This is a genomic window from Shewanella livingstonensis (assembly GCF_003855395.1).
GTDB lineage: Bacteria > Pseudomonadota > Gammaproteobacteria > Enterobacterales > Shewanellaceae > Shewanella > Shewanella livingstonensis.
The window spans coordinates 461,371-519,041 of the sequence record NZ_CP034015.1 but is presented as its reverse complement, the minus strand read 5'-3'; the positions used below and the strand labels follow the sequence as shown (position 1 = coordinate 519,041).

Annotated in this window: 53 protein-coding genes and 1 riboswitch (2 of these 54 only partly in view); of the genes, 23 read left to right on the top strand and 30 right to left on the bottom strand. The window is 42.4% G+C overall.

Going from position 1 to position 57,671, the window contains the following annotated elements:
* A protein-coding gene (gene focA, locus EGC82_RS02425; RefSeq protein WP_124729344.1) for a formate transporter FocA crosses the window boundary here: on the top strand, positions 1 to 1,503 show its 3' portion. It extends 87 nt beyond the left edge of the window; 1,503 of the gene's 1,590 nt are visible here — the last part of the coding sequence; its start codon lies off the left edge, out of view; it ends in the stop codon at positions 1,501 to 1,503.
* 159 nt (positions 1,504 to 1,662) lie between these two features.
* Here the strand turns inward: focA and EGC82_RS02420 are convergent, their stop codons facing one another.
* A complete protein-coding gene (locus tag EGC82_RS02420; protein ID WP_124729343.1) occupies positions 1,663 to 2,475 on the bottom strand; it encodes a RecX family transcriptional regulator in 813 nt (270 codons plus the stop codon).
* 438 nt (positions 2,476 to 2,913) lie between these two features.
* A complete protein-coding gene (locus tag EGC82_RS02415) occupies positions 2,914 to 3,801 on the bottom strand; it encodes a LysR family transcriptional regulator (RefSeq protein WP_124729342.1) in 888 nt (295 codons plus the stop codon).
* 148 nt (positions 3,802 to 3,949) lie between these two features.
* On the opposite strand from EGC82_RS02415, the gene EGC82_RS02410 reads away from it, so the two are divergent.
* Together EGC82_RS02410 and EGC82_RS02405 are read left to right on the top strand one after the other, a co-directional pair.
* Positions 3,950 to 4,555 carry a short chain dehydrogenase gene (locus tag EGC82_RS02410; protein ID WP_059746887.1) on the top strand — a complete coding sequence of 202 codons (606 nt, stop codon included), beginning with the start codon at positions 3,950 to 3,952 and terminating at the stop codon, positions 4,553 to 4,555.
* A 201-nt stretch (positions 4,556 to 4,756) separates the two neighbouring features.
* Positions 4,757 to 5,005, top strand: a complete 249-nt coding sequence (locus EGC82_RS02405; protein WP_124729341.1) for a hypothetical protein — start codon at positions 4,757 to 4,759, stop codon at positions 5,003 to 5,005.
* Between the two features lie 398 nt (positions 5,006 to 5,403).
* On the opposite strand, the gene EGC82_RS02400 is transcribed toward EGC82_RS02405, so the two are convergent.
* From EGC82_RS02400 to EGC82_RS02385, 4 genes are all read right to left on the bottom strand, one after another.
* Positions 5,404 to 5,991: a DsbA family protein gene (locus EGC82_RS02400; protein ID WP_124729340.1), complete on the bottom strand. Its 588-nt coding sequence runs from the start codon at positions 5,989 to 5,991 to the stop codon at positions 5,404 to 5,406.
* Positions 5,992 to 7,370: 1,379 nt separating this feature from the next.
* On the bottom strand, positions 7,371 to 8,852 hold the full coding sequence (gene tnpC / locus EGC82_RS02395) for an IS66 family transposase (RefSeq protein WP_124729339.1): 1,482 nt from the start codon (positions 8,850 to 8,852) through the stop codon (positions 7,371 to 7,373).
* Positions 8,853 to 8,932: 80 nt separating this feature from the next.
* Positions 8,933 to 9,283, bottom strand: a complete 351-nt coding sequence (gene tnpB, locus EGC82_RS02390; RefSeq protein WP_124729338.1) for an IS66 family insertion sequence element accessory protein TnpB — start codon at positions 9,281 to 9,283, stop codon at positions 8,933 to 8,935.
* On the bottom strand, positions 9,280 to 9,624 hold the full coding sequence (locus tag EGC82_RS02385) for a hypothetical protein (protein ID WP_124729337.1): 345 nt from the start codon (positions 9,622 to 9,624) through the stop codon (positions 9,280 to 9,282). Before EGC82_RS02385 ends, tnpB begins: the two co-directional genes overlap by 4 nt.
* Positions 9,625 to 9,752: 128 nt before the next feature.
* Between EGC82_RS02385 and EGC82_RS02380 the strand changes: the two genes are divergently transcribed.
* On the top strand, positions 9,753 to 10,244 hold the full coding sequence (locus EGC82_RS02380) for a hypothetical protein (protein ID WP_124729336.1): 492 nt from the start codon (positions 9,753 to 9,755) through the stop codon (positions 10,242 to 10,244).
* Between the two features lie 272 nt (positions 10,245 to 10,516).
* On the opposite strand, the gene EGC82_RS02375 is transcribed toward EGC82_RS02380, so the two are convergent.
* Both EGC82_RS02375 and EGC82_RS02370 read right to left on the bottom strand, forming a co-directional pair.
* Positions 10,517 to 11,290 carry a nuclease-related domain-containing protein gene (locus EGC82_RS02375; protein ID WP_124729335.1) on the bottom strand — a complete coding sequence of 258 codons (774 nt, stop codon included), beginning with the start codon at positions 11,288 to 11,290 and terminating at the stop codon, positions 10,517 to 10,519.
* Between the two features lie 47 nt (positions 11,291 to 11,337).
* Complete coding sequence (locus tag EGC82_RS02370; RefSeq protein ID WP_164839187.1) at positions 11,338 to 12,114, bottom strand: class I SAM-dependent methyltransferase; 777 nt, start codon at positions 12,112 to 12,114, stop codon at positions 11,338 to 11,340.
* A 130-nt stretch (positions 12,115 to 12,244) separates the two neighbouring features.
* On the opposite strand from EGC82_RS02370, the gene EGC82_RS02365 reads away from it, so the two are divergent.
* A complete protein-coding gene (locus tag EGC82_RS02365; RefSeq protein WP_124729334.1) occupies positions 12,245 to 13,090 on the top strand; it encodes a 23S rRNA (adenine(2030)-N(6))-methyltransferase RlmJ in 846 nt (281 codons plus the stop codon).
* 357 nt (positions 13,091 to 13,447) lie between these two features.
* On the opposite strand, the gene EGC82_RS02360 is transcribed toward EGC82_RS02365, so the two are convergent.
* From EGC82_RS02360 to EGC82_RS02335, 6 genes are all read right to left on the bottom strand, one after another.
* The gene (locus EGC82_RS02360) at positions 13,448 to 14,809 is read right to left on the bottom strand and encodes a M28 family peptidase (protein WP_415837707.1); all 1,362 of its coding nucleotides are present in this window, start codon (positions 14,807 to 14,809) and stop codon (positions 13,448 to 13,450) included.
* 91 nt (positions 14,810 to 14,900) lie between these two features.
* Complete coding sequence (locus tag EGC82_RS21420; RefSeq protein WP_415837706.1) at positions 14,901 to 15,581, bottom strand: lytic transglycosylase domain-containing protein; 681 nt, start codon at positions 15,579 to 15,581, stop codon at positions 14,901 to 14,903.
* A 313-nt stretch (positions 15,582 to 15,894) separates the two neighbouring features.
* Positions 15,895 to 16,434, bottom strand: a complete 540-nt coding sequence (locus tag EGC82_RS02350) for a hypothetical protein (protein WP_124729331.1) — start codon at positions 16,432 to 16,434, stop codon at positions 15,895 to 15,897.
* A 417-nt stretch (positions 16,435 to 16,851) separates the two neighbouring features.
* Positions 16,852 to 20,007 carry an efflux RND transporter permease subunit gene (locus tag EGC82_RS02345; RefSeq protein WP_124729330.1) on the bottom strand — a complete coding sequence of 1,052 codons (3,156 nt, stop codon included), beginning with the start codon at positions 20,005 to 20,007 and terminating at the stop codon, positions 16,852 to 16,854.
* Positions 20,008 to 20,016: 9 nt separating this feature from the next.
* A complete protein-coding gene (locus EGC82_RS02340) occupies positions 20,017 to 21,165 on the bottom strand; it encodes an efflux RND transporter periplasmic adaptor subunit (RefSeq protein ID WP_124729329.1) in 1,149 nt (382 codons plus the stop codon).
* Positions 21,166 to 21,488: 323 nt separating this feature from the next.
* On the bottom strand, positions 21,489 to 22,598 hold the full coding sequence (locus EGC82_RS02335; RefSeq protein ID WP_124729328.1) for an MBL fold metallo-hydrolase: 1,110 nt from the start codon (positions 22,596 to 22,598) through the stop codon (positions 21,489 to 21,491).
* Positions 22,599 to 22,694: 96 nt separating this feature from the next.
* On the opposite strand from EGC82_RS02335, the gene EGC82_RS02330 reads away from it, so the two are divergent.
* Positions 22,695 to 23,312 (top strand): TetR/AcrR family transcriptional regulator, encoded by a 618-nt coding sequence (locus EGC82_RS02330; RefSeq protein WP_124729327.1) that lies wholly within the window; start codon positions 22,695 to 22,697, stop codon positions 23,310 to 23,312.
* Between the two features lie 3 nt (positions 23,313 to 23,315).
* On the opposite strand, the gene EGC82_RS02325 is transcribed toward EGC82_RS02330, so the two are convergent.
* The gene (locus EGC82_RS02325) at positions 23,316 to 24,002 is read right to left on the bottom strand and encodes a DNA-3-methyladenine glycosylase I (protein WP_124729326.1); all 687 of its coding nucleotides are present in this window, start codon (positions 24,000 to 24,002) and stop codon (positions 23,316 to 23,318) included.
* Positions 24,003 to 24,099: 97 nt separating this feature from the next.
* The gene (locus EGC82_RS02320) at positions 24,100 to 24,630 is read right to left on the bottom strand and encodes a thioesterase family protein (RefSeq protein ID WP_124729325.1); all 531 of its coding nucleotides are present in this window, start codon (positions 24,628 to 24,630) and stop codon (positions 24,100 to 24,102) included.
* Positions 24,631 to 24,905: 275 nt separating this feature from the next.
* Positions 24,906 to 25,074, top strand: a riboswitch (FMN riboswitch).
* 94 nt (positions 25,075 to 25,168) lie between these two features.
* Here EGC82_RS02320 and ribB point away from each other — a divergent pair.
* Positions 25,169 to 25,825, top strand: a complete 657-nt coding sequence (ribB, locus tag EGC82_RS02315; RefSeq protein ID WP_124729324.1) for a 3,4-dihydroxy-2-butanone-4-phosphate synthase — start codon at positions 25,169 to 25,171, stop codon at positions 25,823 to 25,825.
* A gap of 140 nt (positions 25,826 to 25,965) precedes the next feature.
* Here the strand turns inward: ribB and EGC82_RS02310 are convergent, their stop codons facing one another.
* Positions 25,966 to 27,027, bottom strand: a complete 1,062-nt coding sequence (locus EGC82_RS02310) for an NAD(P)H-dependent flavin oxidoreductase (RefSeq protein WP_124729323.1) — start codon at positions 27,025 to 27,027, stop codon at positions 25,966 to 25,968.
* 844 nt (positions 27,028 to 27,871) lie between these two features.
* On the opposite strand from EGC82_RS02310, the gene EGC82_RS02305 reads away from it, so the two are divergent.
* The 9 genes from EGC82_RS02305 (at position 27,872) to envZ (ending at position 36,522) form a co-directional block, all read left to right on the top strand.
* Complete coding sequence (locus EGC82_RS02305) at positions 27,872 to 28,204, top strand: hypothetical protein (protein WP_244212522.1); 333 nt, start codon at positions 27,872 to 27,874, stop codon at positions 28,202 to 28,204.
* 176 nt (positions 28,205 to 28,380) lie between these two features.
* On the top strand, positions 28,381 to 29,430 hold the full coding sequence (gene cyoA / locus EGC82_RS02300) for a ubiquinol oxidase subunit II (protein WP_124729321.1): 1,050 nt from the start codon (positions 28,381 to 28,383) through the stop codon (positions 29,428 to 29,430).
* A gap of 2 nt (positions 29,431 to 29,432) precedes the next feature.
* On the top strand, positions 29,433 to 31,415 hold the full coding sequence (cyoB, locus tag EGC82_RS02295) for a cytochrome o ubiquinol oxidase subunit I (RefSeq protein WP_124729320.1): 1,983 nt from the start codon (positions 29,433 to 29,435) through the stop codon (positions 31,413 to 31,415).
* Positions 31,415 to 32,050, top strand: coding sequence for a cytochrome o ubiquinol oxidase subunit III (gene cyoC, locus EGC82_RS02290; protein WP_124729319.1), 636 nt, complete (start codon positions 31,415 to 31,417; stop codon positions 32,048 to 32,050). The genes cyoB and cyoC overlap by 1 nt, the downstream gene beginning before the upstream one ends.
* Entirely contained in the window at positions 32,050 to 32,379 is a 330-nt protein-coding gene (cyoD, locus tag EGC82_RS02285) for a cytochrome o ubiquinol oxidase subunit IV (RefSeq protein ID WP_124729318.1), read from the top strand. Before cyoC ends, cyoD begins: the two co-directional genes overlap by 1 nt.
* A gap of 25 nt (positions 32,380 to 32,404) precedes the next feature.
* On the top strand, positions 32,405 to 33,337 hold the full coding sequence (gene cyoE / locus EGC82_RS02280; protein ID WP_124729317.1) for a heme o synthase: 933 nt from the start codon (positions 32,405 to 32,407) through the stop codon (positions 33,335 to 33,337).
* A gap of 179 nt (positions 33,338 to 33,516) precedes the next feature.
* Positions 33,517 to 34,341: a hypothetical protein gene (locus EGC82_RS02275; protein WP_124729316.1), complete on the top strand. Its 825-nt coding sequence runs from the start codon at positions 33,517 to 33,519 to the stop codon at positions 34,339 to 34,341.
* A gap of 117 nt (positions 34,342 to 34,458) precedes the next feature.
* Positions 34,459 to 35,184 (top strand): osmolarity response regulator transcription factor OmpR, encoded by a 726-nt coding sequence (ompR, locus tag EGC82_RS02270; RefSeq protein ID WP_124018223.1) that lies wholly within the window; start codon positions 34,459 to 34,461, stop codon positions 35,182 to 35,184.
* A 9-nt stretch (positions 35,185 to 35,193) separates the two neighbouring features.
* Complete coding sequence (envZ, locus tag EGC82_RS02265) at positions 35,194 to 36,522, top strand: two-component system sensor histidine kinase EnvZ (protein WP_124732537.1); 1,329 nt, start codon at positions 35,194 to 35,196, stop codon at positions 36,520 to 36,522.
* Positions 36,523 to 36,610: 88 nt separating this feature from the next.
* Here the strand turns inward: envZ and EGC82_RS02260 are convergent, their stop codons facing one another.
* From EGC82_RS02260 to EGC82_RS02250, 3 genes are all read right to left on the bottom strand, one after another.
* The gene (locus EGC82_RS02260) at positions 36,611 to 37,084 is read right to left on the bottom strand and encodes a peroxiredoxin (protein ID WP_124729315.1); all 474 of its coding nucleotides are present in this window, start codon (positions 37,082 to 37,084) and stop codon (positions 36,611 to 36,613) included.
* Positions 37,085 to 37,116: 32 nt separating this feature from the next.
* Entirely contained in the window at positions 37,117 to 37,629 is a 513-nt protein-coding gene (locus tag EGC82_RS02255) for a DUF2937 family protein (protein ID WP_124729314.1), read from the bottom strand.
* Positions 37,630 to 37,835: 206 nt separating this feature from the next.
* Positions 37,836 to 38,732, bottom strand: a complete 897-nt coding sequence (locus EGC82_RS02250) for a LysR family transcriptional regulator (RefSeq protein ID WP_124729313.1) — start codon at positions 38,730 to 38,732, stop codon at positions 37,836 to 37,838.
* Positions 38,733 to 38,879: 147 nt separating this feature from the next.
* On the opposite strand from EGC82_RS02250, the gene EGC82_RS02245 reads away from it, so the two are divergent.
* Both EGC82_RS02245 and EGC82_RS02240 read left to right on the top strand, forming a co-directional pair.
* Entirely contained in the window at positions 38,880 to 39,323 is a 444-nt protein-coding gene (locus EGC82_RS02245) for a DoxX family protein (protein WP_124729312.1), read from the top strand.
* Positions 39,324 to 39,346: 23 nt separating this feature from the next.
* The gene (locus tag EGC82_RS02240) at positions 39,347 to 40,042 is read left to right on the top strand and encodes a pirin family protein (protein ID WP_124729311.1); all 696 of its coding nucleotides are present in this window, start codon (positions 39,347 to 39,349) and stop codon (positions 40,040 to 40,042) included.
* A gap of 81 nt (positions 40,043 to 40,123) precedes the next feature.
* Here the strand turns inward: EGC82_RS02240 and EGC82_RS02235 are convergent, their stop codons facing one another.
* From EGC82_RS02235 to EGC82_RS02225, 3 genes are read right to left on the bottom strand one after another with little or no spacing between them, the layout of a single operon-like run.
* Positions 40,124 to 41,692, bottom strand: a complete 1,569-nt coding sequence (locus EGC82_RS02235; RefSeq protein WP_164839078.1) for a PepSY-associated TM helix domain-containing protein — start codon at positions 41,690 to 41,692, stop codon at positions 40,124 to 40,126.
* A gap of 15 nt (positions 41,693 to 41,707) precedes the next feature.
* Complete coding sequence (locus EGC82_RS02230; protein WP_124729309.1) at positions 41,708 to 41,965, bottom strand: hypothetical protein; 258 nt, start codon at positions 41,963 to 41,965, stop codon at positions 41,708 to 41,710.
* Between the two features lie 2 nt (positions 41,966 to 41,967).
* Positions 41,968 to 42,285: a hypothetical protein gene (locus EGC82_RS02225; RefSeq protein ID WP_124729308.1), complete on the bottom strand. Its 318-nt coding sequence runs from the start codon at positions 42,283 to 42,285 to the stop codon at positions 41,968 to 41,970.
* 694 nt (positions 42,286 to 42,979) lie between these two features.
* On the opposite strand from EGC82_RS02225, the gene EGC82_RS02220 reads away from it, so the two are divergent.
* The 4 genes from EGC82_RS02220 to EGC82_RS02205 all read left to right on the top strand — a co-directional run bounded on the left by EGC82_RS02220 (position 42,980) and on the right by EGC82_RS02205 (position 48,259).
* Complete coding sequence (locus tag EGC82_RS02220) at positions 42,980 to 44,281, top strand: cytochrome c (RefSeq protein WP_124729307.1); 1,302 nt, start codon at positions 42,980 to 42,982, stop codon at positions 44,279 to 44,281.
* Positions 44,282 to 44,299: 18 nt separating this feature from the next.
* Positions 44,300 to 44,779, top strand: a complete 480-nt coding sequence (locus EGC82_RS02215) for a (2Fe-2S)-binding protein (protein WP_124729306.1) — start codon at positions 44,300 to 44,302, stop codon at positions 44,777 to 44,779.
* A complete protein-coding gene (locus EGC82_RS02210) occupies positions 44,763 to 47,066 on the top strand; it encodes a xanthine dehydrogenase family protein molybdopterin-binding subunit (protein WP_124729305.1) in 2,304 nt (767 codons plus the stop codon). The genes EGC82_RS02215 and EGC82_RS02210 overlap by 17 nt, the downstream gene beginning before the upstream one ends.
* Before the next feature lie 254 nt (positions 47,067 to 47,320).
* A complete protein-coding gene (locus EGC82_RS02205) occupies positions 47,321 to 48,259 on the top strand; it encodes a sensor domain-containing diguanylate cyclase (protein ID WP_164839077.1) in 939 nt (312 codons plus the stop codon).
* A gap of 380 nt (positions 48,260 to 48,639) precedes the next feature.
* On the opposite strand, the gene EGC82_RS02200 is transcribed toward EGC82_RS02205, so the two are convergent.
* The 7 genes from EGC82_RS02200 to argC form a co-directional block, all read right to left on the bottom strand.
* On the bottom strand, positions 48,640 to 49,701 hold the full coding sequence (locus EGC82_RS02200; RefSeq protein ID WP_124729303.1) for a hypothetical protein: 1,062 nt from the start codon (positions 49,699 to 49,701) through the stop codon (positions 48,640 to 48,642).
* Between the two features lie 6 nt (positions 49,702 to 49,707).
* Positions 49,708 to 50,757 (bottom strand): hypothetical protein, encoded by a 1,050-nt coding sequence (locus EGC82_RS02195; protein ID WP_124729302.1) that lies wholly within the window; start codon positions 50,755 to 50,757, stop codon positions 49,708 to 49,710.
* 579 nt (positions 50,758 to 51,336) lie between these two features.
* Positions 51,337 to 52,701: an argininosuccinate lyase gene (argH, locus tag EGC82_RS02190; RefSeq protein ID WP_124729301.1), complete on the bottom strand. Its 1,365-nt coding sequence runs from the start codon at positions 52,699 to 52,701 to the stop codon at positions 51,337 to 51,339.
* Between the two features lie 172 nt (positions 52,702 to 52,873).
* A complete protein-coding gene (locus EGC82_RS02185; RefSeq protein ID WP_124729300.1) occupies positions 52,874 to 54,097 on the bottom strand; it encodes an argininosuccinate synthase in 1,224 nt (407 codons plus the stop codon).
* A 93-nt stretch (positions 54,098 to 54,190) separates the two neighbouring features.
* On the bottom strand, positions 54,191 to 55,096 hold the full coding sequence (locus tag EGC82_RS02180) for an ornithine carbamoyltransferase (RefSeq protein ID WP_124729299.1): 906 nt from the start codon (positions 55,094 to 55,096) through the stop codon (positions 54,191 to 54,193).
* Between the two features lie 14 nt (positions 55,097 to 55,110).
* Positions 55,111 to 55,890 carry an acetylglutamate kinase gene (argB, locus tag EGC82_RS02175; protein ID WP_124729298.1) on the bottom strand — a complete coding sequence of 260 codons (780 nt, stop codon included), beginning with the start codon at positions 55,888 to 55,890 and terminating at the stop codon, positions 55,111 to 55,113.
* 30 nt (positions 55,891 to 55,920) lie between these two features.
* Positions 55,921 to 56,901, bottom strand: a complete 981-nt coding sequence (gene argC, locus EGC82_RS02170) for an N-acetyl-gamma-glutamyl-phosphate reductase (protein ID WP_124729297.1) — start codon at positions 56,899 to 56,901, stop codon at positions 55,921 to 55,923.
* A 261-nt stretch (positions 56,902 to 57,162) separates the two neighbouring features.
* Between argC and argE the strand changes: the two genes are divergently transcribed.
* Positions 57,163 to 57,671, top strand: partial view of an acetylornithine deacetylase gene (gene argE / locus EGC82_RS02165; protein WP_124729296.1) — the 5' portion only. Its footprint extends 643 nt past the window's final position; the window shows 509 of its 1,152 coding nt (coding positions 1-509); the start codon lies at positions 57,163 to 57,165; the stop codon falls past the right edge of the window.

The window sequence follows — 57,671 nt, the reverse complement described above, 5'->3', positions numbered from 1 at the left end:
GTGATGAGCCCTTTCGAAAAAGCCGCTGAATATGGATACGCTAAAGTCACTAAGCACTTTGGCCAATCATTTGGTCTATCGGTATTTGCAGGGGCATTCATTGCGCTGGCATTTGTGTTTTATCTTACCGTGACGACAGGTTCGGCCCCCGGTTCATGGGGGTTAGTCAGATTTAGTGGTGGTATCGCCTTTAGTTTAGGACTCATTCTCGTTGTTGTACTGGGTGGTGAACTCTTTACCAGTACCGTATTAAGCGCTATTGCTTGGGCACAAAAGCGGGTGACAACCAAACAATTACTTGGCTGCTGGATGCGTGTTTATTTAGGCAACTTATGTGGTGCCATGTTGATACTGATATTGGTAATGATGTCAAAAATGTATGCCATGGATGGTAATGAATGGGGACTTAATGCGCTGCATGTTTCACAACACAAGATCCACCATGATTGGAGTCAAGCTTTTGCTCTCGGAACATTATGTAACTTACTGGTGTGCTTAGGTGTCTGGATGACCTTTAGTTGTAAAGATGCTTTAGCTAAATCGTTACTGCTTATATTGCCAGTCGCGATGTTCGTCTCCAGTGGCTTTGAACATAGTATTGCCAACTTATTTATGGTGCCACTGGGTATTGCTATTCAGAACTTTGCAGGAAGCGAATATTTCATTGCTCTAGGAGTGATGCCACAAGCTTTTGCAGACCTTACTATTAGTAATTTTGTGTTGCATAACCTTATTCCAGTAACGCTGGGCAACATTTTAGGCGGCGCAGTATTTGTTGGCTTAGGTTATTTCTGGATAGATAACTCAAATACAAAAACAGCTGCTGAGATGCCCTCGCTATACATTAACCCCATTACGCAAAATCAGCCACAGAGCTTGTCAATTTCAGAATCAATTGACCAATCAAACATGACTTCACAAATTCAATATCAACCAAGTCAAAAGGACTTAGCCATGAAAAATAAAATCCAAAAACTTATCGTTAGTGAACTAATGGACACCAAACCTACCACCCTTTCAGTTGATACCAATATTTATCAGGCTCTTACACTATTAGCGGCAAAAAACCTGCGCAGTGCTCCGGTAGTAGACCAAGATAATCAACTATTAGGCTTTGTGTCGGAGCAAGATCTAATGCGCTCGCTTTGGTCTGAGGAGTTTGCTGCAAAATTGCCAATTTCAGTAAAAGATATCATGCAAACTAAGATGCTCACCGTCGCACCAACAGAAAAAATTGTGCAACTGCTTGAGTTTATGGTGGTTGATAAAAAGAAGCTCTTCCCGGTAACAGATACGGGTATGTATATTAGTGGTGGCTACCAGAGCTATGAAGAGCGCCTGCGTGATGCTTCCGCAGCGGTACCAAGTGCCTATCCAGTTGTTGAAAATGGGCGTTTATGTGGGGTTATCCGCCGTGAAGCACTGATGCAGATGTTCTCTAAGCTATATAGTCCAAAACACGATGGCATTACACATCCCGCAGAACAACAATCAGTGGCATAGTGTTAAAGCAATATTTAAGACTCGACCAAGATAAGCGAATCTCGAGATAATTAATGGACCTTAAATACTCGTTACTCCGCTTGCATTGAGGTTAATTATATCAATATAAGGGCTAGTAATATTGCTAGCCCTTATATGCAGCAACAATTATTATTTCATCTATTGCTCACTATCTAGGCTCATCGCTTCTTTTATTTCATCACTACCGAACCCTTTACGCGATAAATACGCATACGCTTTTGACTTTTCTTTATAGTCCGATAGGTTATAGCGCTTTTTAGCCAACTCATTTTGACAGCTTTGATAAAAATCGACATCATCTGTTAATGTTAATTGATACAAGGTATTTTCAAAGTCACTCACATCAATTAGTCGCTGTTTTAATTCCTGCAAGATAAGCGTTTTACCTTTACCTTTTTTAAATAGTTTTATAATTTCAGTCGTTAAGTCTACTTTATCTGCTTTTACGGCTAATTTACTGCGCAATGTTTCACGTTGTGGATGCTGTGATAATGCATGATCTATTTCCGCTCGAGAAAAGCCTCTTGTGGTCATTTGGGTATACACTTTTTCCCTATTGGTACCATAAAAATTGACAAACCGACTTAACAGCCTAGATGTTGCCATCTCATAGGCATCAACTTTTTTCTCGTCCATCACTTGCTCTATGGCGGTATCAATCTCGGTAACGGCTACGCCGCGCAGGGTTAACTTACGCCTTATAGCGCCGGCACCAAATTCGCTACTAAAGTACAACTCGCAAAAGCGTACCGCAAAGTCATAGTCACTTTTTAAATAACCCCCCTCTATTAGCCTAGCAAGAACGGTATCAATCCATTGTTGGTTTTCAGTTTTACGCTCAAGCTTGGTGCGAATTTCATTAATAGTAAAATCTTGCTGACCAAGATGCCAATAGGCGCTATTAAAAACGTTATCGATGGTTTTAGCTTGACGAAGTGGCGGGCGTTGCATAAAAAATAATCTTAAATTAAAAAGTAACCAAAAACAGTGTAGCAGTTCCGCGTATTATTGAGTACGCGAGAGACATATCCTTACGTTTGAATACCATTTTAACCTAAGCAATAGGCCGAAAAAATACATCGGATAAATATGAAACGGTATCGCTGGACTCAATAGATGCCCAAGCCTATACAAAGCGCCATGACTTAGCTAAATGATTCAGCCGTATTGATGATTAAGCCGTACTTTGACAGAAATGTATCCATAGTAGGACAAATTGAACATTCATAAATAAGTATTTACGGTTAGATATTATTCTCTAACCAAAAGCAAAATACATTCAGCTCTAACCAGCTTGCAGACAAAAGTGCTTTTGCAACGATTAACCCTCTCAGTTATTACGAGTACGTTATTCATTTAATGCTCAGACGACTAAATAAAAATGATGATTTACGACTCTATATCGAGTAACGATATAACCCACTTTTGCAAAGGGTCGTCGTGGTAACGCGGATGCCAAGCGGCAATCACATCAAAACTATCTGGCGATTGCTCAAGCTCAAGGGTGACTACATCTAACCCTTTAATCGCTCGTAAGGGTAAAAAAGCAATTGAGTCGGTTGTTTCAAGGTACATAGGCACCACCGAAAAACAGGGCGCAGATACAACAATGTTTCGTTGTAAGCCAAATTGCGCGAACCAATCATCAATAGAACCTTTAAAGTTGGGCCGAGACGGTGACGCTATAATGGTAGGATATTGGGCTATCTCAGCTAACGAAGGTATTGTTTTTGATATTGTTGAATGGGTTGAGGTAACACAAACATGGCGTTCTTCAAACAGCTTAATAACGCGATAACTCTGAGGAATATAATCAGGAAACGCGATAGCCAAATTCACCTTTCCGCTTTCCATTTGCTCATGCAATTTATCTATCTCAAAATCTTGCACAATCAGCTTTAAGTTGGGCGCTTGAACTCTTAGTTTGGCAATCAACATAGGCAGAACAATTTGCTGCGCATAATCTGTCGCAGAAATAGTAAAAGTGCCCTTGGCCTTATGTGGAATAAAGGTTTTGGTTGATATTAATGAGTTGAAATCAATCAGCAGCTTATCAACCCCAACCGATAATTCCTCAGCAAAAGGCGTTGGCACAAAGCCATTTGTTTTCCTAACAAACAACCTGTCATCAAACACGTCTCTGAGTTTTTTCAAATGCTCACTAACAGCTTGTTGAGTCAAACCGAGCTGACTTGCAGCTTTAGACGCATTCTCCTCACGCATAAGCGCCTGAAAAACCTTCAATTGTTTTAAGTCTAATCGGTCTAATTTACTCATAATTTATCCTTCATACATCATCGCTGGCCCACTCTGCCAACCATTAACAAGTATAGCTTGTATCACTTACAATTAACGATTGTTTCAAATTGTTTTACTCATTCGCTAAAGTCTACCCATCAAGTTAACTCAATAGATGGAAACAAAAATGAAAACAGTAATTTTAATTGGTGCACTAGGCAAAATGGGTCAAGCAGCGTTATCTGGCTTAGGTAAGCATAAGGTTATCACTGCGGGCCGCTCTGGCAACGTCGACCACATTGTCGATATTACCGATGAGCAATCGATTGAAGCCTTGTATGCAAAAGTCGGTCACTTTGATGCTGTGGTTAATACCGTGGGCGCTTGTGAATATGCGCCATTTGTAGAAATGACAGAAGCTCAGTGGATGACCACTGTCATGAGTAAAATGATGGGGCAAATTAACCTAGTGCGTATTGGTCAAAAATACATTGCTGATGGCGGTTCATTTACTTTAATTAGCGGCATATTAAATGTTAAGCCTATTCCGTTTGCAATTGCCGATGCCACCACCAGCGGCGCTATCGATACCTTTGTAAAGTGCGTCGCCTATGAAATGCCAAGAAACACCCGCATCAATGTGGTCAACCCAACGGTGTTAACTGAAGCATGGGATGTGTATGGCGAAATGATGGCAGGGTTTGAGCCAGTACCTGGACGATTAGTTGGCAAAGCATTCGAGCGTTCTGTCGATGGCTTTATTACTGGTGAAGTGATTTTTGTAGACGCTTAATCTCATGAAAACGAGGGAGCAAAACAACAATGCTCCCTTCGATTAAGCAAGTCTATGCATTAGGCCAAGCCATTTAAAGGCCGAGTCAGTAGCATATTCACAGCCTAATTTACTCAGCCCTAACGGACTCAAGCTAATCAATAAAGATAAGCGGCTTAAACAGACGTAATCACGCTATCAATTAATATTTAGGAATACACAATGAAAGTTTATACCCTCGCAGCAATCATCATGTTTTTATCCGGCTGTGCGCATTTGCAAACTACAGATACTCCAAGTTCTGAGCTTAAAAATACTGAGCGTCAAAACATAGGTTCTCGAGGCACTTATTCTCAAAATATAAGTGTCGATGATTTAGCAACTCAATCCACTGACCCAAAACAAGTATGTAAAAGGATAAAGCGAAATAAACATTTTATCACCCGTTGCCAACCAGTGGGTGCACGTTAATAAGCATTGAGTAAGCCACTTTTAAACTGTCTATGGTGCTTAGTGACTCGTAATATTTTATCGTAAACCTATATAGAATATCTTCAGCGATACTGAAGATTGATGAAATAATGGTGTCGCTAACCTATGCATTTTTTAACAGTAACAGCGAATCGATAACAGATTCTGCTAGTGGTCTCAGTGTCCAATCAAATACGCAACGCGTCGTCAAAGTATCTGCGGATAAATGCATACCTAAAACAGAGACTACTCAGCCGATCATAAATTATGTCAAACAAGCATGATGACTATAAAAATGACACTAACTTTGACGTTAAATAAAGCATTTTCTCTACCATAAAAGCCAAATTCCACGCGTTCGTTTTGGATAAATATGTGCGATCCCCTTATTAGGGCCTTTATATAGTTTCTTCGCCAAACAATGGGTCAATCATTTGTTGCCAATCGGTCAACGTTGATAGGTGATTAACAAGTACATTCCCGCCATTATTGATAAAAACAGTTGGGGTTGCCCATACAGATTTTGTCGCAGCATACCGAATCGGAGTTCTGGCTAAGGTGTAAATATCACCGTCATCCATCCGACTAAGAAATTGACAACGATTTATCCCTAAATGTTCTTCGGCCTTGTCTGCAATAAGTTGCCGAAGATCGTCGTGAGTTTTATGCATAAACTCTGCATTGTAAAATTCATCCTGTCGTTCATATAAATAAGTGGCAAAGTCGTAAAACTTATCTGCATCACCATCTGCTAGGGCAAATAGCCCAAGACTCATATCCCACGCTTGGCGATGATTACTTAATGTCATTAGATGAACTTTAAGGCTGACCGATCTGCTTTTGTAATGTTGTATCACACTAAGTAACGTCGGCCACATTGCTCGTGAATGGGGGCATTGAATATCAACAAAAACATCAATCGTTATGTCAGCCGCTTTATCGCCACGAAGCACGCCGCTTGGGCGCATAGGTATTGGTGTTGTCATAGTGATCCCACTATCAATTAAGGTTAATTATGTTGGCTGATACATATTGTCAAAACAGCCCAAAATCAGGGAAATACGTGTCGCTGGAAGCAAAGTCTGACATAGGCAGCTTCTAGCATTCAATCACTTATCGAAAAGATATAACCATACTCTGGCATAAAATGTACCCATAGTCTGACAAATCGAAAGGTCATAAAATAGTGATTAAAAGGAGAATGTAATTTTATTATGAAGAGCCAAATAGCTTATGCCCTATCTAACAAACTTTTGGACAAAAATGCGTTAGAGCTTCGGATTTAGTGCGATGACATAAAGTTTACACTGACCCCCAACTACATGACATAAAGTTTACACTGACCCCAACTACACCGACCCCACTAAATTCGCAACTACACTGACCCCACTAAATTCTAAATTCGAGTTAAGGTATTTCAAGAAATGGATACTCTGATTTGGGACAAAAACCTGTTAACAACCTATTCGTCGTCCCGGCAATGCTTTTGTGCCGGGATCCAGGTGTTTGTTTTGTACTTTTGCCAGCTCACGTATTCTCTTGTAAAAAATCTTCAACGGCCTCAAGTTCAGGGTTGAGTTAAGGTGTTTAAAGAAATGGATACTTTGATTTGGGCCAAAAGGCCTGTTGCAACCTGCTCGTCGTCCCGGCAATGTTTTTTAGCCGGGATCCAGGTGTTTGCTTTGTACTTTTGTACTTATGCCAGCTCACGTATTTACAAGTAAAGAGTCTACAAACGACCTCAAACTCAGAGTTGAATTTGGACATTTGAAAGAAATGATAAATCCATTTTTAGAATGAAAAATAAAATTAAGTCATTGTTTAAATTAAATTATTATTTTTATACAGTCAGATTAAATTCATAGGTACAATATAGTAATTAAACTAAGATTTTATACGAAATAACTTTGCGCTTTAATCATAAAACTCTTAAGGATAAATTAGGCATGGATCGAAAGCAGTCAATGGCTGTCTATAACAGCTTATACAAAAAAGAGTACCCACTAATTCAAGATGAAGTATGCCAATGTTGTGGGATAACTTCAGACCTTCAAATAGATCACTGCCCTGCAATTACAACAGCACACCTTTATGTTCGAAATAATAATATTCCTTTTATAAAAATATTATTATGCGGGGAATGCAACAGGATAGCTTCAAACCGACTACTTCCAAGGTTTACTGAGCGCTTCTTTACCATCAAAGAAAAGTTATTAGAGAGATACGCTAAAGATCTTGTAAACGAATTCAGAGATGGAATAGATTATTCAGATAATTATCTTATTGAAGCAGATAAAAAATTCGAATTAATGCTCAATAGAATTGGTTTTGGGCTATTGAGGGGTAACCGTCTAGCGAACCACACCTACTTTTTAAAATTCCATGGTAACAGGCTGTCGATATTGGGTTCTGGTTTACACAGTTCATCAAGGCAAACCATGATGTAATCAAATGGGATTAGACCATTTACCTTTGCGGTTTCCACAATACTGTAAAGGGTGGCACTAGCATGTGCACCGTTAGCTGTTTGGCTAAATAACCAATTCTTTCGGCCTATCACAAATGGTTTTACCGCGCGTTCAGCTCTATTGTTATCGATGCTGAGTCGTCCATCATCCACATAACGGATAAGCTTGTGCCATTGATTAGCCAGGTAATTAGCCGCCTCAATCAGTTTGGTATTACCCACTAAATTTGGCTGGTTCTGCTCAAGCCATGCTTTTAGCTTGTCCAGTATAGGCACACTGGCTTGTTGTCTGGCAATGTACTTTTCATCAACACTTTTATCTTTAACGCGTGACTCAACAGCGTACAGTTTTTGGATAAGGCTCAATACCACATCCGCTTTACCGGTTTTGTTTTTACCTTGTAGCTTTTTCGCGTCGATAAATTTACGACGAGCATGAGCCCAACAGCCGATTAAGGTTGCCTCTGTTCTGGCATAGGCTTGATAACCATCCACGTGCAAGTAGCCTTGATAACCTGCAAGATAATTGACCACGCACGCGGCCGCGCGACTATTGTGGAAGTCGTAAAGCACGATATTAGGGATAGGATTATTCGGGTCTGGTGAGTCTCGACCCGAGCAATACACCCACATATAGCTGTTCACTTTATCGGATTTCACCACTTTCAATGGTGTTTCATCGGCAAACAACGTGGGCTGCTTTAGCAGTTCGGCTTTAAGCCGCGCAACTAATGGCGCGAAGAGTGTGGCGGATTTGTCTATCCAACTGCTCATGGTCTGGCGACTGAGTTCAATACCGTATTGCTTAAACATCGCTTCCTGGCGATAAAGCGGTAACCCATATTGGTATTTACTGGTGATAAGCTGGCTCAATAAACTCGCCGTCGCAATGCCTTTGTTGATGGGCATGGCAGGCATTGAGGCTTGTTTTATCGGTGTCTGAGTCGAGGATTTATCACAGTGACGGCAAGCGTACTTAGGCCGAATGTGCTCAATCACTTTGATTTGAGCGGGTATAAACTCAAGCTTTTCTGACTTATCTTCACCCATTTTATGCAGCTCACCGCCACAACAATCACAGGTCTTATCGGTGATGTCGTGAATAACCTGCTCACGGGGTAAGTCTTTTGGCAGTGGCTTACGCACCGGCTTTTTACGGGTATAGCTAATGGATTGCTGCTCAGCCTCAGCGGCTTCAACAATCTCTTCTACTTCATTGAATAACTCGCCTTGGCCGACAAAGCCTTCAGCACTTTTGCCGAATTGTTTTTGTTGGGCCAGACGCCAGCGCTCTTCCAATGCCGCAATGTGGGCATCCTTCTGCGCTAACAGTTTTTCAAGTTCAGCAATACGCTGTTTAAGGGCGAGTTCATTTTCCATGACGCCTATTTTAAGGCATAACAAAAGGCTTTCCAGTGCTAACTGAACTAACTTTGATGATCATCAATCGATCGCAAGAATTAAAGCACTTGCTTACCTGCAACATTCATTTTGCTGTGACCAATCACATCATAACCTGCTAATAACCAATGTAATTGTTGCTCGGTTAATGTCATGGTGGGTGACATGAGTTTAGGCCATTTGAACTTATGCTTATCTAAACGCTTATACCACAGGGCAAAACCGGTGTTATCCCAGTACAGCAGTTTGAGTTTGTCGCGCCCTTTATTACAAAACACAAATAGCGCACCACTGAGCACAGGTAGTTCAAGCTCTGCTTCCACCAACGCCGCCAATCCATTAATCGATTTACGAAAATCGACCACATCGGCACATAAATAGACGGTGGGTACATCAACGAACATCTTCATGCCGTTAGCCCTTTAATAATGGCAACGATATCGTTCGTTGCTAAATTGGCTGGAAACATTAACTGGCCTGTGCGGATATCAAACTGCACCACATTTTGATGAGTTTGCGCGCAGACTTCAGTGGTGGTTTGTTTTACCTGAATAAAACGTGATGATGTGGGGTTGGTTGTTTGCACTGGCAAAGTTGAATTAGGCTGATACTCAGCCAGTAAAGCGCGCTGTTTATAGTAAGTGGTGATAGCGACATTATGGTGTTGGCAAAATTCAATATTAGTGCCACTAAACGAGCCGCGTTGTTGAAGTAGCATCTGCCACTGAGTTGTTGTTCTGTATGTTTTCATCACCTGCTCCAAATTTATCATTGAGCAGGTATTTTTAGATAATCAGAACATCGATGCTAGGTGTACTTCGCTAGACGCATACATTGAGGGTGGACTTACTTTCTAAAGAACATCAGAACATTCTTCAAATGAAGACTATTAGTGGTGACACAATATATAACCATTTAGCATATCGTTCCGGAGGCGCTTTATTAACGTCTGATGAAATGGAGTCGATAAATAACATTCAAGATGTTGAGGACACATTTGAAGTTGAGGATGAAAATGAGGTAATAGAAACCGAGTACCTTTCACAAGTGCTTATTGAAAATGAAATATCCAGTTACCAACAGTATCTTGATTTTTACAATGAAATACCTGCAAGAGCATTCGCTTTAGACCTTCCCAATAAAATTAATGATGGTGTAATATCCTGGTCCGAAATAAAAAAATCTATTAATCATAAGACTGCAGAACTACCTGAATTTTATGATGATATAGTCAATTTCATAAAAGAAAATAACATAAAAAATGAAGATGAATACCTTTCTCTTAGAAGACAAGTAAAACCAATTGATAGAGAGTCATTACCAAAAAATATACAAAATTATAAGATTGACTGGTATTCATATCTAAGGTGAAAAAAGCACAACTTACAAAAACACCACAAAGATTTACCTCCTAACTTCGTCAGAGGCTGATTTCACTTTGTTGACCAGCACTATACAGGTCAACAAAATTTCTTGAATTACATCAAGATGTGGTACAACAGCCAACGGATACATTAATGCCTCAATTATCAAAATCCTATTGAATTCGAGTGTATGGATGAACCGTTAAAAGAAGTAGCTTAACTAGAGTGACCGAATTCAGTTGACCAGTTCACAAATAAAGTTCAACGAGAAACAACCAATTAATTAAATTTTTCTACCGCTCTGCATTTAGGAAAACTTGAACAGCCCCAAAATGTAGAGCCCGCATTTTGGCCTTTTTTAGCTTCACGTAACACCATATATGAGCCACACTTTGTGCAAAGCTTTTGGTCAGTTTTTTGCTTAATGATTTCTTTAACATGCACTTTATGAGCCTGGTTTGTTGCAAACCCTCGCGCTAAACGACCAGATTCAATATTGTTGATTATGTCTAAAACTTGCTGCTGATCCAGTAACTCAACAGAATGTGAACGAATGTATGACAAGCAACCACTTGCATGAGTGACATTGTCCGGCATTTGCGTTTTAAACTCACTCTTACCGATAAATACCACCACAGAAAAGAGTGCATCAATATTGATATTGAGCAGCGCTTCTAGTGTTTTAAGATGTTTATAATTTTGATGAATTGGATTTTGAAATTTAGATGAGTAGTGATAAATTTTCTGCGTCCACTGCTTTTGGTTGGCTGAGCCAAAAATCCATCCTTTCATGTTTTTTGTTTCTACAATAAACACTCCAAATTGAGACACGACAATATGATCAATTTGAGTTGTGCCATTGTCGGTTGGCAGAGTAATATTTTTAAGCCTGTGATACTCGTTCTGCGGTAATCTCTTGAGTAACATATTGACCTGAAACTCACCCCAAAGACCTTTAAACCAAGGTGTTGTGGTGATATAGGTCAATAAAATAACAGGGAATATATACCAAACCTGTAGAGCAGCATTAATTAAGATTTCAATTAAACCCACAGCAATATCCTTATCTTTGATGCTTAATCACCGCTATTTCAACACTACTATTTCATCGCGGCTTTCACATACACATCAAAGCGATTTTTTTTCTGCGCTAATACCATGCTGGGTTTTACCCCGTCGAGATCTTCAGCATAATCGGGGCGTTTTACGACTACGCGTTTGGTGGCGAGTGCTATTGCTGGGGCTAATAAGCCGTCGGCGTCTAAGTCGGCACCGACTAAGGTTTGAAATACGCGCATTTCTTTTTTAACTAAAGCAGACTTTTCGCGATGCGGGTACATGGGGTCAAGGTAAACCACATCGATTTCGGTGGCCGATGATTGAGCGGCGTTGGCTAATGCATCCAGGCTTGAGCCGTGAAATAGGCTCATCCGCTCCTGCATCCATTGGCCGATTTCGGCATCTTCATAAGCGCGGCGTAAGCCATCTTCTAATAGCGCAGCAACCACAGGGTTGCGCTCAACCATAATCACTTTGCAACCTAAGCTGGCCAATACAAACGCATCGCGGCCTAGCCCTGCTGTACCATCGACTACCGTTGGCGTTACGCCTTGCTTTAACCCGACCGCTTTGGCAATGGATTGACCGCGTCCGCCGCCAAACTTACGCCTATGTGCAACAGCCCCAGATACAAAGTCAACGTTAATACCGTCTAATTTAGGTTCATCTCGTTTGTACAAACTTAAGGTGTTTTGCTCAAAACGCAATTCAAATGCAGCGTCTTTGTCCCACACTAGCTGCCAGCGCTGGGCAATGTCGACTAATGATGGATACTGCTGATTAAAGAAGATAGGTGTCTGCAACAAGATGATTACCATGCCAATATAAGAAACTACGCCATTATGCCAAAAGCCATCACCAGTGAACACCTATACCTCGCGCGCTAGAAAACTTATAATGTGGCTATTACACAGTTTTTGCTGTCTCATTTAGTTAATGGAAATGCCCATGCTCAGTTATCGTCACGGTTATCATGCTGGCAATTATGCCGATGTACTTAAGCACTCAATGCTTATTCAAGTATTAAAAGCGATGCAGAAGAAAGACAAACCTTATGTGTATATCGATACTCATGCTGGTGCTGGCGCGTACTCGTTAACCGATGAGTTTGCTCAGAAAACGGGCGAGTATTTAGAAGGTGTGGCCAAGTTATGGGATCACGCTAATTTACCCAGCGCATTAGCCGACTATGTTGAAACAGTGCAGCACTTTAACGCTGAGTTTGATGGCGAGTTAACCGTGTACCCTGGCTCACCCGCTATTGTCGATGTTGAGCTTCGTCCGCAAGATCGTATGGTGCTACACGAACTGCATGGAACTGACCATGAGTTACTGGAAAATTACTTTATTGAAGACAAGCAAGCTAAAGTCATTAAAGGCGATGGTTTACAAGGATTAATTGCCGCGGTTCCGCCATTAGAGCGCCGCGGAGTGATATTAATTGACCCTAGCTATGAAATGAAAACTGACTATCAAGATGTTGCTGAAACCATCATTAAAGCCCACAAACGCTTTGCTACCGGGACATTTCTTTTATGGTATCCGGTGGTTAAACGTGAGCAAACAGAAGCTATGTTAACGCTGCTCAAAAATAGTGGCATTAAGAAACAACTGCGTATTGAGCAAGGCATTAGCGCCGACAGTGACGAGTTTGGTATGACAGCTGCGGGTTTATGGGTAATTAACCCACCTTGGCAAATGGATGTATTGGCTAAAGAAGCATTAGATTACTTAGCGCCTTTACTAGGCGGTGCCGACGGAAGCATTAGCGTAAAGTGGGAAGTAGGCGAGTAAGACTTTCTACCCGCAAAAGATGTGAGTTTATAGTCGTATCAGATCCTAACTATCTTTATTGAAATAACACACAAATTTCAAATGGAATTAACCTGCAGGCTCAATGGTTCTCCGTCCGAAGTGTCCGAAATAGCGTGATGAAAATGCCGTAGTGACATCATGGATGATGGCACAGGGGCTCAGGGGTACATGGATGTACCATCTGAGCCGTTAGGCGATTTTTATTATGCTATGAGGATCAACACTTTGTCGGAGCTGCGGGGGAGATCCAAGAGGGGGAAGCAGTTTTCCCCTTCTTGGTCGGGTGTGGGCGAAGCGCCACGACCTTGATGTTATTTATTGACGTATGACTGAGCATTACTTAAAAAACGCGCCTGCCGCACCAGGGAATACCACTGGACTAACATTACCATTCGCTGCGACACTCGCGACACCAAACAAATAATTATCGATAACCATATTATCCAAGGTAAACTGATCCACTTTGCCGACATAGCGGCTATGAGTCCATTCTGGCACTGTGGTTAAACGCCAATAAACACGATAACCAACAACGGTTTTATCGTCACTTGCTGCCCACGTTAAGGTGGTACTCGGTGACACTTGGCCGGTTACAGCAACCTTGGTTGGCGGCGCTGGCGCCCATGCTTGTGACGCTAAACTTAACGCATTAAGCGCAGTCAGTTTGGCGGTAAAACCAAAGTCTACTCCGTCAATCACATCGCCATACGCAATGCCGTTTTCAACTCGGATGTCTTGATGTTGGCGATTATAGTTTTCGTTAGTTTCCATAATCCGCACGGCAGGCAAACCAGCCTGATTAAACGGTAAATGATGCCCGCCACGACCAAATCGGTCGAGACGATACACTAACATTACGTCTAGGTTCGTCATGTATTGGTCGGCTAGTGATTTAATTTTACGGGCTAAATTGCGTGACGCAGAATCATTTTCGCCGCCACTGAAATAACGCTCTTTGGCTTCATCTGCGGTTTCAGCAAAACGTACACCTTCAGAAAACACCCGCACACTGCTGTTATTAACCACGCCATTAATGCCAGAGATATTGCCAATCATGTCATTATTTAATACTGCTTGAACCTGCCAATTTTGCGCTTTGGCATAGTCAGCTAAAATATTGCCGCCATACAAACCTTGCTCTTCACCCGACAACGCAGCATACACAATAGTGCCATTAAATTGGTATTTAGATAACACTCGCGCTGCTTCTAACGCCCCTGCCACACCGGATGCATTGTCGTTAGCACCAGGAGAAATTGAGGTAGCATCCAACACATCACTAACACGTGAATCAATGTCACCGCTCATCATGACTACGCGCTTAGGGTCAGTTTTACCGCGCTGAATCGCGATGACGTTAACCACTTCAGTAGGCTGTGCAATACGCTTGCCTTCTACTGTTTTCGACACTGTCACCACTTCTAAACAGCCGCCACACTCTTTAGATATACGATTAAATTCAGCTTCAATCCAACGTCTTGCCGCGCCAATACCTTGCTCATCAGATGTAGTATCAGACAAGGTATGGCGAGTCCCAAAACCAACTAAGGTGCGAATGTCTTGTTCAATCCGCTGTGCTTGGGGTGCGGTAGCAATATCATATAAACGCACATCTTCTTGCGACGGTGCGACTAAAACTTGCTTGTCTGTCGCCAAAGCAGGCAAAGAAACCGCGCCTAATATCAATAAACTGGCCATTCCCACGAGACAATAACCGTTACTAGGGGTGAGTTTGATACGTTTTGGTTGAATTTTATGGATTAAATGGTTCATTAATAAATACCTTAAATTAACTGGCTAATGCTTTTTGATAGCGTTTTAATAATATTTTTACGCGCTTCACATAAGCTTGTGTTTCAGGATAGGGCGGTATACCGCGATATTGCACCACCGTCGTGGGGCCGGCATTGTATGCTGCACACGCAAGGTCAATGTTGCCGTTAAATTGACTTAATAACTGCGCAAGATAACGACTACCACCGCTAATATTTTGTTGAGCATTAAAAGGATCATCTACGCCCATATCGCTAGCAGTGCCCGGCATTAACTGCATCAAACCTTTAGCACCAGCCTTTGATAACGCGCCCATTTTAAAAGCAGACTCGGCATGAATTACTGCTCGAATAAGCGCAGGGTCAAGCTGATATTGGCGCGCGGCTAACGTAACGTCGGTCGCAAAAGGTGAGGTAAATAGTGGGATTTTATACCAATCAACAACCGAATCGACTCGGCAGGCAAAACATTCGTACAATAATACTTGGTAGTCTGCATCCAGCGGTTGTTGATCGCTAAACACCATCACCCCATTGGTTTGCTTGTATTGAAATACTTTACGCTTTTCCACGCCTAAATCACTGACAATACCATTTTCGGAGTAACTGGCCTTAACGCGAGGCTTACTCGATACTGAGCCCGTTTTTGTTAACGAATAATTATTGGTTAACGTACGCGGTTTTTGCTTATCGCCCACATAGCCAGCATTCAACGACAGCTGATCATTAATTGATTGCTCATCGGCAGGCTTAGTGTTGCGGCGACTCAACACGTTATATGTTTCTATCGTTGGCGCTGGGTGATTTTCAGCGGTGGTAGTTTGAGATTGTTGTAACAATAACTGCTTTTTTGCTGCGGCTTGCTGAGGAATATACTTAGCTTTAATTTGCGGCTTTTCAACGTCTTCCACAGCAGGATAAACCACTTGCTTGGCTTGTATAGGAACACAAATACAAGCCAACAACGTAGCGATACCGAATAGCGTGTGCCGATTACGCCATCCCATGGGACTAATCCTGCACTTGATCGAATATTGGCATTGGCGCAATACGGGCAAATTTTGCCACCGCAGACCCTGGGAATATTTTTACGCCACTGTTTAACTCGTCAACTGCTTTGCGGTAAAAGTCTTCTGCATGCACAAAGTCGAGCTCTAGTTGTATATACTCGGCGAGCTGATCTGCACTCAGTTTATCTTTATTCACGGTGGCTAATAATGCTTCTAAACCTTGATCAATCTGTTGCCAAGCGGCTATCGATACAGACAACGAACCACCAGCCATATTTGACTCTTCAATCGGTTGTTCCCAATCATGTTCAGGCTGTAACTGTTTTAGTAACTCCAGCTGGGCTTGTTGATCATCTGTTAAAGGGCGTGGATAAGATGGTTTTTCCTGACATAGCTCGGTAAATAATGTCAGTCTTTTATCAATTTTTGAGTCGATCACTTTTAGCGCTTCAATGGCTGAAGTACGTTTTTTGAGTAAACTGGCATACCAAAGATAAACCAGAATAGCGGCTAAAGTGAAGCTTATAAAAAGCACCTGCATGGTGACATCCTTTATTATTGTTATTCACTATCATAATCATTATTTAATCAAAAGTTCATCTTTATCGGCGATACCTTTGCTAAAAATAAACCACAAAAGAGTAAGCCAAACATCAATAGATGTTAATAACCTGTTTTGATTCAGATCTTAACTATAACACAAACAACAGCACTGGCGCGGTTAAACATTGTACAGATCAAATTTTAATCTTTAACTTTATCAACTACCTAAAAGCATTTTTATAAGAATGTTTTTTAAACACTCTTGCAGTTTCCCTTAATAAAGTAGTCAAAATATTGTTTAATAATGCTGACTTAACACCATTAACGCTATTTATAGTCATCCGCATCAATAGAGAAACAATAGTCACAAAAAAGCCCAGTAAAACTGGGCTTTTTTAATCAACAATATAAAAAATTAAATATCTTTTCTATCGTTATCGACTTTTTCATCTTCCTCTTCTGTGGGTTTTTCACGCTTACTGAAAATGCGCTCAACTACCACAAAGAACAACGGCACAAAGAAGATACCTAAGAAGGTAGATGTCATCATACCGCCCAATACCGCTGTACCGATGGCATTTTGGCTACCAGAGCCTACACCCGAGCTAATTGCTAATGGCACAACACCAAGACCGAATGCTAAAGAGGTCATTAAGATTGGGCGTAAACGCACTCGTACTGCGTGCAGAGTTGCCTCAATGAGTCCCGATCCTTTTTCGTAGTATTCTTTAGCAAATTCGACAATTAGGATGGCGTTTTTCGTCGCCAAGCCCACCGTGGTTAACAAGCCTACTTGGAAGAATACGTCGTTAGGTAAACCGCGGGCACTCATTGCCAGTAGCGCACCAATAATCCCTAGTGGTACCACTAAAATTACCGATAACGGTACCGACCAGCTTTCATACAATGCCGCTAGAACCAAGAATACAATTAAAATAGATAAGGCATACAGACCAGGCGCTTGGTTACCCGACAAACGCTCTTCGTAAGATAAACCATTCCACTCTAAGCCGTACCCAGGAGGAAGCTGTTTGGCCATTTCCTCTAATGCATCCATCGCTGCACCGGTACTGTAGCCAGGCACTGTCGCACCCTGAATATTCACCGCAGGAACACCGTTAAAGCGCTGCAACTGTGGCGAACCAAATTCCCATACACCTGATGAAAATGCCGAAAACGGCACCATTTCGCCATTGTTATTCCGCACATACCAAGTGTCTAAGTCGCCAGGTTGCATACGGTATTTAGCATCACCCTGTACATAAACCTTTTTAACTCGGCCGCGGTCAATAAAGTCATTCACATACGAGCCACCCCATGCCGTACCCAGCACACTATTGACGCTATTAATATCAATGTCTAACGCACGTAATTTGGCGTGATCGACATTAATTTTATATATTGGCGCATCTTCCTGACCGTTGGGACGTACTCCTACAAGGTTAGCGTTTTGCGAGGCCATTCCTAACAATTGATTACGCGTCTCAATTAACTTGGCATGCCCTTGACCATTTAAGTCTTTTAGATAGACATCAAAACCGTTTGCGGTACCCAGCTCAATAACTGATGGCGGCACAAAGGCAAACACTAACGCCTCTTTTATTTGCATAAAGCGGCCCATAGCTCGACCCGCTAATGATTTAACATCTTCACCAGGGGCTTCACGCGTAGACCAATCTTTTAGACTCACAAACGCGATACCCATGTTTTGGCCAGAACCGGCAAAACTAAAACCGGCAACGGTAAACACTGAGTTTACAATATCTTTTTCTTCAGTAAGGTAATAATCAGAAACCTCTTTTAATACCTTAACTGTGCTTTCTTGAGTTGAGTTGGTTGGCAAAATAGCTTGAGTGAACAAGATACCTTGGTCTTCATCGGGTAAGAATGCCGTTGGCATGCGTAAGAAAATCCAACCTACAGCGATAACTAAACCAACGTAAATCAGCATGACTCTAAAAGAACGCTTAAGAATACTGCCAACACTAGACTCGTAACGCGAGGTCATAGCATCGAACTTGCGGTTAAACCAACCAAAGAATCCAGTATCTGCGTAGGTATGGCCTTTTTTAACAGGCTTTAACATGGTGGCACATAATGCCGGAGTTAACACGATTGCGACAAATACCGATAAGGCCATTGCAGATACAATGGTGATGGAGAACTGGCGATAAATGACTCCGGTAGAGCCCGACATAAAGGCCATTGGCACAAATACCGCAGACAAGGTCAAACCAATACCGACTAAGGCACTGGTGATTTGGTCCATCGATTTACGGGTGGCTTCCAGCGGACTTAAGCCTTCTTCCGACATCACACGTTCAACGTTTTCAACCACCACAATCGCATCGTCCACCAGCAAACCAATAGCCAATACCATGGCGAACATGGTTAAGGTATTGATGGTGAAACCGGCTGCAGATAACACAGCAAACGTACCTAGCAATACTACTGGTACAGCAATAGTAGGTATAAGTGTGGCTCTAAAATTTTGTAAAAACAGATACATAATCAAGAAAACCAACACAATGGCTTCTATCAATGTGTGAACCACACCTTCAATTGATTGCTCAACGAACGGTGTAGTATCATAGGGATAAACCACTTCAAGCCCTTGAGGAAAAAACTCTTTCATCTCATTAACTTTGGCTTTAATACCCTCTGAAGTATCTAACGCATTCGCGCCGGTAGCTAACTTAAACGCTAAACCAGATGCTGGCTTACCATTATAATATGAGTCTACTGCGTAGCTTTCTGCGCCTAATTCAACTCTGGCAACATCAGCTAAATAAACGTTAGCGCCTGATAAATCAGATTTAACAATAATTTTCTTAAATTGCTCTGGGGTTTGTAATCGGCTTTGTGCTGATACGGTCGCGTTAAGCTCTTGGCCCGCAACCGAAGGCGCACCACCTAATTGACCTGCTGATATTTGAGCGTTTTGCTCACGAATAGCAGCAATAACATCAATACTGGTTAGTTTATATTGGGTTAACTTAAGCGGGTCTAACCAAATACGCATTGCGTACTGCGCACCAAAAAGTGTTAACTCACCCACACCAGGTACACGACTCATTGGGTCTTGCACATTGGCAGCAACATAATCGGAAATATCGCTTTTACCCATTGAACCATCAGAAGACACAAAACCAAGTACCATTAAAAAGCCCGAGCTGGACTTGTTAACTTGTACACCTTGTTGCTGAACTTCAGTCGGTAATAATGGGGTAGCCGCTTGCAGCTTGTTCTGAACTTGAACTTGAGCAATATCGGGATCGGCCTCAGCGTTAAACGTTAGAGTAATCTTCGCATTACCAAAACTGTCACTGGTCGATGAGATATAACGTAAATTATCCAGCCCGGTCATGCGCTGCTCAATCACCTGAGTAACCGTGTCTTCCATGGTTTTAGCCGAAGCACCTGGATAGAAAGCACTGATCACCACAGTTGGCGGTGCAATACTTGGATACTGTGCAATGGGCAAGCCTTTAATGGCTAGCACACCTGCAAGCATAATTAATAATGCAATCACCCAAGCAAAAATAGGGCGGTCAATAAAAAAGCGAGCCATAATTATTCCCTATTTTTGTGGTTGGTCGGCTGTTAACACCTGTGCTGAAACAGGTGCTCCAGGGCGGATTTTTTGTAACCCTTCAACAATTAATTTATCGCCAACAGACAAACCATCAACGATGCGCCATTGATGACCAATCACTTCAGCGGTTTGTACCACGCGCATTTCAACATTGTTATCTTGATTGACTATCATTGCAACAGCTTGCCCTTTGGAGTTACGAGTAATAGCGCGTTGAGGCACTAAAATAGCTTGTGGGTCTTGGCCTGCATTTAATAGCGCACGAACATACATACCGGGTAACAAGGTACCGTCAGGGTTAGGGAACTCAGCTCGTAGGGTCACTGAGCCAGTAGTTTCGTCAACATTTACTTCAGCAAATTGTAATGTACCTTGTTGATCGTATGTGCTGCCATCTTCAAGCATTAAAGTCACTTTAGCATTATCACTTTTCAGTAACTGACCTGAACGTAAATTTGCTTTTAAACGTAATAAGTGTGCGCTGGACTGCACAATGTCGATATTAATCGGATCAAGCTGTTGAATTGTCGCTAAGGTATTACTTTGATTAGCAGTAACTAACGCGCCTGCAGTAACAGATGACTTACCGATGCGACCAGAAATAGGCGCTTTAACCTCTGTGTATTCAAGGTTAATGTTAGCGGTGTTAATGGCAGCTTTTGCCACCGTCACTGCCGCTTGGGCTTCTTTGTAAGCCGCTTCTGTTTCATCAAAGTCTTGCTTGCTAACTGCGTTAGTTTTAACTAATTTTGCATAGCGAGCTGCTTTGGCTTTTGCTGAAGCTAATCCAGCATTTGCGCTAGCAAGATCGGCCTCTGCACTCACTAATGCCGCTTTATAGGTTGCTGAATCAATTTGATACAGTGACTGACCTTGCTTAACTTCAGTCCCTTCCGTAAACGCACGCTTAGTCACAATACCTGACACTTGTGGACGCACTTCGGCTTCTAAAAAGGCACGGCTGCGACCAGGCAATTCAACCTTAATCGCTTGCGAAATAGCCTCAACTGTCATCACGCCAACGGGTGTAGGTGGTCGCGGTTGCTGTGATTGGGCATTTTCATCCCCTTTACCACAAGCGGTAATCCATAATGCAGCAGAAATAACTGCGGCGACTTTCAATGCTTTGTGCATGAGTGCTCCTACTCCAATTCATTTTCAATATGACACCTCGGTCTTGAGGAATTTCATTTGAAAATAGCTAAAATTAAACTGTTAAATTTTCTATATACTTTATCGCATAGGTATAAAATTCAAACAACAAACCTAATGAGAATAAATTGTAAATAAATAATAAGCTTAAGTTATATATAGTTAAAAAGTTAACAAATTGTAATTTTATAGTGAGTAATAAAACAAAATCTATCTATTAGTTCATTCAAAATACTGTTTGTTAACATGTTGACCAAATTAATCTATTAACAATGCTCATGTATGTTCACTGTTAATACATTAACTTAGTTGTTATTGATGACAAGCTTATTTAATTCATCTGTATTTTGTGGATTCACCATAATACTCCGCCACCATAACTCGTCAGCCTGCGGATTAGCCAACAGCACTGCCTGACCAAACCGAGGGGTTAGCAAGCTAATATGGTGCTGTTTTGCTAACTGATTAATACGTTCAAAAGGTTCGAACCAATCATGCAAGGCTAAATCGAAAGTGCCATTATGTACCGGCATCATCGCTTTGGCATTAACATCAATATGTGCTTGTAAGCTCTGCTCTGGCAACATGTGGATATCGCTCCACAATTCATTATAGGCGCCTGTTTCAATCATGCTCAGATCAAACGGCCCATAGCGCTCACCAATTTTTTTAAAACCATTAAAATAGCCACTGTCGCCGCTAAAGAATACTTTGTGCTGCAAGCCTTGAATAACCCAACTGGCCCATAACGTTTGATTGCTATCAAGCAAGCCACGACCAGAAAAATGTTGTGCTGGCGTCGCGGTAATGCTCAAGCCAGTTAACTCAACAGACTGCCACCATTCAAGCTCGGTGACTTTAATAGGAGCAACCCCCCAAGCAATAAGATGATTACCCACATTGGTTGGCGTAACAAAATGCTCAACTTTCGCAGCCAATTGTTCAATGGCGGCTTTATCAAGATGATCATAATGATCGTGGCTAATAATCACGGTTTTAATCGCTGGTAAATCGGCAATACTAATGGGCGATTGATGAAAACGCTTTGGTCCAGCCCATTGTACTGGTGAGGCTCGCTGGCTAAATACCGGGTCGATTAACAAATATTCGCCATCGATACGCATTAACAACGTTGAATGACCTAATCGATATACAGCATCTTCAGTTGATTGCGCCAATATATCTGGAGTTAACGTTTGTAATGGAATCGCATCTTTAGGGATCGGCGCTTGTCGCTTTGTCGACCAATACGCTTTAGCAATTGGCCATAAACTACTCAAATCGGCTTTATAGACTGTTTCTGTGTTACTAAATATTTGCGTTTTTGACGTACGCGATGCAGACCAATATTTACTTAGCCAAATAATAGCCATTAATGTGACTAGCACTAATATGATACTGAGTAATATTTTCATCTATCGCTTCCAAAAGTAAACTACACGGTGTAGTTTAATAATCCATTGTTGAAAAGTAAACTACTCAGTGTAAAATATTACGATAAGATAGCTTAGATGAAACCAATGAACACAGAAAAACCAACACGCAGCCAACTTAAACGCGCTGCGATTATTGAAGCAGCCAGAACAACCTTTAAAGAATTAGGGGTTGCGGCTACAAGTATGGATAAACTAGCCGAAGTGGCTGGAGTGTCTAAGCGAACAGTCTATAACCACTTTGCGACTAAAGAAGCCTTAGTCATGACCTTGATGACAGACTTATGGGAGCAAGCATTATCGCAACCCACTGTGGTATATCACCCACACCAGCCTTTAGATGCGCAGTTACAGCAGTTAGTACGTGACGATATAAACTATCTGCAATCAAAAGAGCACATTGAAGTGTCGCGAATGGTGATTGGACATTTATTCTATACCACTGAAATGCAGCAAGAATTACAAAAAGTGATAAAAGCAGAGAACGCAATTTTGCGTTGGATTAAAGCCGCTACACACGATGAAAAATTAACGGTGACGGATGTAGAGCAAGCCCAAACAGAATTGCAGAGCTTGATAAAAGGCCAATGTTTTTGGCCGTTGATCTTTCAGGTTGAAGAGCCATTAAACGATACCCAAAAACAACAGATTGCGAATAATATTACTACCATGTTTTTATGTCGTTATAAGATTTAACCATTACACTCTATTATCACCGACACCAAATGAAATTGTCCGGCTTATTTGCGCTAAGCTCATGCCTGACTCTTGTTGCCAATGATTAAACGCTGCTTGAGATTGGCGCAAGGCCGTTTGCGATGTAAATCCAGCATCAACAACTTTATGGCCGGTTAAATATGACTGTACATCTTGGCTTAGCAAAAAAGTGTCCTTACCGATTGCGCGTAAAAAATAAGGGCCGGTATTACCGCCTAAACGAGTGCCACGTTTTTTAAGCACTTGCCATAAACCCGTTATGTCATCACTTGGCCAATGTGCAATAAATTCAGCAAAGCTGCCGTGTTCAGCATTGATCTGCTGGATCATGTAAGCATTATCAACAATCGCTTGGGTTTTCTTTTGATGCCGAATAAGCTCAGGGTCGGTTGCCCGCTGTTGAATTTGATCTGGTGACAGCATCAGCACTTTCATGGGCTCAAAGTCAAAAAAGGCTTTTTCATACGCAGGCCATTTATTATCAACCACTCGCCACACAAAGCCGCTTTGAAACACGCGCTTACTCATAACAGACAATAACTGCGCATCAGTATATTCGCTGATTTCATCGGCATCGAGAGTGTCAGGCAGCAATGACTTAACTGCCGCAGGTCCGCCTTTACGCTCACAGGCTCGTGCCCAAATATCACTGAACTTTTCTAATGCCACTGCGTAGCTCCTTTAACCCAATCAATAACCTGCCAATACGGCAGATTAAAGCTTGTTGATCTTTAAAAATTACCATCGATACCAAAAACAACTAACGCTATATATTACGTTCTTTTTTTAGTTGTAAAAACTGTTTCCATTTAACCACTTCAGCAGGCATTTCAGGTGTGTCACCTGTGTAACCGGCTGCTGCGATTAAGGTTTCAATAGGCACTTGTTTACCTCGGCATACAAACACACCACGGACATGCGCAATGCAATGTAAGCCACGGGCGGTGAGCATACGATGTTCAATATAAAAGTATTTTTCGTCCCAACCAACAATTTTAGTTTCAATGGTAAACTTTTCAAACGGCTTAATATCGCGGATATAAGTAAACTCTGCCGCATTCACTATCGGTAACCATTTGTTTTTTAAAAACTGTTTCATCAAACCCATTTCGGCAATCAAATAGGTGCGCGCTAAATCCATAAAAGCAGGATAGCGCGAGTTAGTTAAATGCATATTGATATCGCAATCTAACGGTAAAGCACGGTAATCAATTCGGCTAGTGCCTAAAAAACCAATACTTTTACAATGACCTATTCGCCATAAAAATAACAAAATAATACGAAAATACAGATTCATGCACGGTGACTCCTAATGTAAGCGCGACAGGCTAACAAAGGTCATACCAGCGAGCAAGCGGCTTTAGCATCATTTGGTAGCACAAAATTGGCATTACACTTTATTTGTTACTCTTTTTGAGACTTATCCCCCTTTTCATCTGCAGCGTAACTGATTAACATAGCGAGGCGTTTTGATTAAATTGGCAGTGAGTTAACTGAGTTTCACGTAACTTACTAACAATAACGCGTAGTCGTTGAATCGATTACAGCAAAATCAACGCAAACAACATTGTTTATAATTCTCAGGGCGGGGCGCAATTCCCCACCGGCGGTAAACTTGAAAAAGTGAGCCCGCGAGCGCTCGATTCGTCGAGGTCAGCAGATCTGGTGACTTAGATTTACTTATGTGTAATGTCTAACAGTCCAGAGCCGACGGTTATAGTCCGGATGAGAGAGAATAGAGATACATCAATTAGCCTCGGCTTGTTGATGCAATTTGTTTTGGATTTATATCCCTCTTTACAAGCCCTGATTCTGGTCATTTTAGGAGTACAACCATGAATCAGTTATCACTACTTGCCGAATTTGGCGAACCAATCACCCGTGTAGAAAATGCATTAGCAGCGCTTAGAGAAGGCCGAGGTGTATTACTACTCGATGATGAAGACCGCGAAAATGAAGGCGACATTATTTATTCTGTCGAGCACTTAACCACAGCCCAAATGGCATTAATGATCCGCGAAGGCAGCGGCATTGTGTGTTTATGCTTAACCGACGAACACGCCAACAAACTTGAGTTGCCGCCGATGGTTATAAATAATAACAGCGCCAACCAAACTGCGTTTACCATCTCCATTGAAGCAAAACACGGTGTTACCACTGGCGTTTCCGCTCAAGATCGCGTGACCACCATTAAAACTGCTGCTAACCGGGATGCCAAAGCATCAGACTTGGCCCATCCTGGACACGTATTCCCATTACGTGCTCGTGCTGGCGGAGTAATGGCACGTCGTGGCCATACCGAAGGTACTGTTGATTTAATGCAAATGGCAGGATTAATGCCTGCTGGTGTGTTGTGTGAGCTGACAAATGAAGATGGCAGCATGGCTAAAACGCCAGAAATTGTTACCTTTGGTCGCAAACATAATATGCCATTACTCACCATTGAAGACATGGTGATGTACCGTAATCAGTACGATTTAAAACTGGCATAATGCACAACTAATTAAATCATTAATAGAGCATAATCAAGAGCGATGCTCTGTTAATGATTTAATAACGAAAGGCGTCTTTGCGCCTTTTTTTATCTATTTTTCTTATCGCCTCGCTAAAAAGTATGTCTATTTTTTTATCATTAGGCTAGCTGTAACTCATCAATCAGAACATAGATTAACTTCTCAACAGACATCTCGCGCACAAAGGGAGCACCTTGGCCAGCCCATTGTGCTGCAAAGTGGTGATTATCAAGTTTACTCGCCATTGCATTAAGTTGTTTAGCTGCATCATACGCAACAGGATAATCTGCGGGCGAAGGCGCACCTTTAGATTCGCCATGGGTGATAAAACGATTAACGATTCCGCGAGCGGGCCGACCAGACAGCACAGAAGTCAGTTTGGTGAAACTTGCTCGCTCACTTTTGAGGTTTTCACGATAGCTAGCATTTGCCGCAGATTCAGGACAAAGTATAAAAGCGGTGCCAAGCTGCGCAGCAACTGCGCCCAAATCGAGAGCCGCTTTAATTCCCAGCCCATCCATAATGCCTCCAGCGGCAATGACAGGTAATTGAGTCTGTTGCACCAGTAATCTGACCAATTCCGAAGTGCTTAAGAGTTCATCTATAAGCGCAGGATTAAACATACCGCGATGCCCACCAGCTTCAATACCTTGTGCAACGATGGCATCTATCCCAGCGAGCTCAATAGACTGGGCTTCGTGTAAATTAGTTGCCGTGGCCATGGTATAAATACCAGCTTGTTTTAGGGCACTAATTTTTTCACGTGATGGCAAGCCAAAATGAAAACTCACCACCGCAGGGCGTTCATTCAGCAGCATGTTGAACATGGCTTCGTCTTCGATAAAACTGGTATAGATTTCATCTATTTGGGTTGGTGCTTTTGCACCCAACTCAACAAATAACTCATCCAGATGGAGTAACCAAGCATGTTCTTTTATTGCATCACGCTGAGCAGGTGCATGACAAAATACATTCACATTAAACGGCGCATTGGTAAGCAAGCGGGTTTCCCTAATCAACTGCTGAGCTTGCGCTACCGAACTAGCACCAATCCCCAATGAGCCGAGACCACCAGCGTTTGAAACTGCTGCAGCCAATTGCGGCGTAGAAACACCAGCCATCGGCGCTTGAATAATAGGCTGAATATCAAAGTGTTTGGTAAAGGAATTAACACCTTTCATAACAACTCCTTAAAACCTAAAAAAGCAATTACACTTAATGAAGCCATACTGATTGAACCGCAGCAGATATATCCTTAAAGAAAAGATAAAAAATAATTATCGCCATTAATGATACCAGAGCTTAATTTAAGGCTAACCGTAAGACAGCAAGTCAGAGTAAAACCTATTATCTAGCATTGCTATCACCATAATGTCTTACTCAAGTACTGTTGGCACAATTTTGCCAACATATTTTTTGAGAAAACATGCCCTCACCTAGGTCACTATTGAAAAGGCAATGGCAATAATTTATGCCGTATGAGATTAATTTTACCTTGCTCAATGCCGTTAACTCCGTTTTAAAATACGTTGGGCCTTGTACTCTCTCAAGTAAGCTAAACCCTAGCACTTATTGCGGTAACAATTTGCAATGGCACATAAATTAATAATATTTTTGATTTACAATGATGATCCGCACCTCACCTCATATTCGTATCAGTAGACGTTAGCATTGATTAACATCACGCGCCCACATCAGATCACACTCATCCGGTTACATTAGGTGCTGCGAGTCACAAATTTGCGTGTTTTGGGCTATCAGCTAATGAACGATTAGTTAAATGTGTAACTAAATAGTTTAAATATTGTTCTAATTAAGATTTATTTAATAATTCCACGGTTTCCCTACCGTGATTCACTTCCAATGACCAGCCCCTTATTGTTATTCTCCTGCCAATGAAAATTGCCAGCTGGATCTGTTGATTCAACTACCCACTCCTTTGAGCTCGGTTGGAAACACTTGTTGAAACTAACCCTTTGTCAATTCCTTGTTAAACCGCTTAATCGCGTAGCAAGGTTGTCCAAATTGAGTAAAGCACATTTAACCGTGTGTTTCGGGTTACTGTTGCTGCAACCTTTAGCAGACTCCTTATCAATGTCGATGGGTAACTTCATCGATATTAGTGAATTTATTGCGGTTGTAGACGCATTATTAGCTGAAGTTATGGGTGCTAGCTTACTGGGCTTGCTGATATTAAACCCTTTGGTTATCCAGCAGTTTTGGCGATTATTTAATCTCAACTCCACATTTTGTAATCTTCTTGCACTTAGCGATGCGCTAAGTGCCTTGTCTGTTATTGTCCCAAAATCCCTTGAACACACGGCACACGGTTGTCGCGCTCCCCCTCTATCTGCTTAAATTATTACTCAACATACATCATTCGCTCAACACTGCCTTAAAACGTATACCAAAATCATTCACTGTTGATTTAGGTCAGCTTTTTAGGTCTGCTATTTGCGTTTGACGATTATTCTGCAACTGTCGATCTCCCCATTGGCAGCGTAGTAAGCTTTTAAGGTGAGAGGAATCTTCCTTTGTTAATTCGAAATTTAAGTAAACCTGTACTGGCTGCATTAGCATTTATGCTAGCCGGCTGTGAAGGTGGCGTACTGGATCCCAAAGGTCAAATCGGCATAGATGAGAAAAATCTCATTATTGTGGCGACGCTGCTGATGCTCATTGTGGTTATTCCGGTAATTTTCATGACCTTGTATTTTGCATGGAAATACCGCGATGGTCGCGATGAAGAAATTTATGCGCCTAAATGGGCACATTCAACCGCGATTGAAGTCGTGGTGTGGGTAGTACCGATTATTATCGTTATCATTCTGGGAGTTATCACTTGGAATTCAACTCACGATTTAGACCCCTACAAACCGCTTGTGCATGACGCTAAGCCGGTGAAGGTTGAAGTGGTGTCATTAGACTGGAAATGGTTATTTATCTATCCAGAGTACGGCATTGCATCGGTTAACGAATTGGCCTTCCCTGCTAACGTTCCGGTTAACTTTAAAATTACCTCCGACACAGCAATGAACTCCTTTTTCATTCCGCAGTTAGGCAGCCAAATTTACTCTATGGCAGGCATGGCGACTAAGTTACACCTTATTGCAAATGAGCCTGGCACCTTTGAGGGAATTTCAGCTAACTACAGTGGTGCAGGTTTTGCTGGCATGAAATTTAATGCCATTGCAACTGCAACAACAGGCGATTTTGATGCCTGGGTTGCCAAGGTAAAACAACAAGGTAACACCTTGGATGTTGAGCAATATAAGCAACTGGCACAAAAAAGTGAAAACAATCCTGTTCAATACTACGGGTCAGTGCAAAAAGGCATGTTTAATTACATTGTTATGCAGTACATGCATCCAGATTCGAACATGAAATCAATGGACGGTATGGAAAATATGGAAGGCATGCACGACATGGGCAATATGAAATCAATGTCTGGTATGGATCATGCCAAACATATGCAAAACATGGAGCATATGGCTGACAAGGACGCTGAAAAACATTCTGGACTTTCATCACCTTCACACTCAACCACAGAGCATTCATCGACTGCATCTGGGGAGGCGGAATAATCATGCCATTTCTTGGAAAATTAACTCTCGAGTCAATTCCGTATCATGAACCTATCATTATGGTGACCCTTGCGGCGGTCGCCATTATTGGATTCATTGTTGCGGCTTTAATCACTAAGCATCAAAAATGGGGCGTGCTGTGGCACGATTGGTTAACCTCGGTTGACCATAAAAAACTCGGTATTATGTATATCGTGTTAGCAATGGTGATGTTAATCCGCGGTTTTTCTGACGCGATTATGATGCGAACTCAACAAGCACTGGCTACCAATGGTGCGGCGGGTTATTTACCCCCAGAACATTACGACCAAATCTTCACAGCCCATGGCGTGATCATGATTATCTTTATGGCGATGCCATTTATGATTGGTTTAATGAACTTAGTTGTACCGCTGCAAATTGGTGCCCGCGATGTCGCGTTCCCATTCTTAAATAATTTAAGCTTTTGGCTAACCACCTCTGGGGCGATATTAATCAATATCTCACTTGGACTCGGTGAATTTGCTAAAACTGGTTGGGTCGCTTATCCGCCCTTATCTGAGCTGGCATACAGCCCGGGGGTGGGGGTCGATTATTATATCTGGGCCTTGCAGATATCTGGTATCGGGACAACCTTAACCGGGGTGAACTTTATCGCCACGGTATTAAAAATGCGCGCTCCGGGCATGAAGCTAATGCAAATGCCTATTTTCACTTGGGCCTGTACCTGGGCTAACGTGTTAATCGTTGCATCATTCCCAATTTTAACCGCTGTTTTAGGTATGTTGACCTTAGACCGCTATTTAGACTTCCACTTCTTTACTAATGATGGTGGCGGTAACGCCATGATGTACATCAACCTTTTTTGGGCTTGGGGTCATCCTGAAGTCTATATTTTGGTATTACCGGCTTTCGGTATTTTCTCTGAAGTGTTTTCAACCTTTACCTCGAAGCGTTTATTTGGTTACACCTCAATGGTGTGGGCAACGGGTGCAATTTCTGTACTTGGCTTTATTGTGTGGTTACACCATTTCTTTACCATGGGTTCAAGCGCTAACGTTAACGCCTTCTTCGGCGTAATGACCATGGTGATTGCGGTGCCGACTGGGGTAAAACTGTTTAACTGGTTATTTACCATTTATCGCGGCCGTTTACGTTTGACCGTGCCAGTATTGTGGGGCTTAGGCTTTATGGTGACCTTCACCATCGGCGGCATGACTGGGGTATTGTTAGCATTACCAGGAGCCGATTATGTGTTGCATAACAGCTTGTTTTTAATCGCCCATTTCCATAACACCATTATTGGTGGTGCGGTATTTGGTTATATGGCTGGTTTTGCTTACTGGTTCCCTAAAGCAATGGGTTTCACGCTTAACGAACGTTTAGGTAAGGCATCATTTTGGTGTTGGCAAATAGGCTTCTATGTGGCGTTTATGCCGCTGTACGTGCTTGGTTTTATGGGCATGACACGTCGTATTAATCACACAGATAACCCAGCGTGGAACTTCTGGCTTTACTTTGCCGTAGTCGGCGCATTCATCATTCTTGTGGGGATTATTTTACAGTTTGTGCAATTGTATGTCAGCTTCCGCGACCGTGAGCAAAACTTGGATACCACAGGCGATCCATGGAATGGCCACACACTTGAATGGTCAACCTCTTCACCACCACAGTTTTATAACTTTGCCCAGTTAGAGCCCGTAACGGACATTGATACGTTCACCGACATGAAAGAAAAAGGCACTGCCTATCAACGTCGTGAAACCTATCAGCCAATTCACATGCCTAAAAATACTGCCAGCGGTATTACCATGGCTGCGTGTATTACAGCCATGGGCTTTGCGGCAATTTGGCATATCTGGTGGTTAGCCATCGTTGGATTTGGCGCTACGTTTGTGTTGTTTTTACTACGCGCTTACGACAATGACGTGGACTATTACGTGCAACCCGATGAAGTCGCACGTATTGAAAATGCACATATTGATAACGTAGCAAGGGGCCGATAATGAGTATTGCTATTAAAGCAGATTTACACGTAGCTCATTCTGCTGAGCACAATGATCAACACCATGATGATCATCATGACACTAGCGGTAACACCTTGTTCGGTTTTTGGATTTATCTCATGACCGACTGTATTTTGTTCGCCTCAGTGTTTGCGACTTATGCGGTGTTATTTATGAACACCGATGGAGGGGTGTCGGGCAAAGATATTTTCGAATTAGACTTCGTGCTTATCGAAACTGCCGCCTTATTGGTCAGTAGTATTACTTATGGCTTTGCCATGATTTGCGCTAGACACCAAAAGAAAGCAGCAACATTAACGTGGTTATTAATCACCTTTGCGTTGGGTTGTGTGTTTATCGCGATGGAAGTGTACGAGTTCCATCACCTGATTGAACATGGTAATGGCCCAGATCGCAGCGCCTTTTTATCAGCATTTTTCGCCCTAGTCGGCATGCATGGTTTGCATGTTACAGCGGGCTTAATTTGGATGCTGATCATGATGGTTGAAGTTATCAAATGCGGTTTAAATAATCGCAGCATCACTCGCTTGAGTTGCTTAAGTTTGTTTTGGCATTTCTTAGACATCGTGTGGGTGTGTGTGTTTACCGTTGTTTATTTGTTAGGAGTCTTGTAATGAGCAATGCACATTCAAGTCATGCCGCGGGCGACTTTGGCGCTAGCGTTAAGTCATATTTAGTCGGCTTTGTATTATCGGTTGTCTTAACCGGTATTCCATTTTGGTCGGTCATGACTCACAGCTTTGATCATGACACCACCTTATGGATTGTCGTTGCAGCGGCTATCGTACAAATCGTGGTGCATTTAAAATACTTCCTTCATTTAGATTTTTCTAAAGAAGGTAGGATCAATACATTCTCGTTCTTATTCACTGCATTGATTATTGTCATGGTAGTGGGTTTATCTGTGTGGATTATCTACGCAGCAAACGAACTAATGATGTAACCAGAGCCACACACTAGTAGCTATCATGAATAATCAAGGTCAATCTATGTCAGCACAATTAACATCACGCTTACGAGGATATGTTCAGGTAACAAAGCCTGGCATTATCATGGGTAATTTAATTTCCGTCGCTGGCGGTTTTTTACTCGCCGCACAAGGTAACGTAGATTGGACCTTGATGTTTGCCACCATGATAGGCTTGTCTTTAGTGGTGGCGTCGGGTTGCGCTGTCAATAATTGTATTGATCGCGATATCGATGCCAAAATGCAGCGTACTCGTAACCGAGTTACCGTTACCGGTGAAATATCGGTACAAGCAGTATTGAGCTTTGGCATTGCTCTGGGGATTATTGGCTTTACCATGCTGGCGATATTCACTAACAGCCTAGCGGTATTGTTTGCCGCTATCGGTTATGTGGTTTATGTCGGCGTGTACAGCCTATACATGAAGCGCAACTCGGTTTACGGCACCTTAGTAGGCAGTTTCTCAGGTGCAGTGCCGCCCGTTGTCGGTTATTGTGCGGTCACTGGACAAATGGATACAGGCGCGATTATTTTGCTACTGATGTTTAGTCTATGGCAAATGCCGCACTCGTATGCGATTGCCATTTTTCGCTTTGACGATTACGCCGCAGCCAACATTCCGGTGTTGCCTGTTGCTGAAGGTATGGCCAAAGCAAAACTGCATATCGTATTATACATAGCGGTATTTGCATTGGTTAGCGCACTATTACCACTAGCAGGTTACACGGGTATTGCCTTTATGGCCGTCACCTTTGCTACCAGTTTATGGTGGTTAGCGATGGCGTTAAAAGGTTATCGTCGCGGCATTAACTTACAGTCTTGGGCTAGGCAAGTCTTTGGATTTTCTATCATCACCATTACTGCATTAAGCGTGACCATGGCATTGGATTTTCAAGTAGTAGCCCAACCTGCACTGCTCACACTGGTGCCATAGATAAAGCTCAGCAAGAATTATAATACCTCAAGCCCACTGTATAATGCAGTGGGCTTTTTATTTGATTAATCAGAAATATTTACTACGATTAAGACCTTAGTTTTGCCAGCCAATATCGATAGCGGTGGTTAAACAATAATACTGAACTGTACAAGCAAACATAAAAGGACCTTATGTTTATGATGTCACACGTAAGCCAGCACACTACGCTTGCACCTAATATCGTTAAAAACATCGTCCTGTTGTTAGTATGTATTTGCGTTTTATTCACCATCAGCTCGCTGCATGCAACGCCACAGCGACAATCACCGCCACAACTACCACTAAATAAAGCGACTGACACCATTTTTGGTAATTGGATTATTGATACCTCAGAACACATCTCACTCTTGCAGTTAAATCGCGACCACAGTTATTTACATATCGAATTTAACATCATTGAGCCGCAAAACAGTGTCGCTGAATGGGGGCGACTCAACATACAAACCACAGGTGTGCGCTTTATTCCAAGCTATAGTAGTAATCAGCAACAAGGCTTCGTTGCCTATCAAATCGAGTTTCCAAAAACGCAGATGGCACTTCGCGTAGAGTCAGAAAAGTTAGTATTCACTATCGATACTAATGGCGACAACATTGCCGATGAGCAACATGACTATTACGCCTATATAAGTCAATCCGTCTACGGCTTATGGCACCAACTATCGACCGCGGCACTTAGTAGCTTAGTGCTACTCGACAACGGCTATTACCTTGTAGTGAATATTAACTTACACCAAGACCCACAAGCTCTTTCCCATCAGACCCAGGTAGAATGGGGACGTTTTGAACTGCAGCAAAACCAACTAATCACCTATCCTGTCTTTGATAACTATCTGCAACAAACATTAAGCCCATTCAGCACCATGCCAAGTGTTTTTTATCGCCCTATTAGCCAACAATTAGTGTTATCTTTTGAGCAAGATAAAGGCAACTTACATGACCATTTGCAGCTATTTATGCGATAAACAGTCATTTACAGCTATTTGGTTACAATTTCTGCCACAATCAGCTATTCAAATTCAAACGATTACACTTCATACTGAGCCATAGCTAGCATCAATTTAGTATTAAAAGGATATGTCATGGGCCAAGAAACCTCGAAGATTCTCGTTGTCGATGACGACATGAGATTACGTTCATTATTAGAGCGTTACTTGATAGAGCAAGGCTTCCAAGTTCGAAGTGCTGCCAATGCTGAACAAATGGATAGATTACTTGAGCGTGAAAACTTTCACCTTTTGGTACTCGATCTGATGCTACCTGGTGAAGACGGTTTGTCTATTTGTCGCCGTTTGCGCCAGCAAGAAAACCCAATCCCTATCGTGATGCTGACCGCCAAAGGCGATGAAGTAGACCGCATTATCGGCCTAGAACTGGGAGCCGATGATTACTTACCTAAACCGTTTAATCCACGCGAGTTATTAGCACGTATTAAAGCGGTCATGCGTCGTCAAATTACTGAAGTACCGGGAGCACCTGCGCAGCAAGAAGAAATGATTGAGTTTGGTGAGTTTTCGCTAAATTTAGCCACTCGTGAAATGTTTCATGGTGATGAAAGTATTGCGCTTACTAGCGGTGAATTTGCGGTGCTTAAAGTATTGGTGAATCACCCTCGCGAGCCGTTGTCGCGTGACAAGCTGATGAACCTTGCCCGTGGCCGTGACTATTCGGCACTTGAGCGTTCTATTGATGTACAGGTTTCTCGCCTACGTCGTTTAATTGAAAAAGATGCCGCTAACCCACGTTATATCCAAACAGTTTGGGGTTTAGGTTATGTGTTTGTGCCCGACGGCACTACGCGTAAGTAACCCATGAAACTGAAGTTAAAATGGTGGCAACGCTTTTTACCCCGCAGCGCCTTTAGTCAAACAGTATTGCTGCTTGGTAGTTTATTACTGATTAACCAACTCGTGTCTTATTGGTCTGTCGCCGTTTACTTTATCAAACCCAGTTACGAGCAAATTAACCAACTGATCGCCCGCCAAATCAATATATTATTTGTTGATGGTGTTGATGTTGGCCGTGAACATCTCACCATGGTAGATGCCTTAAATGCCAAAGTACGTGACGATGGCATGACAGTTTATAACCTCAAACAAGCTCAAGAAGCCGGATTAGGCCAAGCCACTTATTACAGTTTTTTGTCTGAACAAATGTCGGTATATTTGGGCGGCGAAGCTGAAGTGCGTTTTTCACAAGGTGAAAAGCTTGATGTATGGATTAAGCCACCACAAGCGCCAACCTTGTGGATTAAAGTACCGCTAAGTAGCATTAACGAGTCAGACTTATCACCATTAACCTTGTATTTATTGGTAATTGGCGGCCTCAGTGTCGCCGGAGGCTGGTTGTTTGCCCGGCGTCAAAATAGACCGTTAAAGCGTCTACAAAAAGCAGCGGTTGCGGTATCAAAAGGTGATTTCCCACCGATGTTGCCGCTCAGTGGTTCAACCGAAATTGTTGAAGTAACCCATGCCTTTAACCAAATGGCCAACAGCATGAAGCAACTTGAGCAAGATCGCGCCTTACTGATGGCTGGCATCTCGCACGACTTACGCACCCCGTTAACCCGTATTCGGTTAGCGTCTGAAATGATGGTTGAAGACGATCAATATCTAAAAGAAGGTATCGTCACCGACATTGAAGATATGGATGCGATTATTAATCAATTTATTGCTTACATTCGTAACGACCAGGAAGGCGCACGCGAGCCAGACCAAATTAACCGTCTAATTCAAGAAATTAGCCAGCAAGAGTCGCACCGCGAAGAAACCATAGAATTATCGCTCGCCGACTGCCCAGAAATCGCTATCAATAGCGTGGCAATTAAACGAGTATTGAGCAATTTAGTTGAAAACGCTTTTCGTTATGGCAACGGCTGGATAAAAATAAGCTCATATCATCAAGGTAATACAGTATGTTTTAGCGTGGAAGATAATGGTCCTGGCATTGATGAAACTAAAGTCGAGTCACTGTTTCAACCCTTTACTCAAGGCGACTCAGCACGTGGCAGTGTGGGCTCGGGTTTAGGCTTAGCGATTATTAAGCGTATTGTTGACCGTCATCATGGCAGAATAAACCTGTCTAACCGTCCTCAAGGTGGCCTAAAAGCTCAAGTGTGGTTGCCATTAACCGATAAAAATCAATAAGAGTTGATTTAAACGACGTTAACGCACTCATAAAAATGGGCGCCACATTGGGCACCCATTTAAAATTCAATCAGTTGTGAATAGCGACTTACAGTGTAGCCATTACTGCTTCTGCGGTGCTCACTTCAAATGACTTGCCTGCTTCAACATTTAATAACGTCACTACGCCATTGTCGATAACCATCGCATAACGTTGTGAACGCACACCACCAAAACCAGCAGTATCCATCTCTAAACCTAATGCTTTAGTAAAGCTGGCATCGCCGTCGGCTAGCATCATTAATTCAGAGGCATTTTGCACTTCGCCCCATGCTTTCATAACGAATGCATCGTTAACCGCAACACAAGCAATAAGGTCAACACCTTTAGCTTTGAACTCATCAGCTAGTACAACAAAACCAGGTAAATGCGCTTCTGAGCACGTTGGCGTAAATGCACCTGGTACCGCAAATAATATTACTTTTTTACCAGCAAATAATTCAGTCACATCATGGTTAACCATACCGTCTTTGGTAAGCTGGCTTAATGTGGCTTTTGGTAGAGACTGTCCTTTAGCGATCATAATATTTCCTTAAGTAAGAGTAAAAAAAGAGCTTATCTTGGTGCCAATACCTTACGGCAGCCCAAATATAGAATAGATAATACTGATTCACATAACATCGAGATCAATAGTCCTAATAGCATACCCATCGCAATGGCTTCTGGTTTTAACAAAATGACATGTGAATAGTTTTGCCACACTTCAGCTTGAATGTCTTTTTGCGGTGCTAAGATCACTTGCTGATATGGACTATAGCTGTGTTGACGAAAACGAGTTAATGCGTCGGTTAATGACACATAACGCTGATAAATAGATTCGATACTTTCGCCACCAGCACTGAATACGGGGTCGTTATTTTGTCGGTAATGGCGGATCAGCTTATTGATGTCGCCACCAAAAAAACGGTCGGCGTCATGCTGAAATTCACCTAAACTCTGCTTAGCTTCTAATTGATGTGCTTCTAAGCGTTGTCCGTATTGATCAACAAAACCGGGAACTTGAATACCAATCAATACGCCACAAACAAACAGCACTAGGCGAAGGTAGTCCATTATATGTTTAATCATGATGTCATTAGTGCGCTAAAATAAATTCAGAAACGCCACAATATCACCAATCAGTTAACTAAGCATCTTGTATAAATGGATGTTAATTTAAACCACTATCGATGACGATTCATAATAGTAAATTTCACTATTATGACATCACGACAGAGGATTGATATCGTCACCGCTAGGACGCAACGATTCATAAGCTTGAGTAATATATTTAATTAACATAAACCCCAATCGGCTTTAGGCAGATGCTCAACAAACCAGTCAAAGGCACGCCCTTGATGGCCTTTATGCCAAGCAATATACAAACTCTGATTCGGCCTTGGGATCGAGCACAACTTTTCAATTAATTGGCCACTATCCAGATAAGACTGCACCATATGACGAGGCAGAAATCCGATACCTAACCCTTGTATTTGTGCAGCAATTTTTGCATCCATGGTATTTAGGCGGATCATCTGCTTACTCTTAAACATACCACTATCGCGAATAGGCAATAGTTGGGAAGTATCAGCAACCACCAGCGCACAATAATGACTTAGTCTGTCAGCATCCAGCATGCCATCAACAAATGCCAGTGGGTGATGAGGGGCTACCGCAAACACAAATTCAATTTCGCCTATTTTATGGGTTTGAAATATCCCTCTTGGCAACTCACCAGATGCACCAATCACAATATCAGCACGGCGACTGTGCAGCGCATCCCAACCACCACCAACCGCTTCAACGTCTAAGGTAATATCGACACTGTGCTCAAGTTGATTAAACTGCTCGATTAACGTAAATAACGGCCCCTGCGGAATAATCGTATCGCGCGATAAGCGAATCTCATTTTCCCAACCAGATTCTAACTGCTGTACTGAATCAATAAGTCGATTGGTGGCAAGTAAGATCTGACGCCCTTGCTCTAGCACAATTTTGCCTGCTGGCGTCAATTGTGCTTTTTGTTTTGTACGATCAAATAACGCCGTGCCCATGTCTTCTTCAAGTTTTTTGATGGTATAGGTTAATGCTGAAGGTACTCGATACAGCGACGTAGCTGCAGCGGCAAAACTGCCTTTGCGATCAATGGCATCTAAGGCCCGCAGAGCATCGATAGTAATAGCATGATGCATGACTTTATCCTTATTCAATAAATTTGAACTATCACCTCAGTTTATTCCGATTTTTTAATCAATCAAGTGCCAATATACTTATTGTCAATCGGTGAGGCAGCCTCACTTTAAATCAAAAAATATTTAACTTTATTGAGAATACTTACCATGAAAGTACTGATTAAACGCATTACCCACTCTACTGCAGGTTTCAGCACATTTGCATTACGCCTTCCTGTGGGAATTATTTTTATGGCTCATGGCGCGCAAAAACTATTTGGTTGGTTTGGTGGTTATGGCCTAGAAGCTACAGGGCAATGGATGGCATCGCTTGGCATTGAACCTGGGGTGTTAATGGCATTTATGGCTGGCAGTGCAGAATTCTTTGGGGGCTTGTTTATTTTATTGGGTTTACTGACTCGCCTAACGGCAGTGGTATTAGCGTTTACTATGATCATTGCTATTACGAGCGAGCACTTCAGCAACGGTTTATTTATGGCTAATAACGGCTATGAATTTGCATTAGCTCTGTTGGCTATCACTGTTTCACTCGCCATATCAGGTTCTGGCAAGGTAGGCATAGATAATGTCATTACGGCTAAATTAGCGTAAATAATGAGCTTTAGGAGAATATTATGATTACATTACGTCTTGCAAGTGAACGCGGTAAAGCTAACTTTGGCTGGTTAGACAGCAAGCACAGCTTTTCATTTGGTAGCTATTACGACCCACAGCACATGGGCTTTTCAGCGCTACGAGTCATCAATGATGATAGCGTTATCCCAGGAGCAGGATTTGCTACTCACGGCCACCGTGATATGGAAATTATCAGCTATGTCCTCGAAGGCTCTATTGCCCATAAAGACAGTGAAGGTAACGTTGAAGTATTACCTGCTGGTGAGTTTCAACTCATGTCTGCTGGTAGTGGTATTAGTCACAGTGAATATAATGCATCAAAAACTGAACCGCTAAAGTTTTTGCAAATTTGGATCCAGCCAAATACCTTAGGTAACACGCCTGGATACCAACAAAAAAACTTTGGTCAAATATTGGGGTTAACCCCCATTGCAACGCCAACAGGTGAAAATGGTACTTTGCTGATAAAACAAGATGCGACACTAGCGCAACTGATTTTAGCGCCTAAGTCTGAACTGACTTACACAATAGCCGCATCGCGAAAAGTCTATGTACACCAAGTGGCTGGAGTATTAACCCTTGGCACTGAAACATTGAATCCGGGTGATGGTGCAAAAATAACTAATGTACAAACTATTACGTTAATAAACACTACAGACGACCGGTCTACTGTTTTATTATTTGACCTACTATAGGTAATCGCTTTAAATACTATCTTTGCCTGCGATTGATTATCGCTGGCAAAGTTGTATTTAAAAATGTCGATTAGATTACCATTATATATTTTTCAGATAAGTGGTTTGATTCACGGTGGCGAGTCTAGATGCTGTATAAATACATACAACAGCAATTAATCCCATGCCAATCTGCACCCCAATAACACCACGGTAACCGCTATGCCATAACGCTATTATGGGTTCAGAAAACATTATCCAATCAGCCAATATTGTTACCACTAATATGCCACTGGTTAAAAGCAGTAGCTGGCTAATATGACGCTTAGTATCATTCACTTTAATGCTGTACAACATCACCGCTAATAACGACACGACAAAACAACCTATAAGCCACTCGTTGCGTCCTGGCAAAGTGGCTGGCAATAATCGCTCACACAAAAAGCCAACGGCTGTCGCCACAATAATGCCACCACAGCCACCTAAGGTTATGGCGCTAACAATGGCGAGGCTACGCGGTGATGTATGGCGCTGAGAGCGGCGCTTATCGAGCCATAACATATTACCCGTAACAATCATGGCACTTATCGCCATCGCCAAAATGAAGTACAAAATACGAATATCTACCCCGGCAAAGTTACTAAAATGTAAGCTCACCAGTACATCTCTACCTTGGCGAAATACATTGTAATTATCGGCGTTAACCTTATCCATCACAGAGCCATCTTGCACCCGGTAGGTCACTTCATCTCGTTGAGCAAAATTAACCGTGTCGGTTCCACGCACTTGTACCAGAGCATTATCAGCGCCGTAATGATGGAAAATAATATTCCGTAACTCAACATTAGGTTGCTGCTGAGTTTGCTCAATTAAGCTAAATGCGTTACTCATCTCCAATGGTATTTCACTGCGGGGTTCACTGGTTCGATTAAAACCGGCATCATTAAATAATGCTTGTTGATCGCCCTGATAAATAAACATTACAAAGGCCAATTGAAATACAATCGCCAAGTTAAGAATTAAGCCACTTAAGGCATACATTAAGGTAAAAGGCAGTGTCATTACCCCGACCACGGTATGGATATCGAGTAATTTATCCCGGCGCTGTTTATCAACGCGATACAAAAAGAAATGTTTCAGTAATTTACGCGCATGGATAAAAATACCTGACACGAGTGCAAACAAAAAAATCAGCGTCACAATACCAATAAGATAACTGCCACCAGGTAAATCAAGGTTGTAATGCAAGCGGTAAATAAATTGCGATAAGTAAAAGTCATCTTTACCCGCCACAGTTTTACCGCTTTTAGGATCAACCAATATCGCCATCGACTGACGGTCCGGTTCAGGAGCGTCTCCAAACACATCGAAGTAGAAAATATAATAAGGTACTAGCGCTGTCGGCATGTTTATCCGAAAACGGCCAGTTTGATCAACGGGGTATTGAGCCAGCTGTTGTTCGACAAGCTTCGCTAAAGGAATATCGGCTTGGGAATTATCGACCGGATGATGTGGCGTAATAGCCCATTGCGTAACTTCATCGTGAAACAAAGTCACTGCACCAGCCCAAAAAACTAAAAACAGTAAAGGTGAGATGATTAACCCAAGCCAACTATGAGCTTCGATCAGATTTTTAATCACTTTGTGTTGTTCTGGAGAATCAGATTTCATTGAGGTATTCATAACTTAGGTTTGAGAGAGAAATAACAGCGCATTGACAAGGCTGCTGACCACAAGCCATTTAGCACACACGACACTGGCCGCTTTTGCGCTATTACGGCTATAACAAAATGCCATCACCCCAACCCACACGCAAAAACCCAGCATAAGGCCAATAAATAGTTTTGCATCAACATCAACAGGTAAGACTCTAAACTCAATAGTAATTAAGCTTATTGCCAGTAATAATCCCCACAAAAATGCGGCAACAGACTTAGGCCACATGATTATTTAGCTCCTACAAGCATAATACTGACAAACAATGCAAAACCTAGAGAGCTCACCCAGATACTCCGACCTTTATAATGCGATGCCACCAGCACCAGTAATATCCACATCGTCATCATACAAATTAGCACCACTAAACTGGCCACGAGTACGCTGTATGTATGGCTAAACCCCCACACAGCAAATAACACCGCCATACAGCATAGGCTCCATGCCAATAATTTAGGGAACGATAAACTAACAAGTTGTTGTTTGTCAGATGCCAAATAGGCAAACAAACAACCAAGCCATAAAGAAGATACACTGACAAGTTCCATTTGATACAGTCCAAAGCTGATTAACGCAAATGATAATGATTTGCATTAATTATCCTGAATATGCTTAGTTATTACAAGTAGATTATCAATAAGCTTTAAAAATAACCCTCAATCTGTGACCGAACAATGTACTAACTCGCGCGGTAATATCATCAGCACGCTGGTAAATCGTCAGTATTATGGAAAATCATTGTTGTAGAGCAAAATAGCAGAGAAAACACACCTTAATTAAAGGCATAATCATAGAAAATAGTCGTTCGCTTACATATTAGAATGACAATAGAACAAGCTGCTAACTGAGGAATGAGTAACCGATTAACATCAGTATATGTGTGCAAAGAAGGTCACGTTTTTAGTCGATGCACCAATGGCACATCAATCCAACTTAGCCCACTCACATTAGTCATAGATCGCCAAGATTCACGCAACATAGCGTCAACCTGCAAAACGTTTAGTTAACAGCAAATTAACTAAAACCAATTATTTCACTATCCTCGTATTACTCATCCGCACAGTCATGTATTATTTTATTCTAATACACCAAAAGATCGGTCAATATCATACTAGACAAAGGATCCCCCCTTGCTTAGGATTAATATTTGACCCATCACAATAATACGCAGTCGAACAGGGAATATCAGATGAAATATTCCCTTCTAAATACCAATTTTTATTTAAATTAAGGCAATGAAATATGCTAAAACGCATCGTTTATGGCGTATGTGGCGCAGCTATTGTTGGACTAGGCTTATTCAGTTTGTATGCTTATAACCCTTCAATAGAGCCCATTACACCCACTGTTAATCCAGATTACTCTTCACAAGTTATCGAACAAGGCAAAATTCTTGCTGCTGCGGGCTATTGCAGCACGTGTCATACACCGCCTGGTGGTTCGGCTTATGCGGGTAACTATGAAATGCATTCCGAGTTTGGCACTATTTATTCAAGCAATATTACCCCAGATGTTGAAACGGGTATTGGTAGCTGGTCTGAAGTAGCTTTTGCCCGCGCGATGCGTACAGGCGTAAGCCGCGACGGACATCATTTATTACCGGCGTTCCCGTACGAGCATTTTAATAAAATGACCGACGATGATATTAGCGCTATTTACGCTTACATCATGACCTCAGTTCCTGCTGTGTACCAAGTCAAAAAAGAAAATGGTATTCCTTTTCCGCTAAACATAAGTGCCCTTCAGGCAGGTTGGAAGTTGTTATTTGCCGATACTGAAACATTTCAAGCTAATGCACATAAGTCAGCAGAATGGAATCGTGGTGCTTACCTTGCTGAAGGTATTGCTCACTGTGGTGCATGTCATACACCTCGAAACGCCTTGGGCGGCGAGAAATACGCACAAATGTATCAAGGTGCACCTATTGATGGCTGGATAGCACCGTCATTAACCTCTACAAGCACTTCACCGATCCCTTGGCGCTCGCAAGATTTTTACGAATACCTTACTACAGGTAACTCGGTTTACCACGGCAGTGCAGCCGGTCCAATGGCACCGGTAATGCACAAAGGTTTATCAGCCCTGCCAGAAAGTGATATTCAGGCAATTAGTGGTTATTTTGCTGATCTAGCTCGCACAAATGACACTGATGAGCCACAATCTAGCAGTACTTTACACGCTGCATTAGCGGCGCAACACCAACAACCGGATCAACGAATTGATGAAGGGGCACGTTTATATGCCACTGCTTGCCAAGCGTGTCATTATAGTAGCGACCAATTAGTTAAAGGCCGCCCATTAATTACTATTGGTTCGGCAACCCATCTAAATGATCCAGCCAACCTAATTAACGTAATATTGGATGGTGTTCGCAACGATCAAGGTATCAGTGGCGTAGTAATGCCAGGATTTCGTGATGCACTTACCGATAAAGATATTAGCGCAATAGCAGCCTATTTACGTCAAGCAGCTGGGGAAAACACCTGGCCTAAATTACAACAACAAGTGGGCGAGATCCGCAATCAACCCCGATTTGAGCACTAATTCACTGGAGAAGTGACAATGGCAAAATTTATTTTAAACGGCAAGCCGATGACTGCCGACGTAGAGAGTGATACTCCTCTACTGTGGGTAATTCGTGACGAACTTGACATGACAGGCACCAAGTTTGGTTGCGGTATAGGCACTTGCGGTGCCTGTACAGTTCATGTAGGCGGGCGGGCAACACGTTCATGTATTACACCTATATCGTCAGTTGAAGGCGCTGAAATCACTACGATTGAAGGGTTGTCAGAAAAAGGCGATCATCCATTACAAATTTCTTGGCAAAAACTGCAAGTACCACAATGTGGTTACTGTCAGTCGGGCCAAATTATGCAAGCTGCGGCATTGTTGAAAGACATTCCAGAGCCTTCAGACAAAGATATTGACGCTGTGATGGGCGGAAATTTATGTCGTTGTATGACCTACGTGCGTATTCGTAGCGCCATTCATGAAGCCGCAAACTCAATCAAGGAGAGCAACGATGAGCAGACTGCCTAAACGTGGATCAGCGGGCATGACCCGCCGCGGTTTTTTAATTGCCATGACAGCGGTCGGTGTCAGCTTTGGTTTTCCTCGCCATTTGATGGCAGCGATGGATCCTGCCAGTCCAGACGGTAAAGTATTACCAAGTGAAGGCGACATTTACGAGCCTTCTTTATGGTACTCAATCGACACAGCTGGCAAAATCAAAGTCAACATTATGCGCTCCGAAATGGGTCAACATGTGGGTACCGCTATTGCGCGTATTCTTGCTGATGAACTTGAAGCGTCTTGGGATGATATTGAAATTATCCATGTCGACAGTGACCCGCGTTGGGGTTACATGGTTACGGGTGGTAGCTGGTCTATTTCGCAAAGCTGGCCGGTATATCGTCAAGCTGGTGCGGCTGGTCGTACTGCATTAATTGAAGCTGCGGCTAAAAAATGGGGCATTGCAGCAAAAGACTGTAAAGCCAGTAACGGTAAAATTATTTCCAGCAAAGGCGAGTTGACTTTCGGCGAATTAGTGACGATGGGCCTAACCCGCCAGTTTACCGAAGAAGAATTGAAAACTCTGCCACTTAAGCCAAATGCAGACCTTAAACTGGTTGGCCAGCAAGTAACATCACTTGATATTGCTAACAAAACCAACGGAAAAACCATCTTTGGTATCGACGCAAAAGTTGATGGCATGGTGTACGCCAATCCTATTTTACCACCGACTAGATATGGCTCTAAAGTGGTTAAGTTTGACGACTCTGCTGCCAAAGCAGTTAAAGGTTATCAGCAAACTATCGTACTAGATGATGCAAGTGGTAGCGTTCCCGGTTGGTTAATGGTTATTGCCAGCAGCTTTACTGCAGCCCAAAAAGCCTCAAAACTGGTAAAAGTAACCTGGGATGCTGGCGAAACGGCCAACGTGTCTGAAGCAGACATTATTGCTCATGGTAAGCAATTACTTGGCGACCAAACCAAAGGCAGTATTTTAGACACTGGCAATACTGACACTGGTCCAGTATTTGCGAGTGCGAAAAGTACTATTGCAGAAGAATATATCACCAGCACGGTACTGCATGCGCAAATGGAACCGCTTAATGCTTTGGTATTTAAAAACCAAAACGGCATATGGGAAGTGCATTCAGGTTGTCAGTGGCAATCGCTTACGCTACCTGTACTAGCAACAGCATTAGGCGAAGATGAAGCTAATATTGTTATTCGTAGCTACATGTTAGGCGGTGGCTTTGGCCGCAGACTTAACGGCGATTACACTATTCCAGCTGCATTGACCTCAAAAGCGCTAGGCGGTAAACCGGTCAAAATGGTGATGATGCGTCCACAAGACATGCTATTTGATAGTGCGCGCTCGGCATCAGTACAACAATTAAAAATGGCCTTTGACGACAAAAAAGCCGTTACTGCCATGGAACATCACGCAACCGCAGGTTGGCCAACCCAAGTATTAGCCCCAGGCTTTATGCCAAAAGGCACTAATGGCGAACCATTTGATCCGTTTTCAATTGCAGGCGCAGACCATTGGTATAGCGTTGGCGCACAAAAAGTACGTGCGGTATCAAACGATCTTGCCATCGCAACCTTCAGACCTGGTTGGTTACGTTCTGTAGGACCAGGTTGGACTAGTTGGGCTGTTGAAAGCTTTATGGACGAAGCCGCACATCATGCGGGTAAAGATCCATTACAATTCCGTTTAGACATGCTAATTGCCGAAGGCCGCAACGCAGGTACGACACCTGTTGCAGAGGGCGGCGCAGCACGACAAGCAGCGGTTCTGAAAAAAGCAGCCGAAATGATTGGTTGGGGTACGCCACAAGCCAAAGATACTGCACTTGGTATTGCATCAACATTTGGACAAGAACGTGATATGCCAACATGGGTATCGTGTGCGGTACAGGTTCACGTCGACAAAACCAACGGTATAGTCAATGTGCAGAAACTGTATATTGCTATCGATGCCGGTATTATTGTTGACCCTAATGGTGCAGAAGCTCAGTGTCAGGGCGCAGCATTATGGGGATTATCGATGGCCTTGTATGAAGGTACTGAACTGCTTAATGGTCAGTATAAAGATTCAAACTTCGATACCTACACTCCATTGCGTTTAGGCCAAACTCCAGAAGTTAAAATTGAGTTTATTCCGAGTAAAATGCCACCGTCTGGATTAGGTGAGCCGGCAGTAACTCCTGTTGCACCAGCAATTGCGAATGCAATTTACCAAGCCGTCGGTGTACGTTTACGTAAAATCCCAATGAGACCTAGCGACTTAAAAAGCGCGCTAACTAAAGTGTAATCAATCTGCATTAACAGCCCAGTCTTAGCGATAATGACTGGGCTTTTTTATGCCTATAGAACATCGTCGACCTCATAAGTAATGACTGACAAAATACTGTTTTATCTATTATAACTCTTCAACTAATATCAATTAAAACAGGTGGTAAGAGGTTTTTCTCTGAAGCAGTGTAATAGCAAAGCCAGTTCGTTAACAAATTGTAGATATTTTCACTTATAATGGCAAAAACGTATTGTCACATTGTTGAGTATCCCATGCCAAAAAGTCCGCCAGCCAATTTAGAATCTATCTTGTTAGAAGCAATAGATGTTACTCCAAATTGTTTAGGCGTGATCAATAGCGATAAAGAGGTAATCTATTGTAATCAACATTATGCTAGTATTTTTGGCGTTACAAGAGAACAAGCTATAGGAAGAAAAGCCAGTGATTTACTTCGTCATGCTTGGGAAACCAAGCAAGGTGTGGTGATCAACACCAACGACTTCGAACAATGGCTTAGTAATGTACATTCGCTGCATACAGAAAAAGCACTCAATCAGTATGAAACCGACTTATTAGACGGGCGCTGGTTTAAAATGACCAGAATCAATCTAGATAGCGGTAATATTATCATTATGGGTGTCGACATTACGCTGTTAAAACAAGCCCAAAAATCATTAGAAGATGCTCATCAGCATATTGAAAGCCTCGTTAATACCGATCAGCTTACAGGCGTACATAATCGTCGCTCATATAACCAATTAGCAAAACAAGAATGCGCTAGAGCAATCAGATTTAATCAACAGTTATCCTTACTGGTTATCGACATCGATTACTTTAAGGTGATTAATGACAATTTTGGCCATGAGGGCGGAGATAGCATACTTAAACAGTTTGCCCAAATATGCAGTGATTTACTGCGCCAATCGGACTCATTATCCAGAATTGGTGGTGAGGAGTTTACTATCATCTTACCGATGACCGACAGTGAAGGTGCAATGATCATTGCTGAGCGTGTTCGAGAGCATATTGCCAAATACTCATTTCATACCACTAAAACAAATAACAACATTAATGTTACTGTGTCTATTGGTGTAAGTTCATTAACCGCCGGAGACAAGGTAATCCAAGACCTTTTTAGCCGAGCAGATATGGCGATGTATGGTGCTAAGCGTGGCGGGCGAAATCAAGTACAACTCGCGCAAGATGAATAACCCGCCCTAACGCAAAGTATTAACCACGACTATTTGCTACGCCCCTCGCACGCCAGAACTAATGACCTTTAGAAAATAAAGGTTGCTACAAAAAATAAATCCCAAATGCAAAATAATCTAACAATATATCTCCTCCCAACGTCGATTTATTGTCATTAAAGTGTATTTTCTTAAATAAACAATGATGCCAGTTTCAGTATAGAATTGATTTCAAAAACACATCGAAACTGTTGGAATAACCAAGAGACTGAGCTATTTTTACACGACCTAATACTGTAAACATGGCAATGTTGACGTTATCTATACATAAAAAAGCCCGCCTTATTAACTAACACGGGCTTTAGATAATGTAAGTAACAGAAAACAATAATGGTTAAATCTTAATCTCCTGCCATTTTTTGCAAAAACTCAAGTCGCTGCATTTCTTGCTCATCGGGTTGCCATGGCTCGTCAGATAACGATTCAACCGCAAAATCACCTAATTTATAGGCAGGCTCTTCACTGTGGCCATACTGAGTTAACTCACCTGGCACTGCAGGTCGGCGCTCCAACACAAATGTACGCAGAACATAAGGGCCTTTATGTTGTGTTAAAACCCCTTTATAGGCTTTAAGATCCATTACCACCGAACCTTCTGCCAGCTTTTCTGAGCCGGTTAGCAATGCAATAGGCTGTTTATCTACGCTATATAAGTTAGCCCGCAAACGATAATAACCAGCCCGTTCAACATCAAGCTTTACAGGGATCAACATATCACTCCCCTCCGCTCGTATCTCTTCAACACCCGTAATAGTTGCCGTAGGATGGCTATACTCAATGCCGGTTTTTAGTATTTGCTTTTTGCCCTTAGCACGAAAGGTCACACTCACTTCCATCGGGCCGTTCCAATCTTCTTCTGCATTAAGTTGTATTGCCCATTCGCCATCGGCACCTAACATAGCAGTACTAATTAACGTCTCTGCCTCATCATTGAGCTCACTGCGTAATGCCGCACTCGCGCCATTAATCTGCAACCCCTTTACATCAAGTTTGATAACCACAGGTTCAGGAAAACTAAAGCGATATTTAGACAGAATAATACTAGCACTAGCGCCATCTTGTAATAACACCGACTGCGGAATATAAGCGTTAGGATTAAGTAGGTGACTATCGTCTGTCGTTAACGGGATTGAATAAGAGGGTAAAGTTAGCTCGCTAGCGTAAGCTTCAGCCATGAGTTGAAAACTGTCACTGATCGGTTGCGGAATTTTTTCAACCACCGTTATCTGTTTAGGTTTCATCTGTTTTACTGCTTTTGGCTGCACAGATAAAACATCGACCGGCGCAGAAGCAACCACTGGCGGAGAAAACGTAAGTGTCGACTCAGCGGTGTAACTGTAAATCCCATACCCTGCTACAACAATAAGCAGGGAGATGATTATTACGACTTTTTTATATTTCATATACGCTTAGTTAGCCGCTTGATATACCAGTGCTGACATACTGGTTTTATTCGAATTATTAACCACTCTATAACGTGAACTAAATATCCACCAGCCACGTTTTTCGTCATAGGTGGAAAACTGCAGGTTATCACCATTTAAATAACTGCCGCGGCTATTAGCTGCTGTAACTTCATCTTTAGCGCTATTCAAAATAGTGTCTCCGTGGCTATAACCTTCACTCATCAACATCGGATAGTGATATGGCATAAATCCACTTGGGCCACTTGTTGAGGTTAGCTTGCCATCAAATGCCACACTACGAGAACAACTGTTATAGCTGCCTACTGATGCTGCGCCACAACTCGAATGGCTAGCCACTACGCCATCATCTTTACCCGGTAAAAATGCCCCTGTTACCCCTAAAAAGTCAGAACCCGCACCAGCAAAACGCAAACGCGGAACTCTGCTACTAGGAAATGCTGCGAGTTGACGCGCAGTATTTACCCGTAAGTCATTCAATACCCCAATATTGGATGACGACGGTAATTCACCTAGCCATAACGATACTGCCAGTTTTAGCGTGCCATCTAACAAACCTGAACCACTGGCAACATTTGCGGCTAAATCGGCTAGTTCAACACCGCCACCCGCACCAGAAAAATCAAAGGTTGTAACGATATTAAGTGGTTTTAAACCAGCATTTTGTAACCATAAAGCTTGGTTATCGATAATATAGCGCATAACTAAATCACCTGTAGAATGGGTGACAAATACACAACCACTGTCGCATGTACCTGCTCTCGACAACTGCTGTAATTTAGGCCACACATATTGGCTAGTGATCTTATTTGCGATGCGCTCTTGCGACGGCCAATCAATACGCTCGTCTGCACGGTCAAGCCAATACTGTGCCCAATATTGAGCACCATTCTCACTCACCTTCTCCCCAGTCGGTTTGCTTTGTAAGTTGTCTGGCTGAAAACCGTGAATTAACACCACAGGATAGCCATCCACTGCCGCCTGTGTTGCGCCACTTAATAAGCCAGCTAACAGTAATAATAGAGATTTTTTCATCGGGTTGTCCTTATATTTTCGCTACATCGGCTTCCGCCGTATTAGTATTTTTTATATTTTTGTTATCGAATTGATGTTTTTTTATTACAACGCCAACATCAACATAGAGCAGAAATAAAACAATGCAACCCTTAAAAATTCAGCTTTATGCACCACACAACACTGTGGTGTTTGAATCAAAAGTATTGGTTAGTGGTCGATATCATGAGAGATATTACTAACAGGCGCTAACAAGGATCAGATGGTGGCTGTAAGCTTTAACACGTATGTTTTAAGCTTTTACTCCAATATAGAATAAAAATTATTTGAACTGCATTTGAAGTAACTTTTAGAATCGCTTTGAGAAGTATTTTATAAACGTTTGAGAGAAATTTAACACTGGTTTGAGACTAGCTTAAGAAAAGTCTGCAACACGTTTACCTGAATTTAGGTGACTCACACTCAGAAAAACATCATTCAATACCAACAGGGGCAGCATAAAAGATTAAAAAACCCTGTCGACTTAATGCCGACAGGGCTTTCAGACTATCTTTAAAGTCTAGCTGCACAATTATTTTGCTAGCTTCATCAATAAATTAGTTAAGCTTTTTTCGCCGCAATAGCTGCTTGAACTTGGTTAATAGCAGTGCCACCTAATACGTCACGCTTTTCTAAACATGCTTCAATCGTTAGGTTTGGATACACATCATCGCTAATCACTTTGGCAAATTTTTGTAACTCAGCAACGCTTAAGTCTTCAATTGGTTTTTGCTGTGCAATCGCAAATACCACCACCTCACCGACCACATGATGGGCCTCACGGAACGGCATACCTTTGGCCACAAGATAGTCTGCCAGCTCAGTAGCATTTGCATAGCCTTGTTGTGCAGCGACTAATGCTTGTGGACGATTTACAGTTAAGCCAGACAATACTAGCGCCGCCATATCTAAACAAATAGCCCAACTGTCGACCACATCAAACAGGCCTTCTTTGTCTTCTTGCATGTCTTTGTTGTACGCAAGGGGCAGGGCTTTCATGGTGGTTAAAATACCCATTAAACTGCCATAAACACGGCCAGTTTTACCACGAATTAACTCTAATGCATCTGGGTTTTTCTTTTGGGGCATTAGTGATGAGCCAGAGGTCACTTCATCCGCTAGTGAGATAAAATTAGCTTCGCCAGAGTTGAAGAAAATTAAGTCTTCAGCCATACGGCTTAAATGCATCATGCTGATTGACGCCGCGCTACACAATTCAACGACGTGGTCACGATCTGACACGCTGTCTAAGCTGTTTAACGTTGGCCGAGCAAAGTTCAATGCTGATGCTAATGCGTAACGATCAATCGGATAGGCAGTACCTGCCAATGCGCCTGAACCTAACGGACAAGAATCAGCACGGCCTAGTGCATCTTGCAAACGGCTAATATCACGTTCATACATTTCGACATAAGCTAGCGCCCAATGGCCAAAAGTGACAGGTTGCGCACGTTGTAAATGGGTATAACCCGGCATTACTGCATCCACTTCACGCTCAGCAAGGGCAATAAGTTCGGCGTGTAATGTGCCTAAACGCGCGAGTAATGCTGCACCTTCTTTTTTGCACCACAATTTTAAATCGGTCGCGACTTGGTCGTTACGTGAGCGGCCGGTGTGCAGTTTTTTACCTAAATCGCCGACTTTGGCAATCAGCATTTGTTCAACAAAGCTGTGAATGTCTTCGGCGCCGTTACTGATAATAGCCTGTGGATCATTAGCTACTTCGAGGAGCAATTCATTTAAGGCTGCTTTTAAATCGACACATTCTTTAGCGGTAATAATACCGACGCTGGCAATGGCATCTGCCCATGCGATTGAACCGACAACGTCTTGTTCAAATAAGCGATAATCAACCGGCAGTGAGTCATTAAACAACTTGAAAAGTGCACTGGTTTCGCCTTGAAATCTTCCGCCCCATAACGCCATGTCGGTATCCTCTGTGTTAATATTATCGTTCAATAATGTAGATAATCTGAACTAGACTCTATATTCCTAGTTCAGCTTGTATCATATTCCCTTTCTTGTAATGACTCTCTGTTTGACAAAAGCAATTATAAGAAAGGCGCTTAACAGCGCCTTTATATTGTTGCCGCTTGGTCTATTTAGTATTTAGCGCACGAATACGACTCGCTAAGGAATACAAACGGATAAAGCCTTCAGCGTGTTTTTGATCGTATACGTCATCTTCACCAAAGGTCGCGAAGGCTTCTGAATACAAGCTGTTTGGTGAACGCTTTTTAACGGCTGTTGCTTGGCCTTTATAAAGCTTAATCACTACATCACCGTTAACGGATTCAGCTAATGAGTCGGACGCTGCAATAAGTGATTTGCATAAAGGTGTAAACCAACGACCGTCGTACACTAGATGCGACATTTGACCAGCAATTTGCTCGCGCCATGTGCGGCTGGTTTTGTCTAATACTAATTCTTCAATAGCACGCAGACCAGCAAACATCACGGTGCCGCCTGGCGTTTCGTAACAACCACGAGATTTCATACCCACTAAACGGTTTTCAGTAATATCGATACGACCAACGCCGTGCTTAGCAGCAATATCATTTAACGTCATTAGGGCGGCATACGGTGATAGTGCTTGATCATTTACATGAGTAACACGGCCATTTTTAATCGCTAACGACACATATTCTGCTTCGTTTGGTGCATCTTCTGGGGCTACGGTCAGCGTCCATACGCCTTTTGATGGCTCGTTCCACGGATCTTCTAACTCGCCGCCTTCATGCGAAATGTGCCATGCGTTTGCATCGCGACTATAAATTTTAGTGGCTGACGCACTGGTTTTGATGCCACGTTCAGCAAGGTAATCCAGTAAGTCTTCACGGCTACGCATTTCCCATTCACGCCATGGTGCAATCACTTTTAAATCTGGTGCTAGTGCGGCAAAACAGCCTTCAAAACGGACTTGGTCATTACCTTTACCAGTACAACCATGGCACACTGCATCGGCTCCAACTTTACGAGCCACTTCAACTTGCGCTTTGGCAATAATTGGGCGGGCCATTGAAGTTCCAAGTAAGTAAGTACCTTCGTAAATAGCACCCGTTGCAATAGTTGGGTAAATGTAATCAGCAACAAACTCTTCTTTTAAGTCAACGATATGACATTCGCTTGCACCGGACGCTAAGGCTTTTTCTGTTAAGCCAACGAGTTCTTCTTCACCTTGGCCTACGTCGGCACAAAATGCGATGATTTCGCAGTCATCATAGGTTTCTTTTAACCATGGGATAATAGCCGAGGTATCTAAACCACCTGAATATGCCAATACCACTTTTTTAACACCGGTTTTTTTCACTGCATTAGACATGTTTATTTCCTAGAATCGATTACGTATATGGTCAATGTTAATAACGCCAACGGCACTATTGTCTTAATCTTTTGAATAACTAAAATAAGGTGACTAACTTAATAAGGTGACTAATACTGCATTTTGCGCATGCATACGGTTTTCTGCTTGATGTAAAATTAATGAGCCTTGACTATCCATCACTTCATCTGTCACTTCCACGCCGCGATGCGCTGGTAAGCAATGCATAAAGAATTTAGCGCCAGCTTTAGTCATTAGTTCACTATTGACTTGATAAGGAGCAAAACGTGCTTTGATATCCGCTAATGGGGTTTCATCACCCATTGAAATCCACGTATCAGTGTAAATAGCATCATGGCCTTCAATAGCATTAATATCAGCACTAAGAGTTAACTTACCACCATTTTGCTTTGCTAACGCTTGTGCTTCAGTCACGATTAGTGCATCAGGGAATGCCCCTTCAGGACAAATCACTGTCATGGTCATCCCTAAAATAGCTGCACCATAAATCAATGAATGGGTAACGTTATTACCGTCACCAACATAAGCCAGTTTAGCTTGGCTTACATCATCAAACTGCTCCGATAATGTTAAAAAGTCGGCCAGGGCTTGGCAAGGATGATACAGGTCTGACAAAGCATTAATTACTGGTACCGTGCCATGCTGCGCTAACTGTTCAATAGTGGTATGGGAGTATGTCCTGGCGACAATAGCATCGGCCCAACATGAAATATTAGTCGCAAAGTCTGCCACTGTCTCACGCTGGCCTAATGCGCCATTTTGTTGATCTAAGTATAAGCAGTGACCACCTAATTTATTAATGCCAATATCGAAGCTGACTCGAGTGCGCAGTGATGGCTTTTCAAACAACATCACAACGCTTTTACCATCTAAAGCACGACGATACTCAGTTGGGTTATTCTTAATTTTTTTCGCCAATTCAATAATGGCTAAAAGCTGAGATTGAGTTAACTCTTTTATCGACAATAGGTGCTGCATATACGACTACTCCATTAAGGTTGTATTTGAGTCCCGACGGACCCACCTTTGACTAAGGTTTTTAACTGTTCGGCATCACGCCACGAAGCAACTTGCACAGGTTTACCCATCCATTGGGCTACTTCTAAAGCGGCTTCCACTTTAACTTTCATGCCTTTTTCAATCACCCCTTGGGCAACAAGATGTTCGATTTCACTTTTATTTAAGCTGTGAATTAATTGCCCTTTACCGTCTAATACGCCTGATACGTCTGACAATAACACTAGTGTGCCATTAACTAATTTGGCTAAGGCTGTTGCGGCTTGGTCAGCGTTAACGTTTAACATCTCACCTTGGCTAGAAATAGCGATTGAGCTACAAATTGGCAACCAACCCTGGCTTAGAATAAAGGTTAAGTAAGTAGCATCTTTTGGCTCAACTTCACCAACAAGGCCTAAGCGCTCATCTTTAATTTTTGCACTTACGGTATTACCATCGCCTAAGCTCATGCCTACGCTTACAATGCCAGCTTTTGCGGCAGCGGCCTGTAGGATTTTGTTTGAAGTACCAGCTAGCGCACCAACAACTATTGGAATTTGATCTGCTGGCGTGACACGTAGACCGTCTAATTTAATGGTTTCTTTACCATTTGCAGTGAGCTGTTCGTCAACTAAACAACCTCCGCCATGAACTAATATCACTTGTTGGCCTGCTGCAAGCATTTCTGCTGCCGCGGTCATTAAGCGCGCCATACCCATTTCACATTGTAGTAAAGCGCCACCGACTTTGAGTACTAACACTGATTTTGTAGTCATTACTGTTATTCCTTAACTAATGTGGTTCGATTACACGCCGAAATGAATTTTAATACACTGTAGCCCTTGGCTCGCAGCGCCTTTCATTAGATTGTCTATCGCACTAGCAACCACTAAGTAACCGCTATTAACATCATACTTCCAACCTAAATGACAATTAGGGGTATTGACGACATCATCCAATTTAGGGAATTGATTGTGCTTAACCGTTACAATTGGCGCATTGTCATACACGCTATAAGCTTTGATCACATCAGCTTCCGTCGTACCCGGCTTTAGCTGCACGGTTATCGTCGCTAAAATACCACGCTTAAAGTTGCCTAAATGCGGCGTAAAAATCACTTCTTGACCTAAGTGTGTGGCAATTTCTGGCTGGTGTCTGTGGCCTAATACACCGTATGGCGTTAAGCTGACTTCACAAAAACTGGTATTCAATTGCGCTTTACGACCCGCACCAGTGACTCCACTGACGGCATTAATAACCGGATAAGCCGACGTTAATAACGACTTTAATGGCTTTAAAGCTGTTAATGATGCCGTTGGGTAACAACCAGGCACGGCTATCATTCTGGTTTGTTTAATTTGCTCACTGTTCCACTCTGCTAAACCGTACACTGCCTGAGCTAATACATCTGGGTGAGTATGCTCAAAACCGTACCATTTAGGATACTGTGCTACATCTGCAAAACGATATGCGCCACTGAGATCAAATACCGCTAGACCTTGCTGGTAAAACCAAGCGGCAAGCTCTAGGCTTACTGAATGTTCAGTCGCTAATACGACTGCATCAGCTTGCGCTACAATTTGCTTTTTTGCATCATCTGTTAGCGGCGATAGCGTGTAAGCCATGTGGCTATAAATAGGGTATAAGTCGGCTAATTTACGGCCTTTATCTAAACTGTTTTCCGACACATACAACCCTTGAACGCTGAGGTTGCTGTCTGCGTTAATCAACGAGGTGATTTGAGCACCCGTGTAACCACTGGCGCCAATAATTGCGATGCTTTTCATAAGTTTGTTTTCTTTTTGATAATGATAGAAAGTGTCAGCATAGCCTATTTAGACGGGAGTCGTCTAATTTAGGACTATCGTCGCAGGAAGTTAGCGTTGATTATTGATATAGTGGATTTAATAGCGAAAAAGCACATATTTATTTTCATTTCTAATGTTCAATTTATGGTGTCGGTTAATGCTGTTTGCTAGACTACCACACAACATTAATTATGCAATATATGTGAATAAGTATTTTACATATTATTTTTAGGATAACCCATGATCACACTCCCAAATCTAAAAAGTTGTTTTACACAGCTGATTGCAGCGCCATCAGTCAGTGCACTCGAAGCTGAACACGATATGAGTAACCATGCAGTTATCAATTTGTTACAAAGCTGGTTTAGTGAGCTTGGGTTTGAATGTGAAACCCCCACAGTAGAAGACTCGCGCAACAAGCAAAATCTTATTGCTAGAATAGGCTCTGGCAACGGTGGGCTTTTACTTGCAGGCCATACCGATACAGTGCCCTTTGATGAAGGCCGTTGGAGCCAAAGTCCATTTGAGATGGTTGAAAAAGACAATCGCTGGTATGGCTTAGGCACTTGTGACATGAAAGGCTTTTTTGCATTAGTACTTGAAGCCTTAAAAGACATGCCACTGGATCAATTTAAGCGGCCGTTAACAATTTTTGCTAGTGCCGACGAAGAAACAACCATGAGCGGCGCTAAAGCATTTGCCGACTCTAAAGTTGTCGCACCTGATTATGCGGTTATTGGTGAACCCAC

Coding starts and splice junctions, on each gene's coding strand:
- cyoC (WP_124729319.1), top strand. CDS start 31,415: ATGAGTATTGCTATTAAAGCAGATTTACACGTAGCTCATTCTGCTGAG.
- EGC82_RS02260 (WP_124729315.1), bottom strand. CDS start 37,084: ATGATCGCTAAAGGACAGTCTCTACCAAAAGCCACATTAAGCCAGCTT.
- EGC82_RS02185 (WP_124729300.1), bottom strand. CDS start 54,097: ATGTCTAATGCAGTGAAAAAAACCGGTGTTAAAAAAGTGGTATTGGCA.
- EGC82_RS02180 (WP_124729299.1), bottom strand. CDS start 55,096: ATGCAGCACCTATTGTCGATAAAAGAGTTAACTCAATCTCAGCTTTTA.
- EGC82_RS02230 (WP_124729309.1), bottom strand. CDS start 41,965: ATGTGGCCTAAGTCTGTTGCCGCATTTTTGTGGGGATTATTACTGGCA.
- EGC82_RS02255 (WP_124729314.1), bottom strand. CDS start 37,629: ATGATTAAACATATAATGGACTACCTTCGCCTAGTGCTGTTTGTTTGT.
- EGC82_RS02250 (WP_124729313.1), bottom strand. CDS start 38,732: ATGCATCATGCTATTACTATCGATGCTCTGCGGGCCTTAGATGCCATT.
- argC (WP_124729297.1), bottom strand. CDS start 56,901: ATGAAAAGCATCGCAATTATTGGCGCCAGTGGTTACACGGGTGCTCAA.
- EGC82_RS02415 (WP_124729342.1), bottom strand. CDS start 3,801: ATGAGTAAATTAGACCGATTAGACTTAAAACAATTGAAGGTTTTTCAG.
- EGC82_RS02275 (WP_124729316.1), top strand. CDS start 33,517: ATGATGTCACACGTAAGCCAGCACACTACGCTTGCACCTAATATCGTT.
- EGC82_RS02345 (WP_124729330.1), bottom strand. CDS start 20,007: ATGGCTCGCTTTTTTATTGACCGCCCTATTTTTGCTTGGGTGATTGCA.
- EGC82_RS02220 (WP_124729307.1), top strand. CDS start 42,980: ATGCTAAAACGCATCGTTTATGGCGTATGTGGCGCAGCTATTGTTGGA.
- EGC82_RS02330 (WP_124729327.1), top strand. CDS start 22,695: ATGAAACCAATGAACACAGAAAAACCAACACGCAGCCAACTTAAACGC.
- EGC82_RS02210 (WP_124729305.1), top strand. CDS start 44,763: ATGAGCAGACTGCCTAAACGTGGATCAGCGGGCATGACCCGCCGCGGT.
- EGC82_RS02380 (WP_124729336.1), top strand. CDS start 9,753: ATGAAGACTATTAGTGGTGACACAATATATAACCATTTAGCATATCGT.
- EGC82_RS02350 (WP_124729331.1), bottom strand. CDS start 16,434: ATGCAGGTGCTTTTTATAAGCTTCACTTTAGCCGCTATTCTGGTTTAT.
- EGC82_RS02215 (WP_124729306.1), top strand. CDS start 44,300: ATGGCAAAATTTATTTTAAACGGCAAGCCGATGACTGCCGACGTAGAG.
- tnpC (WP_124729339.1), bottom strand. CDS start 8,852: ATGGAAAATGAACTCGCCCTTAAACAGCGTATTGCTGAACTTGAAAAA.
- EGC82_RS02360 (WP_415837707.1), bottom strand. CDS start 14,809: ATGGCCAGTTTATTGATATTAGGCGCGGTTTCTTTGCCTGCTTTGGCG.
- EGC82_RS02205 (WP_164839077.1), top strand. CDS start 47,321: ATGCCAAAAAGTCCGCCAGCCAATTTAGAATCTATCTTGTTAGAAGCA.
- EGC82_RS02405 (WP_124729341.1), top strand. CDS start 4,757: ATGAAAGTTTATACCCTCGCAGCAATCATCATGTTTTTATCCGGCTGT.
- EGC82_RS02420 (WP_124729343.1), bottom strand. CDS start 2,475: ATGCAACGCCCGCCACTTCGTCAAGCTAAAACCATCGATAACGTTTTT.
- EGC82_RS02410 (WP_059746887.1), top strand. CDS start 3,950: ATGAAAACAGTAATTTTAATTGGTGCACTAGGCAAAATGGGTCAAGCA.
- ompR (WP_124018223.1), top strand. CDS start 34,459: ATGGGCCAAGAAACCTCGAAGATTCTCGTTGTCGATGACGACATGAGA.
- EGC82_RS02195 (WP_124729302.1), bottom strand. CDS start 50,757: ATGAAAAAATCTCTATTATTACTGTTAGCTGGCTTATTAAGTGGCGCA.
- cyoB (WP_124729320.1), top strand. CDS start 29,433: ATGCCATTTCTTGGAAAATTAACTCTCGAGTCAATTCCGTATCATGAA.
- argB (WP_124729298.1), bottom strand. CDS start 55,890: ATGACTACAAAATCAGTGTTAGTACTCAAAGTCGGTGGCGCTTTACTA.
- tnpB (WP_124729338.1), bottom strand. CDS start 9,283: ATGAAGATGTTCGTTGATGTACCCACCGTCTATTTATGTGCCGATGTG.
- EGC82_RS02400 (WP_124729340.1), bottom strand. CDS start 5,991: ATGACAACACCAATACCTATGCGCCCAAGCGGCGTGCTTCGTGGCGAT.
- EGC82_RS02370 (WP_164839187.1), bottom strand. CDS start 12,114: ATGGTAATCATCTTGTTGCAGACACCTATCTTCTTTAATCAGCAGTAT.
- EGC82_RS02235 (WP_164839078.1), bottom strand. CDS start 41,692: ATGAAATCTGATTCTCCAGAACAACACAAAGTGATTAAAAATCTGATC.
- ribB (WP_124729324.1), top strand. CDS start 25,169: ATGAATCAGTTATCACTACTTGCCGAATTTGGCGAACCAATCACCCGT.
- cyoE (WP_124729317.1), top strand. CDS start 32,405: ATGAATAATCAAGGTCAATCTATGTCAGCACAATTAACATCACGCTTA.
- cyoD (WP_124729318.1), top strand. CDS start 32,050: ATGAGCAATGCACATTCAAGTCATGCCGCGGGCGACTTTGGCGCTAGC.
- EGC82_RS02335 (WP_124729328.1), bottom strand. CDS start 22,598: ATGAAAATATTACTCAGTATCATATTAGTGCTAGTCACATTAATGGCT.
- EGC82_RS02200 (WP_124729303.1), bottom strand. CDS start 49,701: ATGAAATATAAAAAAGTCGTAATAATCATCTCCCTGCTTATTGTTGTA.
- argH (WP_124729301.1), bottom strand. CDS start 52,701: ATGGCGTTATGGGGCGGAAGATTTCAAGGCGAAACCAGTGCACTTTTC.
- EGC82_RS02310 (WP_124729323.1), bottom strand. CDS start 27,027: ATGAAAGGTGTTAATTCCTTTACCAAACACTTTGATATTCAGCCTATT.
- EGC82_RS02225 (WP_124729308.1), bottom strand. CDS start 42,285: ATGGAACTTGTCAGTGTATCTTCTTTATGGCTTGGTTGTTTGTTTGCC.
- EGC82_RS02240 (WP_124729311.1), top strand. CDS start 39,347: ATGATTACATTACGTCTTGCAAGTGAACGCGGTAAAGCTAACTTTGGC.
- EGC82_RS02245 (WP_124729312.1), top strand. CDS start 38,880: ATGAAAGTACTGATTAAACGCATTACCCACTCTACTGCAGGTTTCAGC.
- EGC82_RS02320 (WP_124729325.1), bottom strand. CDS start 24,630: ATGAATCTGTATTTTCGTATTATTTTGTTATTTTTATGGCGAATAGGT.
- EGC82_RS02340 (WP_124729329.1), bottom strand. CDS start 21,165: ATGCACAAAGCATTGAAAGTCGCCGCAGTTATTTCTGCTGCATTATGG.
- EGC82_RS02365 (WP_124729334.1), top strand. CDS start 12,245: ATGCTCAGTTATCGTCACGGTTATCATGCTGGCAATTATGCCGATGTA.
- EGC82_RS02385 (WP_124729337.1), bottom strand. CDS start 9,624: ATGAAAACATACAGAACAACAACTCAGTGGCAGATGCTACTTCAACAA.